The organism is Olsenella sp. An270 (assembly GCF_002159735.1).
In the GTDB taxonomy this organism is placed as follows: Bacteria; Actinomycetota; Coriobacteriia; order Coriobacteriales; family Atopobiaceae; genus Thermophilibacter.
Map to the genome: position 1 here is coordinate 225,596 of NZ_NFJF01000002.1, position 56,322 is coordinate 281,917.

Here is a 56,322-nt window from a genome sequence, read left to right on the forward strand (position 1 = left end):
CCGCCTCATCCCGTTCGCGCGCGTGGACGTGCTCTTTGACGAGGAGACCGGCGACTTCACGCTGGCGGGCGCCGCCACCGACAGCTCGCTCGGCATGACCGCCTCCGTCGAGGTCACGCGTGCCGTCCAGCTCACCGAGGCCTACCGCCGCTTCGCCGAGCGCCACCCCGGCATCGAGACCTTCGACGTCACCGGCGGCGTGATCGACGCGCTGCGCGAGACCTACATGTCCTGGGCCAACGCAGACGCCGGGACCAAGCACCCCGAGCGCCCCGCCGTGGGCATCGTCGACTACCCCGAGAGCGCCACGGCGAGCGAGTTCGCCGACATCGTGGAGCGCCTCGCCGACGAGGGCGTCTTCGCGCGCCTCGTGGACATCCGCGACCTGCGCGTCGAGGAGGCCGGCGGTCACCGTCGCCTCGTCGACTCCCAGGGCCCGATCGCCTGCGTCTACCGCCGCGCCCTTCTCTCCGAGATGGTCGAGAAGCCCTGCGAGGGCGTCGACGCCCTCGTGGAGGCCGCCAGCCGCGGTCTCGCCTGCGTGATCGGCGGCTTTGGCACCTGGCCGGTCTCGACCAACGCCCTCTTCGCGGTGCTTCGCTCCGACGCCGTCGAGGACGTGCTCGACCACGAGGAGCTCGCCTTCGTGCGCGCCCACGTCCCCGAGACCCACGTGCTCGACCGCACCACCGACCTCGCCCCGTACCTCGCCGAGCCCGAGCGCTGGCTCGCGCGCCCGGCCGGCGCCTATCGCGCCAACGAGGCCGTCTCCGGCGCGTCCTGCGCCGACCGCGACGACTGGTGGCGCGTCCTTCTCGGCTGCGCCGAGGAGGGCGGCGTGGTCCAGGAGATCGGCAGGCCCTACCGCTCCGAGGTCGTGCTGGGCGCCCCGGCGGTGGGCGACACGTCCGACCGCGGCGACGAGCCCGTCGAGGTCGAGAACCTCATCGGCCTGTTCCTGTTCCGCGGCGAGTTTGGCGGCGTCTACGCCCGCGGCGGCTACGACGGCGAGATCGGCCCCTGGTCCAACCGCGTGACCGTGGGCTGCCTCGTGGCGCGCGACTAGCCAGCATGGGCGGCGCCGCCACAAACCCGCTCGCGCCCGGCCTCACCGGACGGCTCTCGGAGCGCGCCTCGGCGCTCGTCTCCGAGCGGCTCGCCTCGGGCCGCCTGTCCCCGTTCGCCTGCCGCGACGCCTCCGCCATCCGGCGCGACCCGTGCGACCGCGACCGCGACACGGCGCTGCGCCCCGCGTTCGTCCGCGACGCCGAGAAGGTCGTGCACCTGCCGGCGTACAACCGCCTCGCGGGCAAGACCCAGGTCTTCTCGTTCCGCGCCAACGACGACCTCGCCCGCCGCGGCCTGCACGTGCAGCTCGTGGCGCGGGTCGCGCGCGACATCGGGCGGGCGCTGGGCCTCAACCTCGACCTCATCGAGGCCATCGCGCTCGGGCACGACCTCGGCCACACCCCGTTCGGCCACGCCGGCGAGCGCTTCCTGAACGACGTCTACCACGAGCGCACGGGACGCTGGTTCTTCCACAACGTCCAGAGCGTGCGCGTCATGGACGAGCTCGCCGGGCGCAACGTGAGCCTGCAGACGCTCGACGGCGCCCTCTGCCACAACGGCGAGTTCGAGCTGCAGCGCTTCGAGACGAGCGGCCTGGCCGAGTTCGACACCTTCGACCGCGTCGTGGCGTCGTGCTGGGAGCGCGGCGACGAGACGATCTCCCACCTGCGCCCGATGACGCTCGAGGGCTGCGTCGTGCGCGTCTCCGACATCATCGCCTACGTGGGCAAGGACCGCCAGGACGCCATCCGGGCGGGCATCGCGACCGAGGACACCTTCGACGACGGCCTGGGCGGCGGCTACAACGCCTGGGCGCTCGCGGCCTTCGTGGCCGACGTCGTGGAGCACAGCGTGGGCGAGGAGACGATCGCCATGAGCGAGGAGGGCTTCGCCGAGATGCGCCGCGCCAAGCGCGAGAACTACGAGAAGATCTACGGCGCGGGCGAGGTCAACGGCGACTTCTCGGCCGAGATAGCCGAGCTCTTCTCGGCCCTCTACGAGCACGAGCTCGAGGCGCTCGCCGCGGGCGACGAGCGCTCCGCGATCTTTGCCCACCACGTGGCGCCGCTCGAGCGCCGCCTGTCGTTCTACGGGCGCAGCTACGACTGGGAGCGCGACCCCGACCAGACCGTCGTGGACTTCATCTCGTCGATGACCGACGACTACTTCGTGGCCACCTGCGCCGCGGCCTTCCCCGAGGCGGCGGGCCTCTTCCCGAGCCGCGGCTACCTCCCGGAGGACGTGCGCGCCTAGGATTTGCCGCCCTTGTCCGCGGGGGTTCTAGAAAACGCCGTCCTTGTCGCCCGGTGTTCTAGGAATCGCGGGGGTTTGTCTCGCAAAACTCTAGGAAACGCCGGGCTTGTACCGAATTCGAAGGTCTGGCGCGGACAAGGGCCGCGTTTTCTAGAGGCCCTCCGGACAACGTCGCCGATTCCCGGAGGTAACGGGACCGTCTCAACCCGTCGGTGAGACCTCCCGTTGCTGCTAGAATCTCCCCTCGTGACTCGGGAAAGGGGAGTGCATGACGCTGTCGAGAAGAACCAGGCGGATCGTCGTCGCGGTCGTTGCCGCGGTGGTCGTCGTGCTGCTCGCGGGCCTGGCGCTGGCAGGCAACTTCCTCGTGGACTTTGCCCTGAACCCGCACGCCGAGTTCTCGATGGCGAGCACGATGCGCGCCGGCAACGTCGACGGCCTCGACTACGCCGAGGCGCCCAAGCTCGACGAGGCCTATGCCGACGAGGCGGCCTCCTGGTTCGACGCCGAGCGCGAGAGCGTCTCGCACACGGCTGACGACGGGACCGAGCTGCTCGGCTGGCACCTCCCCGGCGCGGAGGGCGGCGCCTACGCCGACGGCCACACCTGGGCCGTGGTCTGCCACGGCTACATCGGCAAGCCCGCGGACATGGCCAAGTACGCCTACCACTTCTCCCAGCTCGGCATGGACGTGCTCATGCCGGCCGCGCGCGGTCACGAGCGCAACGAGGACGCCGGGCTCATCCAGATGGGCTGGGGCGATGCGCGCGACCTCGTCGGCTGGGTGTCCGACATCGTCGCCGCCGACCCCGACGCCAAGATCCTGCTCTTCGGCACCTCGATGGGCGGGGCGGAGGTCATGATGGCGTCCGGCATGGACGGCCTCGCGGACAACGTCCGCCTGATCGTGGAGGACTGCGGCTACACGAGCGTGTGGGACGAGTTCGAGCTGCAGCTGGGCAACGTCTTCGGGCTGCCGAGCTTCCCGATCCTGAACGCCGCCGACCTCGCGTGCCAGCTCCGCGCGGGCTACACCTTCGAGGCAGCCTCCGCGGTGGAGAGCCTGCGGTCGGCGAGCGTGCCGATGCTCTTCATCCACGGGGACGCCGACACCTTCGTGCCCTTCTCGATGCTCGACGAGTGTTTTGACGCCTGCGCGAGCGCGGTGAAGGAGAAGCTCGTCGTGAAGGGCGCCGGCCACGGCCTCTCCGCCAGCACCGACCCCACCCTCTACTGGGGGACGGTGGACGCCTTCGTGGCCGACAACCTGTAGGATTGCCGACGGCGCGGCTCACCGCCCCACTGGCGTACAATCGCCCCCATGGAGACGCTCTTCACCCACATAGAGAACGCCCGTCGCGACGAGAACGCGCCGCTCGCGGCCCGCATGCGCCCCACCACGCTCGACGGCTTCGTCGGGCAGGCGCAGGCCGTGGGCCCCGGCAGCTGGCTCAGGCGCGCCATCGAGCACGACACGCTCTCCTCGGTCATCCTCTACGGCCCCGCCGGCACCGGCAAGACCACGCTCGCGCGCATCATCGCCAACACCACGCATGCCGAGTTCGTCGAGGTCAGCGCCGTCACGGGCACGGTCAAGGACCTGCGCCGGGAGATCGAGGCCGCGCGCGGCCGGCTGCTCTCGCTCGGCCGGCGCACGATTCTCTTCGTCGACGAGATCCACCGCTTCAACCGCGGCCAGCAGGACGCGCTGCTCCACGCCGTCGAGGACCGCACGGTCGTGCTCGTGGGCGCCACGACCGAGAACCCCTACTTCGAGGTGAACTCGGCGCTCATCAGCCGCAGCCGTGTGGTGGAGCTCCAGCCCCTCGACGACGACTCCATCCGCGAGCTGCTGCGCCGCGCCCTCGCCGACGAGCGCGGCCTGGCCGGCGCCTTCGAGCTCGAGCCCGAGGCGGAGGACGAGATCGTCACCCTCGCCGGCGGCGACGGCCGGGCGGCCCTGACCTCGCTCGAGCTCGCGAGCCAGATGGTGGACGAGAAGGACGACGGCTCGCCGGCGAGGGTCACGCGCGAGCACGTCCTCGAGGCCAACCCCCGCCGCGGCCTGGCCTACGACAAGTCCGGCGACATGCACTACGACATCATCTCGGCGTTCATCAAGTCCATGCGCGGCAGCGACCCCGACGCCGCGCTCTACTGGCTCGCCCGCATGCTCGACGCCGGCGAGGACCCCAAGTTCATCGCCCGCCGCATCATGATCTGCGCCTCCGAGGACATCGGCAACGCCGACCCGCAGGCGTTGCTGGTGGCCCACGCCGCCTTCCGCGCCACCGAGGTCATCGGCATGCCGGAGTGCCGCATCAACCTCGCCCAGGCCGCCACCTACCTCGCGCTCGCGCCCAAGTCCAACGCCGCCGAGGCCGGCATCGACGCCGCCCTCGAGGAGGTCCGCCGCGGTCCCCGCCGCGAGGTGCCCAACCACCTGCGCGACCGTCACCGCCCCGGCTCCGACGAGTACGGCCCCTACCTCTACCCGCACAACTACCCGAGCGGCTGGGTCGAGCAGCGCTACCTGCCCGAGGGCCTCGAGCGGGGCTGCTTCTACCATCCGAGCGGACGGGGCTGGGAGGCCTGGCGCGAGGAGGCCATCGGTCGCGACCGCGCCGAGGCGCAGGAGTAGCGCCGCCTCGCCTGCCGGGCGCCCCGAGCAAGAGGGTGGCCCGGTTGGGTAGAATGTAAGGCTAGAGGCTGCACGCCCGTGATTCCACGTCCCGAGGAGGGCGCAATGACAGAGGCTATTCTTCCGATTGTCCTGATCGTGCTGGTGCTGGTGGGCATCTGGGCGGTGGTCGAGGTCGCCCTCACCATGCGCTCGGCGCGTCGTGACGTGAGCACCCTCACGAGCTCCGCCCGCGAGGTGATCGAGCAGGCGCAGCCCGTCGTGGCCAAGCTCGACGGCCTCATGGACGAGCTGGAGCCCGCCGCCAAGCACGTGACCCCGCTGCTCGAGAAGACCGAGGTCGCCGTCAGCGGCGCCACGGTGTCGCTCGACAGGGTGAACGGCATCCTCGAGGACGTCTCGTCCGTCTCCGGCGCCGCGTCGACCGTCACCGACGCCGTCAAGGGCGTCGCGGAGAGCGCGGCGACCGGCGTCGCGGGCGTGATGTCGCGCCTGCGCGGCGGCTCGTCCGCCGACGAGGCCGCGGCGCTCCCGCAGACCCAGCAGACGGCGCCCGAGTCCAAGCCCGAGCCCGAGGCGCCCACCCGCTACGTCGACTACGGCGACATCACCGCGCCCGCCGCCGCCCAGGACGAGCCCGCGGGCGAGAAGGACCAGGAGGAGGCCTGATGGACGAGAAGCACGTGCTGCTGCGCGTCCCCGCCGACCCCGCGTTCGCCCGCTCGGTGCGCATGAGCGCCGCGGCGCTCGCCTTCACCGCGGGCATCGAGAGCGTCGAGGACGTCGAGGACGTCAAGATGATCGCCGACGAGGGCTTCGTCTACGCCTGCGCGACGCGCCCCGAGTTCGTGGAGGTGGGCTTCTCGCTCGGCGAGGGCTCCGTGGGCATGGACTTCTCGCTCGGCGAGGCAGACCCGTCCGACGACTCCGTCGAGCTGGTTCGCGTGCTGCTCTCCGCGCTCTGCGACGAGTTCTCGCTCTCCGAGGACGGCTCCAGGCTCCATCTCCTGCGCTCGACCGGCGATTCTGATGACGAGTAGGGCCCGCGCCGAGCACGCCGCGCCCCGTCCCGCGCGCCGCGCGCCCCAGGGGCGCGTCGCCTGGGACAAGGACCGCACGCGGGAGCTCTTCAGACGCTACAAGGAGGGGGGAGACGCCGAGGCGCGCGACCAGCTCATCATGAGCCACCTCAACCTCGTCCGCTTCCTCGCCTCCAAGTTCAAGAACCGCGGGGAGTCGCTCGACGACCTCGTCCAGGTGGGCACGATCGGCCTCATCAAGGCCATCGACCGCTTTGACCCGGACCGCGGGCTCGAGTTCACCACCTACGCCACGCCCACGATCATGGGCGAGATCAAGCGCCACTTCCGCGACAAGGGCTGGTCGGTGCGCGTGCCGCGCCGCCTGCAGGAGCTCTCCGCCAAGGTCAACCAGGCGACCGACGAGCTGACCAACGAGCTGCAGCACAGCCCCTCGGTCGCCGAGATCGCCGAGCGCCTGGGCGTCTCGGTCGACGAGGTGCTCGAGGCGATGGAGTCGTCGAGCGCCTACAGCTCGGTGCCGCTCGAGGGCGGCGGGTCCTCCGACGAGGACGAGGCCCCCTCCGTGATCGACCACTACGCCACCGAGGACGCCGACCTCGCCGCCTCCGACGACCGCATCGTGCTCGAGGAGGCCATCGCGGACTTCTCGCCGCGCGAGCGCGACGTCATCCGCATGCGCTTCGTCGACGGCCTCACGCAGGTCGAGATCGCCGAGCGGATGGGCGTCTCGCAGGTGCAGGTCTCGCGCCTGCTTCGCAGGACGCTCCGGCGCATTCAGGACAAGATCGACCCCGAGGGGGTCATGGGCGCCTAGGCGCCCCGGACAGCTGAGGAGGCCCGATGTCGGCAAAGCCGCGCGCGGCACGATACGAGAAGTGGCGCCTGCGCGCGACCGTGGCATGGACGATCGTGGGCGCCGCCCTGGTCTTCCTGCTCGCGGTGCGCGGGCTCGCTGTGATCGGGCAGGCCGTCGAGCTCCTGCTCGTGGGCACGATCGTGGGCTACGTCTGCAGCCCGCTCACCAACCGGCTCGAGGACCGCAAGGTCCCGAGGGGCGCCGCGGCGCTCATCTCGCTCGTGGTGGTCGTCGCGGCCATCGTGGCGGTCGTCGCGCTCTTCATGGGCCCGTTTCTGCGCGAGCTGGTCACGCTCCTGCGCAACGTCCCGTCCTACTTCACCCAGGCGCAGGCCGCGCTCGAGACGTTCTGGGACACCTTCGGCTCCGCGAGCGGCAACGTGCAGAACGCCGTGAACTCCTTCGTGAACGTCCTCGTCGACGCCGGCTCGAGCCTCGCCTCCGACCTCGCGCGCCAGCTCTCCACGGGCCTGGTCACGAGCCTCACCGACATCGCCGGCCACTTCGTGACGATCTTCCTCGCGCTGATCCTCGCGTACTGGTTCGCCCTCGACTACCCCAAGATCATGCGCGAGTTCGCCGTGATCGCCGGTCCCGAGTACGACGACGAGCTCGTGCTCAGCCTCGCCGTCCTCTCCCGCTCCGTGGGCGGCTACATGCGCGGCACCCTCATCACCTCGCTGGCCAACGGCCTCATGGTCGCGGCGGGGCTCGCCCTCATCGGCCACCCCTACGCCGGCCTGCTCGGCATCGCCACGTTCGTCCTGCACTTCATCCCCGTGGTGGGCCCCATGCTCTCCTCGGTCTCCGCGGTTCTTCTCGGCCTCTTCGTGAGCCCCGTCTGCGCGCTGTGGACGCTGGTCATCACGGTCGTGGCCCAAAACGTCACCGACAACGTGCTGTCGCCTCTGGTCATGCAGTCGGCGGTCAAGATCCACCCGGCGCTCTCGCTGGTGGGCATCGTCGCGGGCGGCGCGCTGGGCGGGGCCGTGGGCATGGTGCTCGCCGTGCCGCTCACCGCCGCGATCAAGGGCCTCTTCGTCTACTACTTCGAGAGCCGCACCAGCCGCCAGCTCGTCTCGCCCGACGGCGCCTTCTTTGGCGGGACGGCGTACTCCACCCCCGAGGGAGGGCCCAGCCCGACCTTCGACGCGCTCGACGACGACACCTTCATCGAGCGCTCCCGCCTGCTCGCGGGCCTCTCGCGCCTGCACGCCGCCCGCGAGGCCGAGAAGGGCGCGGCCGCCAAGCCGGACGAGAAGGACGACGCCCCGGCGGAGTAGCGCGCGGCTTCCGCACGCCTCTCCCGTCAGGGTGTGAACAAGACGGTCCTTCTCGCCGTTGTCGCGCACGCGCTATACTAGGACGGTTGTTTACGCGAGAAGAACCGCCCGACTGAGGGAGACACATGAGCACCGCCGACTACAAGACCATGACCACCGCCCAGATCCGCGAGGACTTCCTGCGCTTCTTCGAGACAAAGGGCTGCAAGCTGTACCCGTCCTCGTCGCTCGTGCCGGACGACCCGTCGCTTCTGCTCACCAACGCGGGCATGAACCAGTTCAAGGAGTACTACCAGGGCAAGCGCACCATGCCCGAGATCGGCGCCTGCTCCTGCCAGAAGTGCCTGCGCACCAACGACATCGACAACATCGGCGACGCCACGCACCTCTCCTTCTTCGAGATGCTCGGCAACTTCTCCTTTGGCGGCTACTCCAAGGCCGACGCCATCGCCTGGGCCTACGAGTTCATCACCGCCCCCGAGCACCTGGGCCTGCCGCCCGAGCGCCTCTACATGACCGTCTTCGAGGACGACGACGAGGCCATCGAGCTCTGGCACGAGCAGGGCGTCCCCTACGACCACATCTCCCGCTTGGGCGAGGAGGACAACTTCTGGGCCGCCGGCCCCACCGGCCCCTGCGGCCCCTGCTCCGAGATCTACTTCGACCAGGGCGAGGAGTTTGGCTGCGGCGGCGAGCACTGCGGCCCCGGCTGCGACGACTGCGACCGCTACCTCGAGTTCTGGAACCTCGTCTTCACGCAGTACGACCGCCAGGAGGACGGGTCGCTGCCGGAGCTGCCGCACAGAAACATCGACACCGGCATGGGCCTCGAGCGCATCGCGGCCATCATGCAGCACAAGTCCACCAACTACGACGGCGACCTGCTGCAGGGGCTCATCGGCGTGGGCGAGCGCCTCTCCGGCCACGCCTACGGCACCGACGCCGCGCGCGACCGCAGCCTCCGCATCGTGGCCGACCACGCCCGCGCCGTCACGTTCATGATCGGCGACGGCATCCTGCCGGGCAACGAGGGCCGCGGCTACGTCCTGCGCCGCCTCCTGCGCCGCGCCGTCTACCACGGTCGCCTCATGGGCATCGAGGGCGCGTTCCTGGGCGCCTACGTCGAGAAGATCTGCGAGCTCATGGGCGACAACTACCCGGCGATCGTGGAGAGCCGCTCGCTGATCGACGGCATCGTCGCCGCGGAGGAGGAGCGCTTCGGCGCCACGCTCGACGCCGGCGAGGAGCTGCTCGCCGCCGAGCTCGAGGGGCTCGCGGAGGGCGCGACGCTCCCCGGCGAGGTCGCCTTCAAGCTGCACGACACCTACGGCTTCCCGATCGACCTCACGCGCGAGATCTGCGAGGCGGCCGGCCATGACGTCGACATGGACGCCTTCGACGCCTGCATGGACGAGCAGCGCGAGCGTGCCCGTGCGAGCGCCAACCGCGACGCCTGGGGCAGCTTCAACGACGTCTGGACCGCGCTCGACGACCGCCTGGACGCCACGGAGTTCTGCGGCTACGACCAGGACGAGGCCGCCGCGCGCGTACTCGCGATCGTCGCGGGCGGCGTCGAGGTCGAGCGCGCCGAGGCCGGCGACGAGGTCGAGGTCGTCCTCGACGTCACGCCGTTCTACGCCGAGATGGGCGGCCAGGTGGGCGACACCGGCGTCCTGACGACGGCCTCCGGCGCGCGCCTGCGCGTCAACGACACCAAGGTCAAGGGCGGGCTCTACGTGCACGTCGGCGTCGTCGAGGAGGGTGCGCTCTCCGCGGGCGACGAGGTCACGGCGTCGATCGACGCCGGGCGCCGCGAGCTGATCCGCCGCAACCACACGGCCACGCACCTGCTCGACGCCGCGCTCAAGCAGGTCCTGGGCGACCACGTCTCCCAGGCCGGCTCGCTCGTGGCCCCCGACCGCCTGCGCTTTGACTTCACCCACTTCGAGGCCGTGACGGCCGACGAGCTCGCCCGCATCGAGGGCATGGTCAACGCCCAGATCTTCGCCGCGGAGCCCATCGTGACCCGCGTCATGGGCATCGACGAGGCCAAGGCCTCCGGCGCCGTCGCGCTCTTTGGCGAGAAGTACGGCGACGTCGTGCGCGTCGTCTCCACCGGCGAGTCCGACGCGCCCTTCTCGCGCGAGCTCTGCGGCGGCACGCACGCGCGCAACACCGCCGACCTCGGCCTCTTCAAGATCGTCTCCGAGGGCTCCGTGGGCTCCAACGCTCGCCGCATCGAGGCCGTGACCTCGATGGGCGCGATCGAGTACGTGGACGAGCGCCTGCTCGCCCTGGACGGCGTGGCCCACGAGCTCAAGTGCCGCCCCGACGACGTCGCCGAGCGCGTCGCCGCCCTGCAGGCCGAGCTGCGCGAGACGCGCAAGGCGCTCGAGGCCGCCACGACCGGCGCCGGCGCGAGCAAGGTCGCCGACGCCTTCAAGGGCGCGGTCCAGCTCGACGGCTACAAGGTCGTCGTCGCGCGCCTGGACGGGCTCTCCGGCAAGGACCTGCGCTCCGCCTGGGACGGCATCCGCGACGCGGCGAACGGCGAGCCCGTGGCCTGCGTGATCGCGTCCGCCACGCCCGACGGGAAGGTCGCCCTTCTCGCCGGCGGCACGGACGGGGCCGTGGAGCACGGCTTCGCCGCGGGCTCCGTCATCAAGGAGATCTCCGCCCTCGTGGGCGGCCGCGGCGGCGGGCGTCCCAACATGGCCCAGGCCGGCGGCTCCGACGCCTCCGGCATCGACGCCGCGCTCGACGCGGCGCGCGCGGCGCTCGGGATCTAGTGAGGGTCCTCGCGCTCGACATAGGCGAGGTGCGCGTCGGGGTCGCCGTGAGCGATCCCGACGCTCGCGTGTCCTCGCCCGTCTGCGTGCTCCCCGCGGCCGAGGTCCTCGCCCACGCCGTCACCTTCCGACGGATCCTCGAGGACTGGGAGCCCGAGCTTCTCGTCTGCGGGCTTCCCCGCACCCTGGCGGGGGAGGACGGCCCCCAGGCCGACCGCATCAGGGAGCAGGCGCAGAGAATCGCCAAATCCTGCGGACTTCCGCTGGAGTTTGCCGACGAGCGCCTCTCGTCGGCCGAGGCTAAGCGTATCCTGAGGGAGCAGGGCCTCTCGGAGCGCGCCATGCGCGGAAAGGTCGACATGGTCGCCGCCTCACTGTTCCTGCAGTCCTGGCTCGACGCCAGGCAGACCTGAAAGGGCACGATGGCCACACCCACCGGCAGGTCCCCCAGGCACGGGGGCTCCCACTTCTCGAACGGCGCCGCCCCGCGCGCCACCCGGACCACCCCCCAGCCAGCGTCGGGTGCGAGCGCGCCCCGCTCGGCGCTCGCCGGCGGCCGCGTCTCGAGCCGCACCGCCGCGGCCACGCGCCGCGCCGGATCGCACAGCCCGCGCGACCCGCGGGGAGGCCGTGGCCGCCGCTTCCCGCTGGCGGCGCTCGCCGTGGTCGGCGCCATCGCGCTCGCCGCCATCGCGGCCTTCGTGCTCGTCCCCGGTCTCACGGGGGGCGACGGGGGGCAGCAGGCGCAGCTCGCCGAGGAGGGCACCGAGGTCACCATCACCATCCCCGACGGCTCCGGCGCCGCCGCGGTGGCCCAGATCCTCGCCGACAACGGCCTCATCTCCGACCAGAGCGCCTTCCTCTCCGAGGTCCGCCGCACCGAGGCGGAGTCCGCGCTCAAGAGCGGTTCGTACCGCATCATCGCCGGCACCGACGACACGCAGATCATCGAGCTTCTGACCAGCGGCCCCAACGCCTCGACGGCCCAGGTCGTCGTTCCCGAGGGCTACACGGTGAGCCAGATCGCGCAGGCCGCCCAGGACGCCCTCGGCATCTCCGCCGACGACTTCCTCGCGCAGGCCAAGGCGTCCAACTACGTGGCGGACTACCCCTTCCTGGAGGGCGCGCACGAGGACTCCCTCGAGGGCTACCTCTTCCCCAAGACCTACGACTTCTCCGGCATGGAGACGGTCACCGCCGACACCGTGATCCGCGCGATGCTCGATCAGTACCAGGCCGAGGTCGGCTCGCTCGACCTCTCCGCCGCCGCGGCGTCGCTCTCCGAGCGCTACGGGATCGAGCTCGACGCCAATGACGTCCTCACGATGGCGTCGATCGTGGAGCGCGAGGCCGTGACCGAGGAGCAGCGTCCCAAGGTCGCCTCCGTCTTCTACAACCGTCTGCGCGACGGCATGCGCCTGCAGAGCGATGCGACGCTGACCTACTCGCTCGGGCGCGCGGCCACGGCCGAGGAGATCAACACGCTCGACGACCCCTACAACACCAACCTGCGCGCGGGCCTCACGCCCACGCCGGTCTGCTCGCCGAGCCTCGCCTCCATCCAGGCCGCCTGCGAGCCCGCCGACACCAACTACTACTACTTCTACATCACGCAGGACACCGAGCAGTTCTCGGAGACCTACGACGAGCACATGCAGGCGTACTCGTAGGGGGCTGCTGAGCGATGGGACTGTTCCGTGCCACGGGCTACGTGGCGAGCCTGCCTCTGGTGAGCGTCGAGGACCTGGTCGCCGACGGCGTGCGCCTCGTCCTTCTCGACCGTGACAACACCTGCGTGCCGCGCGACGCGCACGAGCCGCCCGCCGAGGTCATGGCGTGGCTGGAGCGCGCCCGCGAGGCGGGGCTGCGCCTGTGCCTGGTGTCCAACAACTTCCACTCCTCGCAGGTGCGCGCCAGCGCCGAGCGCATGGGCATGGACGTGGTCGACCACGCCATGAAGCCGCTGCCGTTCGCGCTCGTGCGCGCGATGCGGCTCATGGGCGCGGTGCCCGGCGAGACCGTCATGATCGGCGACCAGGTCTTCACCGACGTCGCCGCCGGCAACCTCGCCGGCGTCCGGACGATCCTCGTGCGCCCGCAGTCGCGCAAGGACCTCTGGTACACGCACGTGTTCCGCGTCTTCGAGCGCCTGGCCCTGCGCGGCGTCGCCTTCGAGGGCGAGTAGCGCCGCCGTCCGGGGCGCCCCCTCGCGCGGTTATCGAGTAGAATCTCTTCTCGGTACGCACACGAGAGGGGAGAGGTCTTGCCGCACGATCCGAGATACGTCGTTCACGAGGGGTGCGACCACCTCTTCTTCGTGGGCTTTCTCGGTGCCGGCAAGTCCACGCTCGCACGCAACCTGGGTGGGCTCTTCCACCGGCCGCACGTCGACACCGACCGCCTGGTGGAGCGCGCGCTCGGCGCCTCGGTCGCGCAGATCTTCGAGACCGAGGGCGAGGGGCGCTTCCGCGAGGCCGAGACCGCGCAGCTGCGCAAGCTCGCCGCGCGCAAGTCGCTTCTGGTGAGCTGCGGCGGCGGCATCGTCGAGCGCCCCGAGAACCTCGAGCTCATGCACGAGATGGGCGTCGTCGTCTACCTCGACGGCGACCTCTCCGACTCGCTGCGCCAGATCCAGCGCCCGGACCTCCGTCCCGACCTCGGGGCGGACGAGCGCGCGGCGGCCGAGGTCTACCGGCGACGACGCCCGCTCTACCAGCGTGCCGCAGACATCACGATCGACATCCGCAACAAGACGTTCGAGCAGGTCGCCCTCGAGTCGGGGCAGCTGCTCTGGGAGAGGGGGCTTCTGTGAGCGACGGCGAGAAGGACACTCCGGCGCGCTCCGCGCGACAGTGGGTGGTCGTGCGCGGCACGAGCATGGACCTGCGCGTGGGGGCGGGCATCCTGTCCGAGTTCCCGAGCATACTGAGGTCCGCGGCCGGGAGGCCCCACGCGTGCGCGCTCGTCCACGAGGCCGCGGCGCCCGAAGAGGCCGTGCGCGTCCTCCATGACAACCTCTGCGACCAGGGCTTCAGGGTGAGCGCGCTGCCCCTGGGGGAGGTCGGCTGCAACCTCTCCGAGGTGGAGCGCCTGAGCACCATGCTGCGCGACGCCCGCATCACGGCCGACGACATCGTGCTGGCGGTGGGCGGCCTCGAGACGCTCTCGGTCGCCTCCTTCGCCTGCTCGTCCTGGTGCGGCGGCACCCGCCTCGCGGAGGTCCCGCTCGACCTCGAGAGCGCGGTGGTGGCGGCGACGACCCCGCGCGCGCTCGACGCGGCGGGCCTCGAGCGCATCCTCGCGCAGGAGGCGACGGCGCGCTACACGATGATCGACCTCGACCTCGTCGACTTCGACCCCGCGAGCGAGGAGACGCGGCTCGCCTTCGCCCTGATGGTCCAGACGGCGATGTGCGACTCCGACCGCGCGTTCGGCAAGCTCTGGGACGCCGCTGACGACCTCGCCGCCGGCGACGTTGCGGCGCTCGTCACCCAGCTCCAGGAGACGCTGAAGGGCCGCGGCAGGATCTCCTCGGCGACCTCGGCCGCCCTGCGCCAGTCCCTCGAGTTCGGGACGACCTTCGCCGACGCGCTCGTCTCGGTCACGGGCGGCGCGGTGAGCCGCTCCACGGCGCTCGCCGACGGCATGAGGTTCGCCTCGCGCCTGGGCGTCGCGCAGGAGACGCTCTCGATCGACGACATGCTCGCGGTCGACGAGGTGCTCGAGCGCCTGGGCCTGCCCACGACCTCCGTCCCCGTGGACGCCGACGCGCTCGCCGCGCGCATCCGCGAGGAGCGCTTCCTGCGCTCGAGCCGCTTCATGCTCGCCGTCCCGCGCGCGCTCGGCCGCGTGCGCCTCGCGGTCATGACCGACGAGCTCATCGAGGAGCACACGGGCGCCTGGTGCGCCTCCCGCCCGCAGCCCTAGCAGCCCCTACCCCCGTACGCGTTCGAGAAAGGATGCAAACATGGCAGATGCAACAGCATGCGCCGGGCGCGTGGCGCGCCTGCGCGAGCTCATGGCGGAGCGCGGCTACGACGCCGTGATCCTGCGCAACAACCCCGACCTGCGCTGGCTCACCGGCGCGGAGCGCACCTTCGACGACGAGGTCGCCCACACCGCGGTGATCACCGCGACCGGCCAGTGGCTCCACACCGACTCCCGCTACTACAACACCTTCGTCGAGCGCCTGGGCGCGGACAGCGCCTGGACCCTCGACATGGAGGTCACGACGCCGGCCGCGTGGGCGGCCGCGCGCCTCGCCGCCGAGCGCGCTCGCGTGGCGGCCGTGGAGGACACCTGCGACCTCGCCTTCTACGACGACCTTCTCGTCGAGCTCTCCCGCGCCGGCGTGGCCTGCCTCACCCCGCGCCTGCACGGCGACATCTGCGACCTGCGCATGGTCAAGGACGCCGAGGAGGTCGCCCTCATGCGCCGCGCCCAGGAGATCACCGACGAGGCCTTCGCGCACATCTGCGAGTTCATCAAGGTCGGCATGAGCGAGCAGGAGATTCGCGTCGAGCTGGAGAACTACATGCTCTCCCACGGCGCCGACGCCCTCTCCTTTGGCACGATCATCGCCTCGGGCCCCAACGGCGCGAACCCCCACGCCCAGCCCGGCGAGCGCCGCGTCCAGCTCGGCGACCTCATCGTCATGGACTACGGCGCCGGCTACCACGACTATCACGCCGACATGACCCGCACCGTGGCCGTCGGCGAGCCGGGCGAGGAGCAGCGCGCGGTCTACGACGTGGTGCGCCGCGCCCACGAGGAGTCCGCCGCCGCCGTGCGCGCCGGCGTGATCGGCCGCGACGTCCACGAGGTCGCCGCCCGCGTGATCGAGGAGGCGGGCTACGGCGACAAGTTCGGCCACGGCCTCGGCCACGGCGTGGGCATCCAGATCCACGAGAACCCCAACTTCAACCGCCGCTGGGACCGCCCGGTCCCCGAGGGCTCGGTCGTCACGATCGAGCCGGGCATCTACCTGCCCGGCCGCTTCGGCATCCGTCTGGAGGACTTCGGCCTCGTGACCGCCACGGGCTACGAGCCCTTCACGCGCTCCACGCACGACCTCGTGGTCGTGGGGGAGTAGCGCCCGCTCGTCCTTCTCGCCCACGCGCCCTTCTCGCCCGCGCGCCCTTCTCGCCCGCGCGTCCTTCTCGCCCGGCGCAGGGTGTCCTGAAAATCCAAGCTTCGGCACGGGCAGGTGTTCGCGACCTGCGATTCTGTGCGGGAGCGTCCTGAAACTTGAGGCTGCGGCACACCTGGTCTGCCGCAGCCTCGTTTTTCAGGACACGGAGACCGTGCGGCCGAGAAGAACCGTGCGTCATAAAAGCGGAAACTGGTCCCATATTCGATGGACCACCGGTGTGCGGTGTACTAGAATGTGGAGGGTGCGTGGAGCGGCGGGGGAGAAAGTGTGGAGAGTAACCTCGCTGTAACACGCTCGTCAGGTAACGGTAAGGGTCCGCGAAACAGAGAAGGAGGTAAGCGGTGGTTAGCATTGTCCTAGCCAGTCATGGCACGTTCGCCGAGGGCATCAAGATGTCCGGCCAGATGATCTTTGGCCCGCAGGAGAACGTCGCTGCCGTGACGCTCATGCCCGAGATGGGGCCGGACGACCTTCGCGCCAAGCTGCTCGAGGCCGTCGCCGGCTTCGAGGACCAGGACCAGGTCCTGTTCCTCGTCGACCTCCAGGGTGGAACCCCCTGGAACCAGGTCACGCTGCTGCTCGGGGAGGAGGGCCACGAGAACTGGGTCGCCGTCGGCGGTCTCAACCTGCCGATGCTCGTCTCCGCGTACGGGGAGCGCATGGGTAGCGACTCCGCCGCCGAGGTCGCCAAGGCCATCTACTCCGAGGCCAAGGCCGGCGTCTGCATCAAGCCCGAGGACCTCGCTCCCGCCGAGGCCGCTCCCGCGGCTCCCGCCGCCCCCGCCGCCGCTGCCGGCGCCATCCCGCCCGGCACCGTGCTCGGCGACGGTCACATCAAGATCGCCCACTGCCGCGTTGACACCCGCCTGCTCCACGGCCAGGTTGCCACCGCGTGGACCAAGGCGATCAACCCCGACCGCATCATCGTCGTCTCCGACGGCGTGGCTCACGACGAGCTGCGCAAGACGATGATCGTCCAGGCCGCGCCTCCTGGAGTCAAGGCCCACGTCATCCCCATCAAGAAGATGATCGAGGTCGCCAAGGACCCGCGCTTCGGCGCCACCAAGGCGTTCCTGCTCTTCGAGACCCCGCAGGACGTCCTCAAGGCCATCGAGGGCGGCGTGGACATCAAGAACGTCAACATCGGCTCCATGGCCCACTCCGTGGGCAAGGTCGTCGTCACCAACGCGATCGCCATGGACCAGGCCGACGTCGAGTGCCTCGAGGCGCTCCAGGCCAAGGGCGTCACGTTCGACATCCGCAAGGTTCCGGCGGACTCGCCCGAGAACTTTGAGGCCATGATGAGCAAGGCCAAGTCCGAGCTCGCCGCACAGGCTCAGGCATAAGAAGGAGGGAAGCATGTCGGTTTTCGCAATTGTCCTTGTCGTCATCGTCGCCTTCTTTGCCGGCATGGAGGGCATCCTTGACGAGTTCCAGTTCCACCAGCCGCTGGTGGCCTGCACCCTGATCGGTCTGGTGACCGGTCACCTCGAGGCGGGCATCATCCTCGGCGGCACGCTCCAGATGATGGCCCTCGGCTGGGCCAACATCGGCGCCGCCGTCGCGCCCGACGCGGCGCTCGCCTCGGTGGCCTCGGCCATCCTCATGGTCATCGCCCTCAACGGTGGGGCCGACCAGGGCGAGGCCATCACCACGGCCATCGCCGTCGCCGTGCCGCTGTCCGTCGCCGGCCTGTTCCTGACGATGATCGTCCGCACGCTCGCCATCCCCGTGGTCCACGCCCAGGACGCCGCTGCGGCCAAGGGCAACTTCGCGGCCATCGAGGCCTGGCAGGTCGCGGCCATCTGCATGCAGGGCATCCGCATCGCCATCCCGGCCGCGGCCCTCTGCTTCATCCCCGACAAGGCCGTCATGGGCGCCCTCAACATGATGCCCGCGTGGCTCAACGAGGGCATGACGATCGGCGGCGGCATGGTCGCGGCCGTCGGCTACGCCATGGTCATCAACATGATGGCCACCAACGAGGTCTGGCCGTTCTTCGCGCTCGGCTTCTGCGTCGCCGCCATCTCCCAGCTGACCCTGATCGCCCTCGGCGTCATCGGCATCTCCCTGGCCCTCATCTACCTGGGCCTCAAGGAGGCCGCCAAGGCCGGTGCCGGCGCCGCCGGCTCGGGCGACCCGCTCGGCGACATCCTGGACGACTACGAGTAGGAAGGGAGGAGAGAACACATGGCAGAGAACAAGGTAACCCTGTCCAAGAAGGACCGCATGTCCGTCGCCTGGCGCCACCAGTTCCTCCAGGGCTCCTGGAACTACGAGCGCATGCAGAACGGCGGCTGGTGCTACTCCATCATCCCGGCCATCAAGAAGCTCTACCCCAACAAGGATGACCAGATCGCGGCGCTCAAGCGTCACATGGAGTTCTACAACACGCACCCGTACGTCTCGGCCCCCGTCATGGGCGTCACGCTCGCCCTCGAGGAGGACCGCGCCAACGGCGCGCCGGTCGACGACGCCGCCATCCAGGGCGTCAAGGTCGGCATGATGGGCCCGCTCGCCGGCGTCGGTGACCCGGCGTTCTGGTTCACCCTCCGCCCGCTGCTCGGCGCGCTCGGCGCGTCGCTCGCCATGGAGGGCAACATCGTCGGCCCGATCCTGTTCTTCGTGCTCTGGAACCTCATCCGCATGGCGTTCATCTGGTACACGCAGGAGTTTGGCTACAAGCTCGGCACCTCCATCACCAAGGACCTCTCCGGCGGCCTGATGGGCAAGATCACCGAGGGCGCCTCCATCCTCGGCATGTTCGTCATCGGTGGCCTGGTCCAGCGCTGGGTGTCCATCTCCTTCGCGCCGACGGTCTCCAAGGTCACGCAGTCCGCGGGCGCCTACATCGACTGGGAGGCCATCCAGGCCACGGCCGACTCCTCGGGCGTCGCCCAGGCCATCCACGACGCCCTGAGCAGCTTCAACTCGCTCGGCGCCACCGGCCTTGAGGTCGAGAAGGTCACCACGCTCCAGCAGAACCTCGACAGCCTCATCCCCGGCCTCGCCGCCGTGTGCGTGACGCTGCTGTGCTGCTGGCTCCTCAAGAAGAAGGTCTCCCCGATCGCCATCATCATCGGCATGTTCGCCGTGGGCATCGTGGGTCACCTCGTCGGCCTGCTCTAAGGCTCGGCCCGCTCTTCTCAGGCGGCCGCGTCCTCGCAAGAAGTGTCACAATGACGTCTTGCGGGGGCGCGGCCCCTCGTTATTCTCGCCCGCACTTTCCCAGGGAGGAGGGCCGCCATGGCCCAGTCTCAGAACACCACGGTCGACCTCACCATCCCCGCGACCATGTTCACGGGTCTCTCCGTCACCGGTTCTATGATGGTGGGGGACCGCGCGCTCGAGTTCTACAACGAGCGCAACGTCGAGGACTACATCCAGATTCCCTGGGACCAGATCGACCACATCGACGCGTCGGTGATGTTCGGCGGGCGCGTGATCCCGCGCTTCGCGGTCTTCACCAAGGAGAGCGGGCACTTCTCGTTCTCCGCGCGCAACAACCACAGGCTGCTGCGCGCCGTGCGCGACCACATCGGCGGCGAGAAGATTGTGCGCTCGGCGACCTTCTTCGGCGTCATGCGTGCGGGGTTCACGGGGCTGTTCCGGCGCCTCTTCCGGCGCGGCTAGGGGCCGTCGCGTCCTTTGGCCATCATGGAATCTGCGCGCAGACGGCCCGCCCGGTGCTAGAATAACGCCCGTATGTGAGCACGACGGAAAGGCGCAACATGGCAACCATCAGCACCGCAGACTTCAAGAACGGCATGGGCCTCAAGATCAACGACAAGTACTACACGATCGTCGAGTTCCAGCACGTCAAGCCCGGCAAGGGCGGTGCCTTCGTCCGCTACAAGATCCGCGACCTCAAGACCGGCCGCGTGATCGACCAGACCTGCAACGCCGGCACCAAGTTCGAGAACGTGCAGCTCATCACCAAGGAGATGCAGTACCTCTACAACGACGGCGCCACGTTCTACTTCATGGACAACGAGACCTACGAGCAGGTCGAGCTCTCCGCCGACTTCATCGGCGACAACGCCAAGTGGTTCAAGGAGAACGACAACGCCCAGCTCCTCTACGCCGACACCGAGCTCCTCGGCGTCGAGCCCCCGATGTTCATCGAGGTGGAGATCACCGAGACCGACCCCGGCTTCAAGGGCGACACCGTCCAGGGCGGCTCCAAGCCGGCCACCATCGAGACCGGCGCCGTGATCCAGGTCCCGCTCTACCTCAACGTGGGCGAGACGATCAAGGTCGACACCCGCGACGGCGGCAAGTTCGTCGGCCGCGTCTAGCGTCGGGCGAGAAGAACGTGCCCTCGAGGCCGCTCCGGGAGACCGGGGCGGCCTCGCTGCTCTTCCCGGCGGACAACGGGTATACTGTGACAATGACCGCATGAACCGAGCAAGGGGGTCCTCCATGGCAGAAAGCGAGCTCTTCGTCTCTGGCATCGGCATCTCCAAGGATGTCGTCTCCACGATCGTCGGAATCGCGGCTCGCCGCGTCGAGGGCGTGGCCTCCGTCGGGGGCAACGACATCGCCTCCAGCCTGATCAACGTCTTCACGAGCCGCAGCGTCGCGCCCGAGAAGGCCGTGGAGTCGTCCGTCGAGGACGACGCGCTGCACGTGACCGTGCACCTCGCCGTCTTCTACGGCTACCCGTTCACCAAGCTCGCCGCCGACGTCCGCGCCGAGGTCGCCCGCGCCGTCACCGAGCAGATCGGCGTCTCCGTCTCCGCCGTCGACGTCTGCATCGACAGCCTCGTCTTCCCCAAGGAGTAACCGCACCTTGAGCACTCACTTCGGCGGGCGCACCCTCGCCCGCAGCCAGGCCCTCCAGCTGCTGTTCCAGGCGGAGGCCAACTCCCGCGCCGTGCTAGACGTCCTCGACGGCGAGTACGCCCTCTCGCAGGGCCCGCTCGACGACTACGCCCGCCGGCTCGCCCTCGGCGCCGACGAACGCCGCCCCGACCTCGACGCCGTCATCGCGGCGCGTTCGACGGGTTGGTCGGTCCCGCGCATGAACGCCGTGGACCGCAACCTGCTGCGCCTCGCGCTCTACGAGATGCTGAGCGTCGACGAGGTCGACGTCTCCGTGACGATCGACGAGTGCGTCGAGCTCGCGAAGGCCTACGGCACCGACGAGTCCTCCCGCTTCGTGAACGGCATCCTCGGCCGCGTGGCCGACGACCTCGAGGCCGGCGTCGACGTCGTGGCAGCCGCCCGCAAGCGCGATGACGAAGATGCCCCCGCTGACCCCGTCGAGGGGGAGGAGGCCTGATGGCCCGCGTCGACGTCTCGCAGTACCAGACCTTTGGCCAGATCAACGACCGCCTGGACGAGCTCGTGGGCCAGGTGCGCGACAAGGACGTCTCGCTGGAGCGCTCGCTCGACCTCTTCGACGAGGCGATCGCGCTCGGCTCCAAGGCCGTGAGCCTTGTGGACGCTACCGACTTCTCGCCCGAGGAGGAGGCCCGTCTCGCCGACGTCGAGGTACCGGCCGAGAAGGGCGCGGACGCGCCGGCCGATGGGGACAACGCCCCCGACGCCGAGCCCGAGCCCGCAGCCGACGGGCAGTAGGCGCATGCCGCGCCGGCGCCGGCTCGACGCGGAGCTCGTCGAGCAGGGGTTCTTCTCGTCCGTCGACGAGGCCCTGCGCGCGGTGATGGCCGGCGACGTCTCCACGACCGACCGTCGCCTCACCTCTCCCGGGGAGCAGGTCGCCCCCGGAATCCCCCTGCACGTGCGCGGCCGAGCGGCCTACGTGAGCCGCGGCGGCCTCAAGCTGGAGCGCGGGCTCGCCGCCTTTGGCGTGGATCCCGCGGGCCTCGCCTGCCTGGACGTGGGCTGCTCGACCGGGGGCTTCACCGACTGCCTCCTCAAGCACGGCGCCGCCTCCGTGGTCGCCGTCGACGTGGGCTACGCGCAGTTCTCCTGGGAGCTGCGGGGCGACCCGCGCGTTAGCCTGCTCGAGCGCACCAACATCGTCGACGTGCCCGCGATCCTGGGTCCCGGCGTCGTCGACCTGGCCGTGTGCGACGTCTCGTTCACGTCGGTGACCACGGTGCTACCGGCGGTGCTCGAGCTGCTGCGGCCGGGCGGGACCTTCCTCACGCTGGTGAAGCCGCAGTTCGAGGCCTCGCGCGAGGACGTGGGGGAGGGCGGCGTGGTCCGCGAGGCCGCGGTTCGCGAGGCCGCGCTCGGGCGCGTCCGGCGGGCGTTCGAGGAGGCGGGCCTCTCGGTCCGCGGCACCTGCGAGAGCCCGATCACCGGCCACAAGGGCAACGTCGAGTACCTGCTCTGTGGCGACCTGGGCGCCTAGCCGCGCCGTCCTTCTCGCCCTGTCCCGCTTCCCCGACACCCCCAGCGCCTCTCGCGTCCCCCGACGTCCCCCCAACGCCGAGTGTACGAGTTTCGTACGCTCGGCGTTTCCTTGTACCTCGATTACCTGCGGTTATGCGACTCTTCACACCCGTGAGTGCGGCCTTTTTCGGCGAAACTCGTACACTCGGCGAGAGCCGACCAGTCGGGGCGCCGCCGCGCCGCCGGGGAGGAACCGGTCGCCCGTCGAGTGGCGCGGGGTATACTGACCGGAGTGGGCATCGAGAGAAAGGCAGCGGACGTGAAGGTCCTGATCGTTCCCAACTACGCGCGCGAGGACGCCGTCGAGAGCTCCCGCAGGCTCGAGCGCTGGCTCGACGACGAGGGCGTCGACGTCTCCTGGGCGCACGACAAGCGCCTGCTGCCCGACGTGACCGCAACGGCGGACGGCTGCGACCTCGTGGTCTCGCTCGGGGGCGACGGCACGCTGCTGCGCGCGGCGCGCATCGTGGGCTACACGGGCGTCCCCGTGCTCGGCATCTCCTACGGCCACCTGGGATTTCTCACCGCCGCCGGCCCCGACGACCTGCTCGAGACCGTCCGAGACGCGCTCGCCGGCGAGCTCCACGTGTCGCGGCGCGCCACGCTCGACATCGAGTGCGAGTTCGTGGACCAGGACGGCTCGAGCCACGTCACGCACAGCTTCGCCCTCAACGACTTCGCGCTCAGCCGCGGCGGCGCCGGCGACATGGTGGAGTTTGACGTCTCCGTCTCCGGCAAGCACATCGACCGCCTGCGCGGCGACGGCTTCGTGGTCTCCACGGCCACCGGCTCGACCGGCTACGCGCTCGCCGCGGGCGGCCCCATCGTAACGCCCGAGTTCACGGGCATGGTCTGCGTGCCGATCGCCCCGCACACGATCATGGCGCGCGCCTTCCTGACCTCTCCCTCCGACGTCGTGGAGATCGAGATGAGCCCCGAGCGCCCCGCCATGCGGCACTTCTTCGCCGACGGCCAGCCGGTGCGCCGCGAGGGCGGGACCGGCACGCGCGCCGTCGTGCGTCGCGGCCCCGGCGACCTGATCCTGCTCGACCGCAGCACCCAGAGCTTCTACGACTCCGTCTCCCGCGTGTTCTACGGGCAGGTGGGAAAGTGATTTCGCCGGGCGAGAAGAACGGGCGGGCCGTGCGATGATCGACGAGCTCCGCGTTCGCGACGTCGCGCTCATCCGCGACGCCGTCATCGAGCCGGCACCGGGCCTCACGGTGCTGACCGGCGAGACGGGCGCCGGCAAGACCGCCCTGCTCTCCTCGATCAAGCTGCTCGTGGGGGAGCGCGCCGACGCCGGCATGGTCCGCGAGGGCGCGTCGTCGCTCGAGGTGGAGGGCCGCCTGTTCCTTCTCGGGGACGACGAGGACGGGACCGTGGTCCGCCGCCGCGTGGGCGCGGACGGCCGCGGCCGCGTCGAGCTCTGCGGGCACCTCGCCAGCGTGCGCGAGCTCGCCGAGCGCGTGGGCTCCACGGTCGACCTCTGCGGCCAGCACGAGCACCAGCGGCTGCTCTCCGTCCAGACCCACGTGGAGCTGCTCGACTCCTGGATCGGCGCCCCTGCGGCCGAGGCGCTGGAGGCCTACCGCGACGCGCTCGACGCCGCCGCCGAGGCCGCCGGGGAGCTGGAGCGCGTGCGGGAGATGGGTCGCGCGACGGGCGAGCGGCTCGACGAGGCCGCCTTCGTGCTGCGGCGCATCGACGAGGTCGACCCGCGCGAGGGCGAGCTCGAGGAGCTCGAGGCACAGCTCCCCCGCGTCGAGCACGGCGAGGCCCTCATGGCCGCGGCGGCGCTCGCGCGCGAGCGCCTCTCCGGGGACGACGGCGCCTGCGACGCGCTCGGCGAGGCCGTGCGCGCGCTCGAGGACGCCGCCCGCTATGACGCGCGCCTGTCCGGCTGGGCGCAGACGCTCGAGAGCTCGCTGATCGACATCGAGGACGTGTCCGCCGAGCTCCGCGACTACGCGGACGAGGTGGACTTCGACCCGGAGGAGCTCGACCGGCTGCAGACGCGCCTCGCCGCGCTCGAGGGGCTGCGCCGGGCGTACGGTCCGGGCATGGCGGACGTGCTCCGCCGTCGCGCCGAGGCCCGCGAGGTCGTGGCCGCTGCGAGTGACGGGGGAGAGCTCGAGCGCCGCGCCGCCGAGGAGCTCCGCCGCCGCGAGGCGGCGCTCGCCGAGGCGGCCGACGCCCTCGACGCCGTGCGCGCCGAGGCGGCGCCGCGCCTGGCTGCCGCCGTCTCCGAGCAGATGGCGTTCCTCGAGATGGGCAGCGCCGGCCTGGAGGTCGCCCAGGAGCGCCTCCCGCGCGCTGAGTGGACCCGCCGCGGGCCCTCCCGCGTGGAGTTCCTCTATCGCCCGGGTGCGGGCCTCACGGCGCGCCCGCTGCGGCGCATCGCGTCGGGCGGCGAGGTCAGCCGCGTGATGCTGGCGCTCAAGGTGGTGCTCGGCGAGGCGGACTCCTGCGAGACGCTCGTCTTCGACGAGGTCGACGCCGGCGTGGGCGGCGCCACGGCGGTCGCGCTCGCGAGCGTGCTGGCCCGGCTCGCCCAGACGCACCAGGTCGTCGTGGTCACGCACCTCGCGCAGGTGGCGGTGGCGGCCGAGCGGCACTACCTCGTCGAGAAGCACGAGGGTGCGGGCGGCGTGCCCGAGACCACGCTCGCGCCGATCTCGGGCGAGGAGCGGGTCGCGGAGGTCGCGCGCATGCTCTCCGGCGACACGGGCGCGGCCAGCCGCGACCTCGCGCGCGAGATGCTCGCCGAGCGCGCCGGCGCGCGGCGCTAGCCCTCGCTGTCGCGCGGGGCGCTCCCGTCGAGGTCGAGCAGCTCGGTGACGTCGAGGTCGTAGACCCACGCGAGCGCGAGCAGCGTGTGGTAGGTGGGGTTCATCGGGGTTCCCGGACGCGACTCGCCCTTCTCGAACTTCTGGTAGGTGTAGAGGGCGAGGCCGGCCTGGCGAGCGACGCTCTCCTGGCTCAGCCCTCGCTCCATGCGCAGGTTGCGCAGGCGGTAGGCGAGCCTCATCGAGAGCTCCCTGAAGTTGGGGACGTTGTCCGCTCTGAGTTCCATACGTCGAATATCGGGCGGCGTGAGCGGCTGGGCTACCATACGCGTATTGCAAGCCAAAACCCACAGAAGTCGGCCCCTGACGACGCCGGGGCCTTTGGCGGCCAACGTGCGCTCCCGCGTGCCCGTGTGCGAGAATGGCGGGAGGATGCCGACGGAGGGAGTGCCATGGGCGAGAGGGGCGAGCGGCGCGGGAGCACCCGGGCCGAGCAGGCGAGGCGTCACACCGAGGAGATGGCGCGCCGCTTTGGGGGCGAGATAGCCGCCTGCGTCGCGGCGACGCGGCCCTACGACGGCATGCCCAAGGCGCGCGCCGCCCGCACGTGCGTCCCCTCGGTGAGCGTCGTCGACGAGGACGCCACCTCCGCCGTGCTCGCGCGCGGGCGGGGCCTGGCCTCGGCCTGCGACCTGGCGGTGCTCGACTTCGCCTCGTTCCTGTACCCGGCGGGCGGCTACGAGCGCGGCAACTGGGGGCAGGAGCAGGCGCTCTGCGCGGAGTCGTTCCTCTTCAACGTCCTTCGCGAGCATGCGGGCTGGTATGCCGAGAACCGCCGGCGTCACGTCAACTGCCACCTGTACCGCAACCGGGCGCTCGTGGTCCCGCGCGTTCGCTTCGAGCGCGACCGCTACCACTCCTACGCCGACGTGATCGTCGCCGCTGCGCCGGACGCCCGCCGCGCCCGCGAGGAGTATCGCGTGGACGACGAGGCCCTTCTCGCCGCCCTGCGCTCGCGCGTCCGCCTGGTCATGGCGATCGCGGACGAGCTGGGGCACGAGCGGGTCGTGCTGGGAGCCTTTGGCTGCGGCGTCTTTGGCTGGGACGCGGCCGTGGTTGCCGAGGCGTTCCGCGCCGAGCTCGCCGGCGGCGGCCACGTCGCGCGCGAGGTCGTCTTCGCGGTGCCGCGGGGCCGCGCCGACGAGAACCTCGAGGTCTTCCAGCACGCGCTGTCGACGTTTCCCGACGCCAACCCCGCCCCGTACGTGAGCCGCGCCGAGCGCGCCGCCGCCGAGGCGGCCGCCGCGGAGCCCCTCGACGACGAGGACGACGACTGGCGTCAGTATCTGTGAGGCTCTGTGTCGGTCTCGTGTCGCATTGTTTCGCGCGTGCGTCCGAATCGGCGGGCGCACGCACCGTCCGCCCCGCGTCTCGCTACCATGAAGACCCGTGGAAACTGAGTCGATTCTGCGGGAGGTCCCCATGGCAAAGCACATTTTCGTGACGGGTGGCGTCGTGTCGTCTCTGGGCAAGGGCATCACGGCAGCCTCGCTCGGGCGTCTGCTCAAGTCCCGCGGCTACCGCGTCATGATGCAGAAGGCCGACCCCTACCTCAACGTGGACCCGGGCACGATGAGCCCGTTCCAGCACGGCGAGGTCTTCGTCACCGAGGACGGCTACGAGTCCGACCTCGACCTCGGCCACTACGAGCGCTTCATCGACGAGAACCTCACGCGCGCGTCCAACTTCACCACGGGGGCCGTCTACCAGGACCTCATCTCCCGCGAGCGCGCCGGCGACTTCCTCGGCGGCACGGTGCAGGTCATCCCGCACGTGACGGACGCCATCAAGGAGCGCTTCCGCCGCGTCGAGGAGCAGTCGGGCGCCGACGTGGTGATCACCGAGCTCGGCGGCACCATCGGCGACATCGAGAGCCAGGCCTTCGTGGAGGCCATCCGCCAGTTCAGAAACGAGAAGGGCCGCGACGACTGCATCCTCATCCACGTGAGCCTGGTGCCCTACATCGCCGCCGCGCACGAGGTCAAGACCAAACCCACGCAGCACAGCGTGCGTGAGCTGCGCTCCTTCGGCCTCCAGCCTGACTTCATCGTCTGCCGCTCCGACCACGAGGTCGACGCCTCCATCCGCGCCAAGATCGCGAGCTTCTGCGACGTTCCCGCCGACCACGTCTTCGAGAACTCCGACTGCGCGTCCATCTACGACGTGCCGGAGCACCTCGCGCGCCAGGGCTTCGACGAGAAGGTCTGCGAGCGCCTGGGGCTGGAGGTGCGGGAGAGCCACATGGAGGGCTGGTACGGCTTCACGAGCGCCATGCACGCGGCCAACGCCCGCGAGGACGTCACGCGCATCTGCGTGGTGGGCAAGTACACCCAGCTGCCCGACGCCTACCTCTCCGTCATCGAGGCGCTCCATCACTCCGGCGTGCTCTTCGGGAGGCACGTGGACGTCCGACTCGTGGACGGCGAGGCGCTGGACGAGAAGAACGTCGAGGAGGTGCTCGGTGACGCCGACGGCATCCTCGTGCCCGGAGGCTTTGGCCTGCGCGGCATCGAGGGGAAGGTCTGCGCCGTGCGCCGCGCTCGCACGCACAAGGTTCCCTACCTCGGCGTCTGCCTCGGTCTGCAGGTCGCCGTCTGCGAGTTCGCGCGCGACGTCTGCGGCCTTGCGGGCGCGAGCTCGGCGGAGTTCGACGCGTGCACGCCGCATCCCGTGATCGACCTCATGCCCGATCAGGCGAACGTCACCGAGAAGGGCGGCACCATGCGTCTTGGGGCCTACCCCTGCAAGGTCGTGGACGGCACGCTTGCCGCCGAGGCCTACGGGGAGCCGCTCGTCTACGAGCGTCACCGTCACCGCTACGAGGTCAGCAACGCCTACCGCGAGCAGCTCGTCTCCGCCGGGCTCGTCATCTCCGGCCTCTCCCCGGACGGGCGGCTCGTGGAGATGGTGGAGCTTCCCGAGGACGCTCACCCCTGGTTCGTGGCGAGCCAGGCGCACCCCGAGTTCAAGAGCCGCCCCGACCGCCCGGCGCCGCTCTTCCGCGAGTTCGTGCGCGCCGCAGTCGCGCACCACGAGGGCTGCGACCGGCATGACGTGGCGGCACGAGGCTAGGGAAGGACGGACGTGAACCTCGAGCGAGCCCGGGAGGAGTACCTGAGCCACCTCGCCGTCGAGCGGGGCTGCTCGGCCAACACCGTCGCCGCCTACGGTCGCGACCTCGCCCGCTACGTGGCATGGCTCGCCGAGCGCGGCGCGACGGAGCCCGACGACGTCTCCCTCGCCCTCGTGGAGGCGCACGTCGCCGAGCTCAGCGCGAGCGGCCTCTCCGCCTCGTCGGTCGAGCGCGCGGCCTCCGCCGTCAAGGGCTTCCACCGCTTCATGCTCACCGACGAGATCTCGCACGGGCTCCCGACGGCCGACCTGCCCCTGCCGGCGAAGCCCCAGCGCCTGCCCGACGTCATCTCGCGCGAGGACGCGGCCCGCCTGCTCGACCAGCCGTTCCCGCAGACGCCCACCGGCCTGCGGGACCACGCGGTGCTGGAGGTGCTCTACGGCTGCGGCCTGCGCGCGAGCGAGCTCGTGGGGCTCGACGAGCGCGCCGTCCTTCTCGACGAGGGGGTCGTGCGCGTCTTTGGCAAGGGCTCCAAGGAGCGCGTCGTGCCCATCCTGGGCGCCGCGTCCGAGGCGCTCGAGCGCTACCTCGACCGGGGCCGAGGCGCGCTCGTGGGGCGCAGGCCGTGCCCCGCCGTCTTCCTCAACGCCCGCGGCGGCCGTCTCTCACGCCAGTCCGTCCATGCGATCGTCGAGAAGTACGGTCGGGTCGTGGGCCTCAAGGGCCTGCACCCCCACACGCTGCGCCACAGCTTCGCCACACACCTGCTCGAGGGCGGGGCCGACCTGCGCGTGGTCCAGGAGCTGCTCGGCCACGCCAACGTGGCGACCACCCAGCTCTACACGCACCTCGACCGGTCCCACATCCGAAGGGTGTATCTCTCGGCGCACCCCCGCGCGCGGGGCTAGACGCCGGCTGCCGCGAGGGCGTCCGACCAGATGTCGCGGCTGATGGTGAGTCCCTCGCCGGGCATGTCGGCGGCCGCGACCTCGACGCCGGTGTCGGCGTCCACAAAGGCGGCCCTGAAGCCCCAGTCTTCCTGCCCGTCAAAGAGCTGCAGGTAGCCGCAGGCAACCATGATCATGTAGAGGTCGGCCGCAGCGTCGTTGTCGTCCGTGAAGCTGGGGCGCGCGGTGACGGTGATGGCCCGGAGGTCGTCGGAAACCTCGACGGCGTCGACGCAGTCCCGCGCAAGGAGCGACGCGGTCTCGTCCTTGAGCTCCTCCTCCCACTTCCCGACCTGCGCCTCGAACTGCGTCGTCGTGAAGGTGAGGATGACGTCGTCGCCGTCGGAGGCGGCGTCCAGGGCGTCCTCGCTCGCGCCGTCGGCGTACTGCTCGATGACGTCCTCCTGCGAGAGGGCGCAGAGGTTGAGAAACGACGCGGGGAAGCGCACGGAGACGGTCTGGTCCGCGGGCTCGGGCTCGGCGGGTGCGGGATCGACCGGTTCGCCGGCGCAGCCGCAGAGGGCGGCGAGAAGGGCGCCGGAGAGCGCGAGCAGGGTGCGTCGGGTGAGCATGGGGGCCTCCCGTGAGGGACTGGGTGCCTGAAGTGTAGCGGCGTGATGATAGAATCATACGAGTTCAGGGCGCGAGAGGGGAGGGCGGCATGAACCGCTCGGGTGACCGACCGATTCCGATGCTGGCGGGGGTGGTGCTGATCGTCGTCGGCGTGCTCTTCCTGGGACATGCCTTCTTCCAGTACGCCTCCATCGGGGGCGACCCGTCCTATGCCGGGGCGGGCTGGCGCGACACCTACGAGATGCGCGACACCGCCCGGGGGATGCTCCTGGGACTTGCGCTCGTCGTGCTGGGGATCCTGGTCGTGGCGCTGCGGCTGCGAGACCGCCTGCGGACGCCCTCGGCGTCCCGGGAGGCCGAGAAGGACGTGGCGCCTGCGCCCGCTCCTGCCCCGGCGCCCGTGGCAGCCCCCACGCCGAAGCCCGCCCCCTCCCCAAAGCGTTCGGGCGGCGGCATCTCCCCGCTCGACCAGGTGCTCCCGCGCTCGGACGACGCGCTCGCGACGCTGCGCTACTTCATCGTGGACGCCCCCGACCAGATGCTCGCCGACCAGTGCGAGCTCGTGCGGCGCACGGGGCTCGCGGACTGGACGGACGAGCCGCGCTGCGGCGCCCGCAGGCTCGCGCGCAGCGGCCGCTGGTGGCTCGTGCCCGAGGGCGCGCTCTCGTCGTCGGAGGACGCGGACCGCGTCTGGGCCGTCGAGGCGGCCCTCAACCTCGGGCAGGACGCGGCCAGGATGACCGAGCCGCCCGCCACGCTGGACGAGCGGCTGCGCGTTCTTCTCGCCGGCGTCTCCCACCTGGAGCCCGTGCGTCATCCGGGCAGCCGCTTCCTTGTCACCGTCACCGAGGGCGCCGACCCCCGGGGCGAGTGGGCCGTGCGCGCGGCATTCGCCGACGCCCTGGAGAACCTGCCGGTGCCCTTCCGAATGGTCGCGGACTTCAGGCTCAACGTCTCCGAGGGCCTGCTTGGGGTGAGGGCGGCCGTGCCCCGGCCGGCGGCCTTCTCCTTCGCGCCGGAGGCGGAGCGCGCCGCGCTCGCCCGGGCCTACGCGTATGACCTGGCGCTGCTCGTCGCCCGTACGGCGCTCGCCGCCTCGCCGGCGATTCGCCGCGTGGTCGTCAACTGCCACGAGGACGGGAGCGTGGACTGCGTCCTCTCCGCAGAGATCACGCGCTCCTCGCTCGAGCGCATGGCGGCCGCGCCGCGCGAGGGCGGTCTTCCCGAGCCCTCCGCCGAGCTGCGCCTCCGCCCCGCTGCGGACGGCTGGCTCGCCCCCGTCGCCCCGCTGCTGTCGTTCGTCGACGCCCAGCTGCGCCCGGCCGAGCGCTATCGCCCGGTGGAGCTCTCCGACGAGCCCTGCCCCGAGGCGGTCGTGCGCACCTGCGGGGCGCACCGGCGCTCCGAGCTCGGCATCGCGGAGAGCGTGGTGCGCCTGGACGCGTGGGAGCGCGTCGCGGACGACTTCGGCGGGCTCGGCGACACGACGGAGGACGCGGTGGCGGCCCTCTCCGAGCTGCGCGCGTCCGCCACGGACCCCTCGGTCGTCGAGGCCTGCGAGCGCACGACGCGCGCCCTGGTCTCGGGCGAGCTCGACGTGGAGGACACCGACGACCTCATAGAGTGCTTCGTCGGCGGCTCGGCGCTCGAGCGCGCCGTGCGCCAGGCGGGGCCCCTCGTCTCCGCGGCGGACGAGCAGGACCAGGAGGAGCTCTCGAGGGTCGCGAACCTGCTCGAGGACGCCCTCGCGCCCATCGAGGCGAGCGGCGCCTATCGTGACGACGAGCGGACGGCCCATCGCTACTTCCGCTCGATTCCCGAGCGCGTGACCTACAACCTCGACTGCGCCGACGGCCGCGCCGTGCGGCTCGTCCCGGACGCCTACTTCCTCGCGCACCAGTACGCGGCGGTCCTCGAGCGCTGGCTTGCGCTCCCCGGCAGCCTCGACCGCGCGTTCGCCCATGCCGAGCGCGCCGCCGAGCTCGCGCCGTGCACGGTCGAGGCGGCGATCGCTCGCGCGGACTGCCTGCGCGAGATGGGGCGGACCGACGAGGCGCTGCGCGCGGTGTCCGGTGCCGCGGCGTGCTGCTCGACCGTCGACGGCCTCTCCCTCTGCCTCTATCGCCTCGCCGGCCTCACGTACGACCTCGGCATGGTGGAGGCCTCCGTCGCCTGCTACCGGCGCTGTGTCGAGCTGGGTCGCGCGCAGGCCGAGCCCGCCCGCCACGAGCTTGGGCTGCTCGTCGAGCACGAGCACGAGGCGCTGGCCGCGAGCCGCCTCGACCCGGCCAAGCTCACGGGCGAGCGCCTCACACGCGTGCTCGAGGGGGCGGGTCTGCCCGCGGGTGACGTGGGGCCGCTCTCCGAGCGCCTGCGTGCGGCCGCGGCGGCGTGCACGGACGCCAAGATCTTCTCGGTGGCCCATCCGCTGCTCCAGGCGTACCTGCGGGCGGCCGACCGGCGTGACGACGCGCTCGCCGACGTGCTCGCGTCGCTCGGCGCCTAGGATCGCGCCGAGACGGCCTCGTCCCAGCCCTCGCGACTGCAGGAGAGCTCGTCGGCGGGTAGCGTGGCGCGCGCGACCTCCACGCCCGTCTCGGCGTCCACGAGGGCGACCTCGACCGCCCAGTCACCCTGCCAGCTGGACTCCGGGTCGAGGAGCTGCAGGAAGCCGCAGGCGGCGACGAGCTGGTAGAGGTCGGTGTCCGCGTGGTCGGCAAAGGAGGGGCGTGCCGTGACGGTCACGCCGTCGCGGCCGTCCGTCACCTCGACGCAAGCGACGGCGTCGCCCGCGCCCAGCGCTTCGAGGCTCTTGTCGAGCGCGTCCTCCCACATGTCGCGCAGCTGCCCGTACCAGTGGTCGGTGAGGTAGAGCTCGAGCGAGCCGTCCTCGAGGACGCTCGTGCCGATGTCGCCGTCGGAGTAGTCGGCGTAGTCTCGCGCCGCCTCGTCGGCCGTGTTGCCGGTGAACGCGAGGTAGGAGGCCGGGATGGTGACGCGCATCTGAACCGGCTGCGTCTGCGCGCCGGGGCCGACCTCCCCCTCGGGCTCATCGGCCGCGCAGCCGGGGAGCAGGGCGAGCAGCCCGGCGGACAGGGCGAGGAACTCACGGCGTGTCTGCATGGTCACATCCCCTCTTTCAGGTTAGGACCATAGTAGGGCGTGGGCGGCTGTCGTAACAAGCGATCGGAGGGTCCGCTCCACGAGGGCCCTTCTCGAGAACGCCGCTCCTTGTCGCCCGCCCGTCTAAGAATCGCCGCCCTTGTCAGCCGCCCATCTAGGAATCGTCGTCCTTGTCGCTGGTCTTTCTAAGACTTTCGGGCCTTGTACGGGAAAACGCCCCGTCAACAGTACAAGGTCGGCTATTCCTAGACGCCACGATGACAAGGGCGGCATTTCTTAGAAGGCCCACGGACAAGGGCGGCGGTTTTCGGATGCCGGACGAGAAGGACGGTGGGGGTCGGTGGGGCGCGGTGGGGGAGTCCCTTCACGCCGGCGACACAAATCTGCGGGGGTCGCTTGTGCCCGGGTCTGCGCGGGCACGCAACATCTGGGGGAGACACCGCCCCCGGAGACCGTCCGCGCCCGGTTTTCAACCGCAAGGTGTAGCAAAGTGTTTTTTAGTGTCGCAAAGTGTGGCCGATGACGTATAGTAGTCCCACGCTCCGCTCGGGGCCGGTTCGATGCCTCAGGAGGGGAGGGAAGAGATGCTCACCGGTTCGTATCCGATGTCCGTGGATACCAAGGCGCGCATCACCCTGCCCGCCGTCTTCCGCAAGCAGCTCGTGGAGGGCGACAACCGGACCATCAAGCTCGTTCCCTACGGCGGACGCGTGAACGGCTTCACCCCTGACGGGTTCAAGGCCTTCGTCGACAGCCTCTTTGCGGTCAACGGGGAGCAGTACGACCCGCGAAGCGCCAAGCAGGAGAAGCTCAAGCGCGGCCTCACGGCCCGCGCGGTGGAGGTCGACATCGACTCCGCCGGTCGCGTGGCCCTCGGCAAGCTCGACGCCAACACGGCGGGCACGCGCGAGAAGTTCGGCCTGGTGGGCGAAGTCGTGGTGGTGGGCGCGGACGACCACTTCGAGGTGTGGAACGCCGAGGAGTGGGCAGCCGAGCAGGAGAGCCTCGACGAGGAGCTCGACGCCCTGCTCTACCACGACTAGGGGGTGACGATCGTCATGACAGCAGAATATCGGCATGTACCCGTGATGCTCGCCGAGGTTCTCTCCGAGCTCGACCCCCAGCCGGGGGAGGTGACCTGCGACTGCACCCTCGGGGGTGCGGGGCACACCGTCGAGCTCGCGAGGCGCGTGGCGCCGGACGGCCTGTCGATCGGAATCGACCAGGACGACATGGCGCTGGCGGCGGCGACCGAGCGCCTCGAGCGCGAGGTCCCGGAGGCGGAGACGCTTCTCCTCAAGGGCAACTTCGGCGACCTCGACGAGCTTCTCGTCGAGGCGGAGGTCCCCGGGGTCGACTGCTTCCTGTTCGACCTCGGCGTCTCCTCGCCCCAGCTCGACATCCCGGAGCGCGGCTTCTCGTACCACGAGGACGCCCCGCTCGACATGCGCATGAATTCGGGGAACCACACCCTAACCGCAGCCGAGGTCGTGAACACCTACAACGAAGCAGACCTCACCCGAATCCTCCGCGTATATGGTGACGAGCGTCATGCGGCCCGCATCGCCCGAAGGATCGTCGAACGCCGCGCCAAGGCGCCCATCGAGACCACGCTCCAGCTCGTGGACGTGATCAAGGCGGCGATTCCCGCGGCGGCGAGAAGGAGCGGGGGCCATCCGGCGCGTCGCGCCTTCCAGGCCCTGCGCATCGAGGTCAACCATGAGCTCGACGTGCTGGACCGGGGACTCAGGGCGGCCGTCCGCTGGGCCAACCCGGGCGGGAGGATCTGCGTGATCTCCTACCACTCCCTCGAGGACCGCATCGTCAAGCACGTCTTCTCGGAGCTCTCCCAGGGATGCACCTGCCCGCCGGACCTTCCGGTGTGCGTGTGCGGTCACGTGCCGATAGTCGATGTCAGGACGAGGAAGCCCCTCGTTGCGTCTGACGAGGAGGTCGCGGCCAACCCACGGTCGCGAAGCGCTCTCATGCGCGTGGCGGTCAGGATCGACGCCCCCGCGGAGGGCAAAGGGTTGTCATAGCCGGCGCAAGCCGTCTGTGTGAGCGAGAGAAACGAAGCACAAACGCAGCAGCACGAACCATAAACGCACTACCACCGAACACTAAACGAACTATCAGCCCACTATCGATGAACTCTTAAGGTCGCTCAAGCACACCCTGAGGGAAGAGTATCAAGTAACCCTCAAGTTCCCAGCGTACCTGCCGTAGTCTGAGAACCGATCCGAAGCAGCAAGGAAATCGTCATGAGGTACCAGGGGTCCGAGGCATACAGCATGGACGTGGCGGAGCGGAGGCGAGAGCGCCTCGAGCGGCAGGCCGCCCCGTCCTTCGAGGTCGTCACCGGCGGTGGCCTCGACGCCCGCGCGCGTGCCGGCGTCTCGCCGACCTTCGTGGCCCGCCTGCGCGTCGCCCTCGTCGCCTTCGCCGTGCTCGTCGCGGTCGGCATGGTGCGGGTCGGCATCTCCGCCGCCACCGTCACGTTTCTGAGCGCCAACTCGACGCTCTCCGCGCAGATCGACGAGTCGACCAACCTCAACGACCAGCTGAGGGTCCAGCGCTCGGTGCTCTCCAGCAACGCCCGCATCTCGCGCATCGCCGCGCAGAACTACGGCATGGTGCTCACCGCCGACGCGGTGACGGTCGACCTCACCCCCGAGGAGGACGCGGCCGCCGCTGATGGTGAAGCTGCGCAGACGGCGGACGCCGCCGCGGCAGAGTCCTCCGTGTCGTAAACTCCATACCTGTGAGCAGCAGGGACAGACAGAGCCGGCGCGGCCGGCGCACCCCTTCGGAGGCCTCGTACGACGAGGCCTCTCGCGCGCGTTACCGCGTGCGCGCCTCCCGGCCCGGCGGCTCCGGGTCCGGCGGGTCCGACCACGGCATCGCGGTGACGCGGGCCGCGTTCCTCGGGCTCGCGGGCATAGCGGGCATCCGCCTCGCCTACCTCCAGCTCATCAAGCACGGCGACTTCTCGTCCGCCGCCGAGGCGCAGCGGACCAACAAGATGACGCTGCACGCCAAGCGGGGGACCATCTACGACCGCAACGGCAACGCGCTCGCGATGAGCGTCGAGTGCGAGACGGTCTACGCCAACCCCAAGGCCGTGTCGGACCCCTCCGGCGTCTCCAGCGTCCTCGTCAGGACGCTGGGCGGCGAGAAGAGCGACTACATGGACCTCCTCACGACGGACACCACGTTCGTCTACATCGCCCGCAAGGTCGACCAGGAGGTCGCCGAGGAGCTCCGCGCCCAGCTCAACGCCAAGGAGCTCACCGGCGTCTACTTCATCTCCGACACCAAGCGGGTCTACCCGTACGGGGCCACGGCGGCCCAGGTCATCGGCTACGTGGGCACCGACGGCAACGGCCTGTCGGGCCTCGAGCTCTACTACGACGAAATCCTGACCGGCACCGACGGCGAGATGCTCATGGAGACCGGCCTCGACGGGACCCCGATCGCCGGCGGCGCATCTGAGGTCACGGAGGCGCGCGACGGGACCGACCTCGTCATCTCGATCGACGTGGACCTCCAGGACGCCTGCGAGCGCATCATCTCCGAGTCGGTGGGGACGTATTCGGCCGAGTCGGGCTCGGTCATGGTCACCGAGCCCAGGACCGGCGAGGTGCTCGCCGCCTGCTCCACGCCGCTCCCGGACTTCTCGAACCTGGAGGACGCCTCCTCGCTCAACCTCAAGCTCGTCTCGAGCGCCTTCGAGCCGGGCTCGGTCTTCAAGGTGCTCACGACCTCGATCGGCATCGAGGGCGGTTTCTTCACCGAGGACACCGTCTACACCGTGCCTCCGCAGGTCCTCGTGGGCGACAACTACGTCACCGACGTCGACGGCCGCGACTACACCATGGACATGAGCGTCCGCGACATGATGGTGCGCTCCTCCAACACCGCCCTCGCCCAGCTGGTGCAGAACGTCATGGGCGCCGAGGCCTTCTCGGAGGGTGTGGAGCGCTACGGGATCGGGCAGGTCACCGGCATCGACTTCCCCGGTGAGATCGCCGGCATCGTCCGGTCGCTCGAGGAGTACGACGGCGCCACTGCGGGCTCGATGGCCTTCGGCCAGGGACTGGCGGTCCCCATGGTCCAGATCGTGCGCGCCTACGGCGCGGTCGCCAACGGCGGCGTCCCGCGCACGCCCCACTTTCTCGTGTATCGTGGTGAGGAGCAGGTCGACTGGCCGGAGGGGGAGCGCATCGTCTCCGAGGAGACCGTCGCCCAGGAGATCGACATGATGCGCGGCGTGATGACGGAGGGCTCGGGCGCCGCCGGGCAGGTCGAGGGGTACGACTTCGCCGGCAAGACGGGCACGGGCGAGCAGGCCGACGAGGGCGGCGGGTATCGGGCGAACTACTACGTCTCGTCCCTGTGCGCCTTCGTCAACGCGTCCGACCCCGACGCCCTCATCTACGTGGCCCTCAACGGCACGCCGTACCTCTCGTCGAGCTCGTCGGCGGTCGTGTTCAAGGAGGTCGCCCAGCAGGTGACGAGCATAATGGGCATCAGCCCCGTGTCCTGATCGGAGTTTGAGCATGATTGGCATGAGTGCATCCGACATAGCCGCCGCGACGGGGGCGACCCTGCTCGCACCGGGCTCGCGCGCCGTCACGGGCGAGGCCGTCATCGACTCCCGCAGGGTGGGCGACGGCTCGCTCTTCGTCGCCTTCGTCGGCGAGCGCCTCGACGGCAACGAGTACCTCGCAGCGGCCGCCCGCTCCGGAGCCGCCGCGGTCGTCGCCTCGCGCGAGGTCGACGCCGCCGCCCTCGCCGAGCTCTCCGCCCTGGGCTGCGCCGTGCTGCGCGCCGAGGGGGACGACTGCGAGGAGTTCCTGCTGAGGCTCGCCGCGCACGTGCGCGGCGCGCACCCGGGCTGGCTCGTCGTGGGCGTCACAGGCTCGGTGGGCAAGACCACGACCAAGGACATGCTCGCCGCAGCCTTTGGGTCGCAGCGCCGCACCCACGCCACGGTGGGCAACCTCAACAACCTCATCGGTCTGCCGGTCACGGTGCTCTCGGCCCCCGAGGACGCCGAGGTGCTCGTCTGCGAGCTCGGCATGAACCACACCGGGGAGATCGAGCGCCTCGCGGCGGCCTGCCGCCCGACGCTCGCCTGCATCACCAACGTCGGCACGAGCCACATCGGCCTTCTCGGCAGCCGCGAGAACATCGCGCGGGCCAAGGCAGAGGTCGTCTCGGGGATGACGCCCGGATGCGACCTGGGGCCCGCGCTCGCGCTCACCTCGTCGGGGGACTTCACGCCGTTCATCGCCGACGGCTTCGCGCGCCCTGCCGGCGTTGACGTCATGCTCGTCGGGCGCGGCGAGCAGGACCTCGTGCGCTGCGTCTCGCTCGAGCTCGACGACGAGGGCCGTGCGACCGCGCGCCTCGACTGCGCCGACGGCTGGACGGGCACGGCGCACCTCCCCATGCCCGGCCGCGCGCCTGTCGACGACCTCATGCTCGCCCTGGCGCTGGTCTGGCGCGCCGGGCTCGACCGCGACGCCGCGCTCGCGGCGATCGAGGGCATGCCGCAGACGAGCATGCGCCTCGACGTCCACGCGACCCCCTCGGGCGCGCGCGTCATCGACGACTCCTACAACGCCGCCCCCGCCTCGATGGCGGCCTCGCTCGACGTGCTCGCGCAGATGGCCTGCGAGGGCAGGAGGATCGCCGTGCTCGGCGAGATGGGCGAGCTCGGGGACGAGGCGCCGCGCCTGCACGGCTACGTCGGCGCCTACGCCGCGGCGAAGGGCGTCGACCTGCTGGTGCTCGTCGGCGGCGCGCTCGCCGACGAGATGGCCGAGGCCGCCCGGACGATGGGCCTCTCCGAGGACGCCATCGAGCGGCTCGCCACGGTCGAGGACGTGAGCCGCGTGATAGGCCCCGTCCTCGCCGAGGGGGACCTCGTGCTGGTCAAGGCGTCGCGCTCCGCGGGGCTCGACGGTTTCGTGAGGGGAGTGCTCGCCCGATGATCGGAAATCCCGCCTATCCCACCTACCAGGTGTTTCTCGCCGTCGGCCTGGCCGCGCTCGTGACCGGCCTCCTGATGCCGCTCTTCATCAGGCTCATGCGCCACGAGGGCGTGGGCCAGCAGATCCGCGCCGACGGCCCGCAGCGCCACCTCGTCAAGCAGGGCACGCCCACGATGGGCGGCGTGGTGATCCTGGTCGGCGTGCTCGTCGCCTGCGCCCTCATCGCCGAGTGGACGCCCGCCCTCGTGCTCGCCGTCGCGGTGACGCTGGTCACCGGCTCGCTGGGGCTCCTCGACGACATCGAGAGCGTCGCCCACGGACGCTCGCTCGGGCTGACCCCCTCCCAGAAGATGGCCGGCCTGATCCTCATCTCGGTCACCTTCTGCCTCGTCGCCGTCAACGTCTGCGGCACGGCTCCCACGGTCGCCTTCCCGGGCGGCTTCGTGCTCGACCTCGGCGTGCTCTCCACCACCTTCGACCTCGGCGGCGCGACCGTCTCCGTCCCCTGGATCTACCTCGCCTTCGTCTTTCTGCTCATGGCCGGCCTCTCCAACGCCGTCAACCTCACGGACGGCCTCGACGGCCTCGCCGGCGGCTGCACGATGGTCGTGATGCTCGCCATGGCCATGGTCGCCTTCCGCTACAACGAGCCCGACCTCGCCGTCTTCGCCGCCTCGATCGCCGGCGCCTGCATAGGCTTCCTGTGGCACAACTGCTACCCCGCCTCGATCTTCATGGGCGACACGGGGTCTCTGGCCCTCGGCGCCGCCTTCGCGTCGCTGGCCGTCCTCACCAAGACCGAGGTGACCTCGCTCATCATGGGCGGCCTGTTCATCTGCGAGGCCCTGTCCGTCATGATCCAGGTCGTGAGCTTCAAGCTCACGGGCCGCCGCGTCTTCCTCATGGCGCCGATCCACCACCACTTCGAGAAGCTCGGGTGGAAGGAGAACAAGGTCGTCGTGAGGTTCTGGATCGTGTCGGCCGCCTTCGCGGCGCTCGGCTTCGCCCTCTACTTCCAGCTCGGCTAGGGGGACGAGAATGACCGTCGGCTCGCAGGGACATCTCGGACGCGTCGTCGTGCTCGGCCTCGGCCGCACCGGCGAGGCGGTCGCGCGCTACCTCCAGGCCCTCGTGCCCGGGCGCGTGGACTCGGTGACGCTCTACGGTGGCGCCGCGTCCAGGCCGGGAGAGAAGACCCACGAGCTCGAGGCCCTCGGCGTGACCGTGGTCACGGGGACCGACGAGGTTTCGGGTGACTACGACCTCGCCGTGGCGTCCCCCGGCATCCCGGACACCTCCGCCTTCTTCCTCTCGGCCGCGGCGTGCTCCGCCGAGGTGATCGGCGAGCCCGAGCTCGCCTGGCGCGAGAGCCCCGAGCGCTGGGTCGCCATCACCGGCACCAACGGCAAGACGACCACGACCTCGCTCGCGACCCACCTCCTGCGCGCGGGCGGCCTCTCGGCCGAGTCCGTCGGCAACATCGGCACGACGCCGACCGAGGCCATCGCGACGCGCGCCGACGACACCTGGTTCGTCGCCGAGCTCTCCAGCTTCCAGCTCGCCACCACGCGCCTCTTCCACCCGCGCGCCGCGGTCCTTCTGAACGTCACCCCCGACCACCTCGAGTGGCATCACACGATGGAGGCCTACGCCGCCGCCAAGGAGCGCGTCTTCGCGAACCTCGGGGCGGGGGAGCTCGCCGTCGTCTCCGTCGACGACGACTGGTGCCGCGCGACCGCCGAGGCGCTCGACGCGCGCGGCGTGCGGGTCTGCCGCCTCAGCGTCGAGGCGGAGCCTGCGGGCGAGAGCGCGGCCTTCCTGAGGGGCGGCGAGCTCGTCGTGCGCCTCGACGGCGCGGAGCACGCCCTCCTGGACGCCTCCGAGCTCAGGATCTTCGGGCGCCACAACGCCGAGAACGCCCTCGCCGCCGCCGCGCTCGCCCTCGAGCTCGGCGTCGCCGACGACGACGTCCGCTCGGGCCTCGCGTCCTTCTCGCCCATCGAGCACCGCATCGAGCCGGTCGGGGAGGTCGGCGGCGTCCGCTTCGTCAACGACTCCAAGGCCACCAACGTCGACTCCGTGGCGAAGGCGCTCACCGCCTTCGAGGCGGGCTCGGTGGTGGTCCTTCTGGGCGGGCACGACAAGGGCACCGAGCTCGACGAGCTCGCCGAGGCGGTCCGCGGGCGCTGCCGCGCCGCCGTCTGCTTCGGCGAGGCGGGGGAGCGCATCGCGCGCTCCCTGGAGGGGGTCCCCTCCGACCTCGTCGTCCTGCGCGCCGCGCACCTGCGCGAGGCGTTCGACGCCGCCGTCGCCGAGGCTCGGCCGGGGGAGACGGTGCTGCTCTCGCCCGCGTGTTCGTCCTTCGACGAGTTCTCCAACATGGCCGAGCGCGGCCGTCGCTTCAAGGAGCTCGTCCGCGACCTCGACGGGCGAGGGGGCGCGCGATGACGAGAGCCGCCGCCGCGCGCCGCGGCGCCCGCCGTGACGGCGGGCGCGCCGAGCGCGTCGAGAGGAGCATCTTCGGGGTGCCCGAGCGCTTCATGCGCCCGCGCCTCGTCCTTCTCGCCGTGGTTGCCGCGCTCGTGGGCTTTGGCCTGCTCATGGTCTTCTCGGCCTCGTCCGTCACGGCCCTGAACTCCACCGGCGACGCCGCCTACTACCTCAAGCGCCAGCTCGCCTTCGTGGCGGCGGGCGCGCTCGTGGCCGTCGCGCTCGCCCGGCTGGACTACCGCGTCTGGGTCCGTCAGCTCCTCATGCCCATCTGGGTCGTGACCATCGGCCTGCTCGCCGCCGTCATCCTGCTCGGCACCGACAACGGCATGGGTGCCACGCGCTGGATCGACCTCGGCTTCTTTGACCTGCAGCCGTCGGAGTTCGCGAAGATCACCATCATCTTCACCGCGGCCAACCTCGCCGAGCAGTACTACGACCGGGGCGCGATCGACTGGGGGCACTTCCTCCTGCTGCTCGGCGTCGGCGTGGGGCTCCCGCTCGTGCTCATCATCGCGCAGCCCGACAAGGGCACGACGATGGTCGCCGCCCTCACGCTCGTCGTGATGGGCTACCTCGCCGGCATGCCCAAGCGCTACCTCGTCGGCTTCCTCGTCCTCGGGGCCGTCGCGTTTCTGGCCATCTCGCTCAAGGACGACTACTCCCGCGCCCGCTTCCTCACGATGTTCGACCCCTGGGCCGACCCCTACGGCAACGGCTGGCAGCTCATCCAGGGCTTCTACGCCTTCGGGTCGGGCGGGCTGCTCGGCGTGGGCGTGGGCTTCTCGCGCCAGAAGTACGCCTACCTGCCCATGGCGCACAACGACTTCATCTTTGCCGTCATCGGGGAGGAGTGGGGCTTCGTCGGCACGGTCGGCCTGCTCCTGGGCTTCATGGCGTTCCTCTGGGCGGGGCTGGAGATCGCGCGGCACGCCCCCGACTTCGCGGGGCGCCTCGTCGCCATCGGGTGCACCTCGATCGTGGTGATCCAGCTCTTCCTCAACGTGTTTGGCGTCCTGGGGCTCTTCCCGCTCTCGGGCAAGCCGATCCCGTTCGTGAGCTACGGCGGCTCCTCGATCATCGCGAGCATGATGCTCGTGGGCCTCATCGCGTCCGTCTCGCTCCACTCGAGGCTGCCCGAGACCGCGCACGACGGCGTCCGCCGCTCCTGGCGCGAGGTCGACGGCGCGGACGGTGACGGTGGCCTGTCGCTGGTCGGCGAGGTCACGCCGCGCTCCGAGCGGCGCGCGGCGGCGGAGTCGGGCGGCCGTGCGGCGCGTCCGAGCCTGCACGTCGTGGAGGGCGGGTCCTCGAGGGCTCGCACGGGCGGGTCCGCCCGCGGGCGCTCCGGCGCCGGCGGCGGGAGAAGGAGAATCGACCTCGGGCCGAGCGCGACCGAGCGCCTGCGCGGGCGCGACCGCGGGCCGAGGACCGGGAGATAGGAGAGACATGGCCGAGAGGAGCCTTGAGGTCGCGATCGCCGCGGGCGGCACGGCCGGCCACATCAACCCCGCGCTCGCGCTCGCCGAGGAGCTGCGCGACCGCGGCCACCACGTGAGGTTCTTCGGGCAGACGTCCAAGCTCGAGGGCCGGCTCGTGCCCGAGGCGGGCTTCGAGCTCGTGCCCGTGGTGGTGAGCGGCTTCGACCGCTCGCGCCCCTGGACGCTCGCGACGTCGCTCTACCGCATGCGCCGCGCGCAGTCCCAGATCGCGCGCCTCTTCTCGGCGGAGGGCGCGCCCGACGTCGCCGTGGGCTTTGGCGCCTACGTCGAGATGGCGCTGCTCAACTGCTGCCACCGCCTCGGCGTGCCCTACCTCCTCCACGAGCAGAACTCCGTCCCGGGCCTCGCGAACAAGGCCCTCGCCCCGCACGCGGCGCGCGTGTGCATCTCGGTGCCCGCGGCGCGTGACGTCTTCGAGCGTGAGGGTCGCGGCGCGCGCGAGGTGGTGCTCACGGGTAACCCCGTGCGCCGCAGCGTCGTGGCCGCGAGCCGCGAGGAGGGCCGCGCGGCCCTCGGCGTCGAGGACGGGGAGACCATGCTGCTCGTCTTTGGAGGCTCGCTCGGTGCGGCGCACATCAACGAGGGGGTCTGCCGCCTCAAGGACGAGCTCCTCTCCCGCGAGGGCCTCGTCGTCGTGCACTCTACGGGCGCCGACGGCTTTGACGAGACGGTCACGGCGCTCGCCCTCACGCCCGACGAGCAGCTCCGCTGGCGCGTGATGCCCTACATCACCAACATGGGACAGGCGCTCGCGGCGTCCGACCTCGTCCTCTCCCGCGCCGGAGCGTCCTCCATCGCAGAGATCGCCGCCGTGGGGGCGCCGAGCGTGCTCGTGCCCTACCCGCACGCGACCGCCGACCACCAGACCACCAACGCCCGCTTCCTCGTCGACGCCGGCGCGGCCGTGCTCGTCGCGGACAGCGCGATCGACACCCCCGAGTTCACCGGGGCGCTGCTCGGCCTCCTCGACGACCCCGCGCGCCGCGAGGCCATGCGCGAGGCGGCCCGCGGGCTCGGCCAGTCCCGTGCGGCGGCCGCCCTGGCCGACCAGGTGGAGGCCGTGGCGCTCAGCTAGCCGCGAGGTCCTTCTCGCCCGTCCCGATTATCGCGGCCCTTGTCACCCTGCCGTCTAAGAATCGCCGCCCTTGTCCTGGGGAACTCTAGGAATCGCTGGCCTTGTCCTGGGCGCTTCTAGAAATCGGCGGGTTTGTTCCGGGGGACTCTAGGAATCGTTGCCCTTGTCCTGGGCGACTCCAAGAATTGTTGCCCTTGTACCGCCGCGAGGGCGAATTCCCGTACAAGGTCGGGATTTCCTAGAAGAACGCGGGACAAGCGCGCGGATTCCTAGGGCAATGCAGGACAAGCCCGGCGATTCCTAGAACGCTCTATGACGAGGGCGGCGATTTCCAGATCGCCTGCCGACAAGGGCGGCCTTTCTCGGATGCGCGCGGCGAGCGTCAAGCGGGATTTGTGCACGACTCCCGAAGCCGGCATGAGCGCGCCCCGTTTGGGATACAGTAGAGCGTGTATGACGAGAAGGACGGAGGCCCCACAGCTATGCCCGACACGCAGAACATCACGAGTGCCCACTTCATCGGCATCGGCGGCGCCGGCATGAGCGGAATCGCCCTGGTGCTGCACGAGCGCGGCTGCCGCGTCACGGGCTCCGACCTCAAGAGCTCCCACTACGTGCGCGACCTCACCGCCGCCGGCATCGACGTCACCGTGGGCCACGACGCCGCCACGATCGACGCGGTCGCCCCGCAGGTCGTGGTCACCTCCACGGCGATCCCCGAGACCAACCCGGAGGTCGTCCGCGCCCGCGAGCTGGGCATCCCCATCTGGCCGCGCGCCAAGATGCTCTCCTACCTCTCGGGCGCCTCCACCACGGTCGCCGTCGCCGGAACCCACGGCAAGACGACCACGTCCTCGATGGTGGCCACGATGCTCGACAAGATGGGACTGGACCCGTCCTTCCTCATCGGCGGCGTCGTGGAGGGCTACGACACCAACGGGCGCAACGGCTCCGGCGAGCACTTCGTCTGCGAGGCCGACGAGTCCGACGGCTCCTTCCTCTACCTGCACCCCAGCGTCGTCGTGGTGACCAACATCGAGGCCGACCACCTCGACCACTACGGCACGCTCGAGAACATCGAGAAGACCTTCTGCACCTTCATGGGCCTGGTCGGCGACGCCGGCACGGTCATCGTAAACGGCGACGTCGCCCGCTACGTGGAGCTCGCCCGCTCCACCGGCAGGCGCGTGGTCACCTACGGCTTTGACCCCTCGTGCGACTACGTGTGCCTGCCCGAGCCGGCGAACCACGCCCTCGCGAGCAGCTTCTCGGTCCGCGCGGGCGACAAGGACGTCCACGTGACGATCTCGGCCAACCCCGGGCGCCACAACATGGCCAACGCCACCGCCGCGATCGCCGTGGCCGACGTCCTCGGCCTCGACCTCGCCGCGGCGGCGGACGCCCTCTCCCAGTTCAAGGGCGCGCGCCGTCGCTTCACGCACGTGGGCGACGTCGCGGGCGTCACCGTGGTGGACGACTACGGCCACCACCCCACGGAGGTCGCCGCCACGCTCGGCGCCGCGGCCGACCTGCCCTTCAAGCGCATCGTCTGCGTCTTCCAGCCGCACCGCTACAGCAGGACCCAGGCGCTCGCCGCCGAGTTTGGCACCGCGTTCGACGACGCCGACGTCCTGCGCGTGATGGACGTCTTCTCCGCCGGCGAGATGCCCATCCCCGGCGTGTCCGGCAAGACCGTCGTCGAGGCAGTCCGCCGCACCGGCAACGTCACCGACGTCGTCTACGTCCCCAACCGCAAGCGGCTCATCGAGAACCTCTGCGACCTCGTGCGCCCCGGCGACCTGCTCATCACGCAGGGCGCGGGCGACGTCACCGCCATCGGCCCCGCCTTCATCGAGGCCATGCGCGAGCGCGGCCGGGAGTAGGGGAGAGCCCGCTTGAGCGTCTTCAACGCCTACATGACCCTCTCGGGGGCCGTCGACGCCGACTTCGTGCGCGACGAGCCCCTCTCGCGCCGGACGAGCTACCGCATCGGCGGCCCGGCGGCGCTGGTCGCCCACGTGCGCGACTACGCGGCGCTCGTGCGCACCGTCGAGGTGCTCGCCGACGAGGGGGTCCGCTGGGTCGTGCTCGGGAAGGGCACCAACGTCCTCGCCGACGACGCCGGCTACGACGGCTGCGTCATCCTCCTGGAGGGCGAGTTCGCCCGCGTGAACGTCTCCGTCGAGGACGCCACCGTGACGGCGGGCGCCGGCGCGGCGCTCTCGCGCGTGGTCAACGAGGCGCTCCGCGCGGGCCTCTCGGGCATCGAGCCCTGCGTGGGCGTCCCGGGCACCTTCGGCGGCGCCATCTCCATGAACGCGGGCTCCCGGCGCGAGTGGATCGGCCGCCGCGTCCGCGACCTCGTGGTGTACCGTCCCGGCGAGGGGATGCACCGCTATGAGGGCGGGGAGATCGAGTGGGGCTACCGCGCGACGTCGATCCCCACCTCCGAGGTCATCCTCGAGGCGACGCTCTCGCTCATGCCCGCCGACAAGGACGCCATCGCGGCCGACATGGACGCGCGCCTGAGGCGTCGGCGCCAGAGCCAGCCGCTCTCGCACCCGAGCTGCGGCTCGGTCTTCCGCAACCCGCCCGACCGCTCCGTGGGGGCCCTGATCGAGTCCTGCGGGCTCGCCGGCGCCTCCCAGGGCGGCGCGCAGATCTCCGAGGCCCACGCCAACTTCATCGTCAACCGAGGCGGCGCGACCTCCTCCGACGTCCTCGCCCTCATGACGCGCGCCCACGACGCGGTCAGGGCGCGCTACGGCATCGACCTCGCCCCGGAGGTCAAGTTCCTCGGCTTCGGGGGCTAGACCGTGGCGGCCGACAAGAACAGGAGGCCCACGCCCCGGAAGCGCGGGAAGAAGGCGCAGGCGCCCCGCAGCGCCCCGTCCGCCGCACCGAGGGCGTCGAAGCTCCCGAAGGCGCCGAAGCAGCAGAAGCCCAAGCAGCAGAAGGCGTCGAAGCTGCGTCCCTCCACCGTGACGAGGCCCCGGATCCCCCTGGTTCGGAGGGACGACTCCCCGCAGGCCGCGACGCAGCCGAGGGAGCGCCGCATCCGGCACCAGCGCGCCGGGACGCTGCGGATGGTCGCCATAGGCGCCGGGGCGCTCCTCGCCCTGGCCCTCGTCGCCGTCGTCGCGCTCTTCGTCCTGCGCAACTCCCCGGTCTTCGCCATCACCTCGATCGAGTTCGAGCCGACCGAGCACGTGAGCGCCGAGGACGTGCAGAACCTCGCTGCCGTGCCCGAGGGCTCGACGCTGCTCAACGTGGACACCGGCGCGATCGAGGAGTCGCTCAGGAAGAACCCCTGGATCGCCTCGGCGAGCTTCTCGCGCGCGTTCCCCAACACGCTCAGGATCACCGTCGAGGAGCAGCGGCCGGCCGCGCTCGTGCTCATGAGCTCGGGCTCGATCGCGTGGTACCTCGGGGAGTCCGGCTGCTGGATAGAGCCCACCAAGGTCGAGGCCGCCGAGGGCCAGTCCGTCGACGACGCCGCCCTCGCGATCGCGGAGGGGCAGGGCTGCCTGCTCGTGACCGACGTCCCCTCGACCGTCGACCCCGTCGCGGGGTCGGAGGCGACCGACGAGACCCTCGACGCCGTCCGCAAGTTCCAGGAGGGGTTCTCGGAGGACTTCTCCTCCCAGGTCGCCTGCTACAGCGCGCCGTCTGTGGAGAACGTCTCGTGCGTGCTCAAGAGCGGGGTGGAAGTCGCGCTCGGCGCCCCGACGGACATCTCCGAGAAGGAGGAGATCGTCCGCGGCTACCTGGACCAGAGCGACGGCCACGTCGTGCGCATCAACGTCCGCGTGCCCTCCAACCCCGCCTACCGCGAGATCGACTCCCCCAACGTCCAGCCCGGGGAGGGCGTCTCCACGACGGGGGAGTGACCGTCGGCGTCCCGGTGAGCGGTCGCGGTTGACCTGCGCCTTCCACGGTTTCGTCACACGACTTGACGAGCGACTCTCAAGTATGCAAATATGCTTCGCTTTATCCCAAGCTTCGGGGTTAACTTGACCTTTAGGGTTTGCCTCGCGAGGGACGGAGCGAGAGGCACGAACGCAACACGCTCTAGAACGAGGCACGAAAAGGCAGAAGGAGAGCACGATGATCAAGGACACCGATACCCTCAGCAACTATCTCGCCGTCATCAAGGTCGTCGGCGTGGGCGGCGGCGGCACCAACGCCGTGAACCGCATGATCGAGGAGGGCATCCGCGGCGTCGAGTTCGTCGCCGTCAACACCGACGCCCAGGCGCTCGCCATCTCCGACGCCGACATCAAGGTCCACATCGGGACCGACATCACCAAGGGCCTCGGCGCCGGCGCCAACCCCGAGGTCGGCAAGGAGGCCGCCGAGGACTCCCGCGACGAGATCAAGGCCGCGCTCGCCGGCTCCGACATGGTCTTCATCACCGCGGGCGAGGGCGGCGGCACCGGCACCGGCGCCGCGCCGGTCGTGGCCGACATCGCCAAGAACGACGTGGGCGCGCTCACCGTGGGCGTCGTCACCAAGCCGTTCACCTTCGAGGGTCGCAAGCGCTACACTTCGGCCACCGAGGGCATCTCCAACCTCTCCGAGAACGTCGACACGCTGATCGTCATCCCCAACGACCGCCTGCTCGACCTCTCCGAGAAGAAGACCACGATGCTCGAGGCCTTCCGCATGGCAGATGACGTCCTGTGCCAGGGCACCCAGGGCATCACCGACCTCATCACGGTCCCCGGCCTGATCAACCTCGACTTCGCCGACGTCTGCACGATCATGAAGGGCGCCGGCACGGCGATGATGGGCATCGGCACCGCCTCCGGCGACAACCGCGCCACCGACGCGGCCGAGGAGGCCATCTCCAGCCGCCTGCTCGAGAGCTCCATCGACGGCGCCACGCGCGTCCTGCTCTCCATCGCCGGCAACAAGGACCTCGGCATCCAGGAGATCAACGACGCTGCCGACCTCGTCGCCAAGAACGTCGACCCCGACGCCAACATCATCTTCGGCACCGTCGTCGACGAGTCGCTCGGCGACCAGGTCCGCGTGACCGTCATCGCCACCGGCTTCAACGACGCCAACGTCCAGCAGACGCTGCCGTCCATGGCGCCGGTCTCCCGCCCGGCCGCCCGCGAGCGTCAGGTCGTCCGCCCCGCGAGCGCTCCGACCCAGGCCCCCGCGTCCCAGCAGCCGGCCAGCATGCCGATCAACGTGAGCCGCCCGGCGTCCTCCTCGTCCAACGACAAGGAGTTCGACATCCCCGACTTCCTCAAGCGCAGCCGTCTCTAGCGATGGCCTCGCTCACGCGACAGACCTCAGGCGGCGTGACCCTGCTCTCGGACGAGTCCCGTCCGGGCGGGGTCACGCTCGCGTTCACCGAGCGGACGGGCGGCGTCTCGAGCGCGCCGTACGCCTCGCTGAACCTCGGCGCGCGCTGCGGTGACGAGGCCGCCTGCGTGGCCGAGAACCGCCGGCGCGCCCTCGCGGCGCTCGGAGCCGAGGACCTTCTCGACCGTCTGGTGGTCCCGCACCAGGTCCACGGCGACCACGTCGTCGTGGTCCGCTCCGCCGAGCCGGCCGCGCTGGCCGCGGCCCGCGCAGAGGCCGAGGCGGGCGCCGACGCCGTCGTGTGCACGGTCCCCGGCGTCCCGGTGCTCATGTGCTTCGCGGACTGCGTGCCCGTGGTCCTGGTCGCCCCGGGCGCCTTCGCCGTCGTCCACTCCGGCTGGCGCGGCACGATCGCGCGCATCGCCGAGAGGGCGGCGCGCACGCTCTGCGCCGAGGCCGGCTGCGAGCCCGCCGAGCTTCTCGCCTACGTGGGCCCGCACGTCGGCGCGGCCGACTACGAGGTCTCCGAGGAGCTCGCCGCGCGCTTCGCCGCCGTGTTCGGGCCCTCCGTCGTGCCCACGCCGCGCCACCTCGACCTGACGGCCGCCGTCACGGCGGCGCTCGCGTCCGCGGGCGTGGGCGAGAAGAACGTGGCGGTCTGCGACGTCTCCACGGCGAGCGCGACCGACAGGTTCTTCTCGTATCGGGCCGAGGAGGGCGAGACCGGTCGCCACGGCGCGGTCGCGCTCATGAGGACGGGGGAGGCGATGGCATGATGGACGAGCTCGACCCGACGTCGTACGAGCACTTCCTCGCCCTGAGGCACCACACGATCAGGCAGCGGATCGCCGACGCCGCCGCGCGCGCCGGCCGCGACGCGAGCGAGGTCGAGGCCATCGCGGTCTCCAAGACCGTGGGGGTCGAGGAGGTGCTCGCCGCCCGCAGCGTGGGCTGGGGCATCTTCGGCGAGAACCGCCCGCAGGAGCTCGGGCGCAAGCTCGAGGCCCTCGAGGCCGCGGAGCGCCCCGTGCGCTTCGACATGATCGGCAACCTGCAGAAGAACAAGATCAACCAGGTGATCGGGCGCGTTCGCCTGATCCACTCCATCTCCTCGGCGCACCTGGCCGAGGCGGTCTCGACGCGCTGCGAGGCGCGCGGGATCGTGGCGGACGTTCTGCTCGAGACCAACGTCTCGGGCGAGCGGTCCAAGTCCGGCTTCTCGCCGGACGAGCTGCGCTCGGCGATCGAGGGCGTCCTCGCCCTGCCGGGCATCCGCGTGGAGGGCCTCATGACGATGGCCCCCGCCGGCGACGCAGACGCGGCGAGAAGGACCTTCTCGGGCCTGCGCGAGCTGGCCGACGAGCTGCGCGGGCGCACGGGGCTCGCGCTCCGCACGCTCTCGTGCGGCATGAGCGACGACTTCGAGGTCGCGGTGGAGGAGGGCTCGACCCTCGTGCGCCTCGGAAGGTGCGTGTTCGACCCGGGCTACAGGCTCGACTAGCTAGTTGGAAGCGCCGGGAGGCGCGCTACGTAAGGAGGGCACATGAGCTTCCTCGACACGATCAAGGACCGCCTGCGCGGCGGTGGCGACGACTACTACGAGGACGACTACTACGACGAGGGCTATGACGACGGCTACGACGACGGCGGCCGCCGCGACGCGGGCTCCGACGGGCACCTGCTCGGCAACACGCCGCGCCCCGAGGCGGAGAGCGTCTCGGTGTACACGCGCTCGGGCCGCCCGGTGGGCACGCGCGACCAGGGCGTCCCGGCGCGCTCCTACTCCGACCCCACCCCGGTGATGCCGGTCGTGGGCTACGACAGCGCCCCCCAGGCCCCCGCCGACGTCACCTCCCGCATGGGCTCCGCCCAGCTGCCGCCCTACGTGCTGCGCCCCGTCTCCTACGAGGACGTCCAGAGCGTCGTGCGCCGCGTGCGCACCAACCAGCCCGTGGTGGTGGTCTTCCGCAACACCAACATCGAGACCGCCAAGCGCATCCTCGACTTCTGCTTTGGCTTCTCCTACGGCGTGAACGGCGAGGTCACCGAGCTCGGCGACCGCGTCTTCGCCGTGCTCCCCGCGGGCGTCACGCTCAGCTCCGCCGACATCGACAAGCTCGTCGCCGACGGCGACCTCGTCCGCTAGGCGGCGCGCGATGACCGCCCAGGACATGATGAGCGTTGGCTTCGTCGGCGCGGGGGCGATGGGCGGCTCGATCGCCCGCGGCCTGGTCGAGGCCGGCGTCGTCGAGCCGTCCCGCCTGCTCGCGGCCGACAGCGACCCAAGGCGCCTCGAGCCCCTCGCCTCGCTCGGCGCCCGCACCTACCCCGACGGCGCGGCCCTTCTCGCCGACGACCCCGACGTGCTCGTGCTCGCCGTGAAGCCGCAGGTCCTCGGCGGCGTCATGGCGGAGCTCGCACCGCTGGTGGGGGATCGGCTCGTGATCTCGATCGCCGCGGGCGTGACGGTCGCCTCGATCGAGGCCGCGCTGCCGCAGGCCCGCGTGGTCCGCGTGATGCCCAACCTGCCCGTCCAGGTGCGCTCGGGCGCCACCGCCGTCACGGCGGGCTCGCGTGCGGGCGAGAGGGACGTGGAGGTCGCGTGCTCGCTCTTCTCGGCAATCGGGTCGGTCGCCGTCATGCGGGAGGACCAGCTCGACGTCGCCGGCGCCGTCTCCGGCTGCGCGCCCGCGTTCTTCTCGCTCTTCGTCGACGCGCTCACGCGCGCCGGCGTGCTGGAGGGGCTGCCCGCGGCCTGCGCCCGCGAGATGGTGGAGTCCACGATGCGCGGGTGCGCCCAGCAGCTCCTGAATGAGGGCGTCCACCCGAGGGAATATATGGAGCGCGTGACCTCGCCCGGCGGGACCACCGCGGCGGCCCTCTACGAGCTCGAGGGACCGCTCGTGGAGGGGACCTACGCGGCGGTCGCGGCGGCACTCGCGCGCACGCGCGAGCTCGCCGAAGGTTAGCCCCCGAGGTCCGGAAAGGCAGCAATGGGACTCTACCAGCTCATCTCGATCGTTCAACGGCTGTTTGACATCTACGGTTGGCTCATCATCGCGTGGTGCCTCATGTCGTGGATCCCGACGACCCCCGGCAGTCTGGTCGATGACATCCGGGGCGCGATAGGCATGCTGGTCGAGCCCTATCTCAGCCTCTTCAGGAGGTTCATCCCGCCGGTCATGGGCGTGGACTGGTCGCCTGTTGTGGCGATATTGGTCCTGACCGTCATCGAGCGAATCGTCTACACGATTCTCTTGTAAGATTTGTCTTGTCACAGGCGCGCGGGCAGGCCCCGGCGCCGCGTAAGCGAAAGGGAACAGGAATGGCAATCACACCCGCAGACATCGAACAGCAGACCTTCTCTCCCTCCAAGCACGGCTACGACACCGAGGAGGTCGACGCCTTCCTCGAGCAGCTCTCCGCCGAGGTCGACGCGATGCTCCAGAAGATCGCCGACCTGAAGGGTCGCCTCACCTCCACCGAGCAGCAGCTCTCCGCCGCCCAGGCGCAGATCGCCAACCTCGAGGAGCACCCGGTCGCCGCGCCGGCGCCCACGCAGGCCGCCGCGCCCATGCCCGACCTCTCCGCCTCCGAGCGCCAGATCTCGCAGGTGCTGATCGTCGCCCAGCAGTCCGCCGACAAGCTCCTCGCCGAGGCCCGCGACAACGCCGACCGCATCCGCAACGAGGCCGACGCCAAGGCCCGCGAGGTCATCCGCCAGGCCCTCGCCGAGAAGCAGAACGAGCTGGATGAGATCGACCGCCTCAAGGCCTCCCGCGAGGAGTTCCGCGGCGAGTACAAGAAGCTCCTGCAGCACTTCATGGACGACGCCGAGGCCGTCTTCCCCATGCAGTCGGCCATTGCCAACGTCCCGAGCGGCTCTGCCGGCACCGCCGCCGCCGACGCGCCGATCTCCGCGCCCGCTCCCGTCGCGGCGCCGATCCCCGCGCCCGCTCCCGCCGTCAACGACGTCGACTTCAGCGACCTCGACTAGCGTCGGGCAACGTTCGTCGGTCGCGACCCCGGGCCCCTCTCGGCCCGGGGTCGTTTCTTGTGTCGGGCGGGCGTCCTTCTCGCCTGGCGAATCTAGGAAGCGCGGGGCTTGTCCTGGTCCGTTCTAGGAATTGCCGCTCTTGTACGGCCGGGAGGTCTCTCTGTCGCACACGGGCGCCGATTCCTAGAAGAAACCGTGACAACCCCCGCGATTCCCGGATTCGACAAGGACAAGCCCTGCGATTCCTAGAAGCCGTACGGACAAACCCGGCGATTCCCGGGGCGTGCGGCCACATGCCGCCGATGAGAGCGTGGAAGGTGCGAGGTGGGCCTGTAAGCCGGGTTCTGTCGTGGGCGGCCATTTATCTAGGACGGTCGTCTCCGACCGCCTCAAGCGCGCAACCCGAGCGCGGTGCGGGCCACACCATGGCGCTCCTATTTGCGTTTGCTCCGGAAGGGGCTTGCCAAGCCGTCGCGTTGCCGCGGCGCTGGTGGTCTCTTACACCACCGTTTCAGCTTTTCCCTCAACGCCCGAGGGCGCCAGCGGGAGTCTTCTTTTCTGCGGCGCTTTCCGTCGGGTTACCCCGCCCGGCCGTTAGCCGGCTTCCTGCCCTGGGGAGCCCGGACTTTCCTCATGACGCGCAAGCGCGTCCCGCGGTCGCCTGGCCCACCTCGCGTGCACGATTCTACCATGACGACGCGCCGCCCCCGACTCCTCCGCTTGTTCTACAATACCCATGCGAGAAGAACGGCCGCCCCGCGGCGGCGCATGTGGAAAGGCGTTACGTGGGTCTGTTCGACAAGCTGGGCCTGTCGCTGCTCGACCGGTCCAGGACCAACCCCAAGCCTGTGCCCACCCCCGAGGACCCCCAGGCAGTGCTCGCCCCGGTGACGGGGCGCCCCATAGCCCTCGAAGACGTGAGCGATCCCGCCTTCGCGGAGGGCCTGCTCGGCGTCGGCGTGGGCATCCAGCCGGCGGGCGATGTTGCCTACGCGCCCGTCTCCGGCACTGTGGAGGCCGACGTCAAGACACGCCACGCCCTGCTCATCAAGGCGGAGAGCGGCGCCGAGGTGCTGCTCCACGTGGGGCTCGACTCCGTCAACCTGCGCGGGGAGGGCTTCCGCCAGCTCGTGCGCAAGGGCGACGCCGTGCGCGCCGGCCAGCCGGTCCTGGGCTTCGACCGCTCGCTCATGACGAGCCGCGGGCTCGACGACACGGTCGTGGTGACCGTCACCAACCCCGACGACTTCGCGAGCGTGGAGGTCTGCTGCGAGGGCGACGTCGCGGCGGGCTCCGCGGTGCTGCGGTGCGTCTCGTGACGGGGGAGGGCTACCGCACGCTGCGCGCCGGCGTCGAGGTGACCGGTGAGTTCGAGGACCGGCGTAGCCGCTTCATCGCCCAGCTCAGACGCGTGGGGAGCGAGGCGGAGGCCGAGGCCTTCATCGCCGAGGTCCGCGCGCGCCACCATGACGCTCGCCACAACGTCCCCGCCTGGATCCTCGCGGACGGCCGCGAGCGCTGCTCCGACGACGGCGAGCCCAGCCGCACGAGCGGCATGCCCACGCTTGAGGTGCTGCGCGGCGCCGGCCTTGCGGACGTGTGCTGCGTGGTGACGCGCTACTTCGGCGGGACGCTGCTCGGACCCGGCGGGCTCGTGCGCGCCTACACCGCGGCGACCCAGGCGGCGGTGGCCGCCGCCGAGAGGGACGGCGCGATCTGTGAGATGACGCTCGTGTGCCCGGTGACGGTGCAGCTGCCCTACACGCTGTTCGACCGCGTGTCGCGGATGTGCGCGGATGCCGGCGGCCGCGTGACCGACCAGCTCTTCACCGAGGACGTGCAGCTCACGTGCCTGTTCCGTGCGGGCGACGAGGAGAGGTTCTGCTCGGCCGTGTACGAGCTTGCCGGCGGCGAGGAGCTTGCCCGTGTCGGCGAGCCGCGCTTTGCGGAGTTCTAGGGCGCCTGGCCCGTCTTGGCCCCGCCTCTTCGTCGAGTGTACGAGTTTCTCTGGCGTCTCTTCTCGCTAGCAATGTAAAACGTTATAAGTTTACGATTTAGAATGAATCAACTGAGCCGTGGCGGGCGAAACTCGTACACTCGGAGAAGGCGTGGGCGAAGGCGTCGGCGAAGGCGTGGGAGAAGGAGCGGACGAGGGCGGCGGGCGAGTGCCCGTGCGCCCGTTCCTGCTAGAATCGGGCGAGAAGAACGACGCGACGAGGGAGGTGGCTCGCATGGGTACGGACGTCGAGAAGCGCCTGGCGTGCGAGCTGCCCGCCTACGCGCGGCGTGTCCTGGGCGCGCTCGAGGGCGCGGGCTATGAGGCCTGGGTCGTCGGCGGCTGGGTGCGCGACGCGCTGCTCGGCCGGCCGGGCCATGACGTGGATGTGACCACCTCGGCGCCGTGGCAGGAGACCGCGTGCGTGCTGCGCGCGGCGGGGATGGCCGTGCACGAGACGGGCACCGACCACGGTACGGTCACCGCCGTCGTGGACGGGCGGCCCGTCGAGACCACCACCTACCGCGTCGAGGGGCGCTACTCCGACCGACGCCATCCCGACGAGGTGCGCTTTGTCACGGACGTGCGCGAGGACCTGGCGCGCCGCGACTTCACCGTGAACGCGATGGCCTTTCACCCCGAGCGCGGCCTGCTCGATCCCTTTGGTGGCGAGAAGGACCTCGCGGCGCGCGTCATCCGCGCGGTGGGGGAGCCGCGGCGGCGCTTCGAGGAGGACGCGCTGCGGGTTCTGCGCGCGGTGCGCTTTGCGTGCCGGCTGGGCGCGCGGATCGAGCCCGCAACGCAGGCTGCGCTCGAGGCCTGCGCCCCAGAGCTCGCGGACATTGCGTCCGAGCGCATCGGCCAGGAGCTGGACGGGATTCTCGCCACGGGGCGCGCCGCGTGGGCGCTGCGCCACGAGTTTGCCGTGCT

56 protein-coding genes and 1 other RNA gene (2 of these 57 only partly in view) are annotated in these 56,322 nt (G+C 70.8%); 52 read left to right on the forward strand and 5 right to left on the reverse strand.

The window, feature by feature from the left end; all coding sequences use genetic code 11:
* From B5F73_RS03355 to recN, 26 genes are all read left to right on the forward strand, one after another.
* Window positions 1-1,066, forward strand: the 3' portion of a protein-coding gene (locus B5F73_RS03355; protein ID WP_087226421.1) for a hypothetical protein. Its footprint begins 326 nt before the window's first position; 1,066 of the gene's 1,392 nt are visible here — the last part of the coding sequence; its start codon lies off the left edge, out of view; the stop codon is at window positions 1,064-1,066.
* Window positions 1,067-1,071: 5 nt separating this feature from the next.
* On the forward strand, window positions 1,072-2,322 hold the full coding sequence (locus tag B5F73_RS03360) for an HD domain-containing protein (protein ID WP_087226424.1): 1,251 nt from the start codon (window positions 1,072-1,074) through the stop codon (window positions 2,320-2,322).
* A gap of 268 nt (window positions 2,323-2,590) precedes the next feature.
* On the forward strand, window positions 2,591-3,595 hold the full coding sequence (locus B5F73_RS03365; RefSeq protein ID WP_087226427.1) for an alpha/beta hydrolase: 1,005 nt from the start codon (window positions 2,591-2,593) through the stop codon (window positions 3,593-3,595).
* A gap of 48 nt (window positions 3,596-3,643) precedes the next feature.
* Window positions 3,644-4,963: a replication-associated recombination protein A gene (locus tag B5F73_RS03370; protein WP_087226430.1), complete on the forward strand. Its 1,320-nt coding sequence runs from the start codon at window positions 3,644-3,646 to the stop codon at window positions 4,961-4,963.
* A gap of 105 nt (window positions 4,964-5,068) precedes the next feature.
* Window positions 5,069-5,632, forward strand: a complete 564-nt coding sequence (locus tag B5F73_RS03375; protein ID WP_087226433.1) for a hypothetical protein — start codon at window positions 5,069-5,071, stop codon at window positions 5,630-5,632.
* Complete coding sequence (locus B5F73_RS03380) at window positions 5,632-6,003, forward strand: ATP-binding protein (RefSeq protein ID WP_087226436.1); 372 nt, start codon at window positions 5,632-5,634, stop codon at window positions 6,001-6,003. Before B5F73_RS03375 ends, B5F73_RS03380 begins: the two co-directional genes overlap by 1 nt.
* Complete coding sequence (locus B5F73_RS03385) at window positions 5,993-6,820, forward strand: SigB/SigF/SigG family RNA polymerase sigma factor (protein WP_087226438.1); 828 nt, start codon at window positions 5,993-5,995, stop codon at window positions 6,818-6,820. The genes B5F73_RS03380 and B5F73_RS03385 overlap by 11 nt, the downstream gene beginning before the upstream one ends.
* Window positions 6,821-6,846: 26 nt before the next feature.
* A complete protein-coding gene (locus B5F73_RS03390) occupies window positions 6,847-8,145 on the forward strand; it encodes an AI-2E family transporter (RefSeq protein ID WP_087226441.1) in 1,299 nt (432 codons plus the stop codon).
* A 125-nt stretch (window positions 8,146-8,270) separates the two neighbouring features.
* Window positions 8,271-10,934: an alanine--tRNA ligase gene (alaS, locus tag B5F73_RS03395; RefSeq protein ID WP_087226444.1), complete on the forward strand. Its 2,664-nt coding sequence runs from the start codon at window positions 8,271-8,273 to the stop codon at window positions 10,932-10,934.
* A complete protein-coding gene (gene ruvX / locus B5F73_RS03400) occupies window positions 10,934-11,347 on the forward strand; it encodes a Holliday junction resolvase RuvX (RefSeq protein WP_087226447.1) in 414 nt (137 codons plus the stop codon). Before alaS ends, ruvX begins: the two co-directional genes overlap by 1 nt.
* 9 nt (window positions 11,348-11,356) lie before the next feature.
* Window positions 11,357-12,604 carry an endolytic transglycosylase MltG gene (mltG, locus tag B5F73_RS03405; protein ID WP_087226450.1) on the forward strand — a complete coding sequence of 416 codons (1,248 nt, stop codon included), beginning with the start codon at window positions 11,357-11,359 and terminating at the stop codon, window positions 12,602-12,604.
* A 14-nt stretch (window positions 12,605-12,618) separates the two neighbouring features.
* The gene (locus B5F73_RS03410; protein ID WP_087226453.1) at window positions 12,619-13,119 is read left to right on the forward strand and encodes a YqeG family HAD IIIA-type phosphatase; all 501 of its coding nucleotides are present in this window, start codon (window positions 12,619-12,621) and stop codon (window positions 13,117-13,119) included.
* A 78-nt stretch (window positions 13,120-13,197) separates the two neighbouring features.
* Entirely contained in the window at window positions 13,198-13,746 is a 549-nt protein-coding gene (locus tag B5F73_RS03415; protein WP_087226456.1) for a shikimate kinase, read from the forward strand.
* Window positions 13,743-14,861: a hypothetical protein gene (locus B5F73_RS03420; RefSeq protein WP_087226459.1), complete on the forward strand. Its 1,119-nt coding sequence runs from the start codon at window positions 13,743-13,745 to the stop codon at window positions 14,859-14,861. Before B5F73_RS03415 ends, B5F73_RS03420 begins: the two co-directional genes overlap by 4 nt.
* 40 nt (window positions 14,862-14,901) lie before the next feature.
* Entirely contained in the window at window positions 14,902-16,026 is a 1,125-nt protein-coding gene (locus B5F73_RS03425) for a Xaa-Pro peptidase family protein (protein WP_087226462.1), read from the forward strand.
* A 401-nt stretch (window positions 16,027-16,427) separates the two neighbouring features.
* Window positions 16,428-17,432 carry a PTS sugar transporter subunit IIB gene (locus tag B5F73_RS03430; RefSeq protein ID WP_087226465.1) on the forward strand — a complete coding sequence of 335 codons (1,005 nt, stop codon included), beginning with the start codon at window positions 16,428-16,430 and terminating at the stop codon, window positions 17,430-17,432.
* A 13-nt stretch (window positions 17,433-17,445) separates the two neighbouring features.
* Window positions 17,446-18,258 carry a PTS mannose/fructose/sorbose transporter subunit IIC gene (locus B5F73_RS03435; protein ID WP_087226467.1) on the forward strand — a complete coding sequence of 271 codons (813 nt, stop codon included), beginning with the start codon at window positions 17,446-17,448 and terminating at the stop codon, window positions 18,256-18,258.
* An 18-nt stretch (window positions 18,259-18,276) separates the two neighbouring features.
* Complete coding sequence (locus B5F73_RS03440; RefSeq protein ID WP_087226470.1) at window positions 18,277-19,215, forward strand: PTS system mannose/fructose/sorbose family transporter subunit IID; 939 nt, start codon at window positions 18,277-18,279, stop codon at window positions 19,213-19,215.
* Between the two features lie 117 nt (window positions 19,216-19,332).
* Entirely contained in the window at window positions 19,333-19,719 is a 387-nt protein-coding gene (locus tag B5F73_RS03445) for a DUF956 family protein (protein WP_087226472.1), read from the forward strand.
* A gap of 98 nt (window positions 19,720-19,817) precedes the next feature.
* Window positions 19,818-20,384, forward strand: coding sequence for an elongation factor P (gene efp, locus B5F73_RS03450; RefSeq protein WP_087226475.1), 567 nt, complete (start codon window positions 19,818-19,820; stop codon window positions 20,382-20,384).
* Between the two features lie 124 nt (window positions 20,385-20,508).
* Window positions 20,509-20,871, forward strand: coding sequence for an Asp23/Gls24 family envelope stress response protein (locus B5F73_RS03455; protein ID WP_087226478.1), 363 nt, complete (start codon window positions 20,509-20,511; stop codon window positions 20,869-20,871).
* A gap of 7 nt (window positions 20,872-20,878) precedes the next feature.
* A complete protein-coding gene (nusB, locus tag B5F73_RS03460) occupies window positions 20,879-21,370 on the forward strand; it encodes a transcription antitermination factor NusB (protein ID WP_087226481.1) in 492 nt (163 codons plus the stop codon).
* Window positions 21,370-21,669 carry an exodeoxyribonuclease VII gene (locus B5F73_RS03465; RefSeq protein WP_087226484.1) on the forward strand — a complete coding sequence of 100 codons (300 nt, stop codon included), beginning with the start codon at window positions 21,370-21,372 and terminating at the stop codon, window positions 21,667-21,669. The genes nusB and B5F73_RS03465 overlap by 1 nt, the downstream gene beginning before the upstream one ends.
* A 4-nt stretch (window positions 21,670-21,673) precedes the next feature.
* Window positions 21,674-22,411, forward strand: coding sequence for a TlyA family RNA methyltransferase (locus B5F73_RS03470; RefSeq protein ID WP_087226487.1), 738 nt, complete (start codon window positions 21,674-21,676; stop codon window positions 22,409-22,411).
* 300 nt (window positions 22,412-22,711) lie between these two features.
* Window positions 22,712-23,566, forward strand: coding sequence for an NAD(+)/NADH kinase (locus B5F73_RS03475; RefSeq protein ID WP_087226490.1), 855 nt, complete (start codon window positions 22,712-22,714; stop codon window positions 23,564-23,566).
* Window positions 23,567-23,600: 34 nt separating this feature from the next.
* Window positions 23,601-25,244 (forward strand): DNA repair protein RecN, encoded by a 1,644-nt coding sequence (gene recN, locus B5F73_RS03480; RefSeq protein WP_087226493.1) that lies wholly within the window; start codon window positions 23,601-23,603, stop codon window positions 25,242-25,244.
* Here recN and B5F73_RS03485 read toward each other — a convergent pair.
* Window positions 25,241-25,483 (reverse strand): helix-turn-helix transcriptional regulator, encoded by a 243-nt coding sequence (locus tag B5F73_RS03485; RefSeq protein ID WP_204206250.1) that lies wholly within the window; start codon window positions 25,481-25,483, stop codon window positions 25,241-25,243. The two genes, recN and B5F73_RS03485, sit on opposite strands and share 4 nt — an antisense overlap.
* Before the next feature lie 210 nt (window positions 25,484-25,693).
* Here B5F73_RS03485 and B5F73_RS03490 point away from each other — a divergent pair, with 210 nt between their 5' ends.
* The 3 genes from B5F73_RS03490 to B5F73_RS03500 all read left to right on the forward strand — a co-directional run bounded on the left by B5F73_RS03490 (window position 25,694) and on the right by B5F73_RS03500 (window position 29,282).
* Window positions 25,694-26,593 carry a TIGR02452 family protein gene (locus B5F73_RS03490; RefSeq protein WP_087226498.1) on the forward strand — a complete coding sequence of 300 codons (900 nt, stop codon included), beginning with the start codon at window positions 25,694-25,696 and terminating at the stop codon, window positions 26,591-26,593.
* Between the two features lie 130 nt (window positions 26,594-26,723).
* The gene (locus B5F73_RS03495; RefSeq protein WP_087226501.1) at window positions 26,724-28,373 is read left to right on the forward strand and encodes a CTP synthase; all 1,650 of its coding nucleotides are present in this window, start codon (window positions 26,724-26,726) and stop codon (window positions 28,371-28,373) included.
* A gap of 12 nt (window positions 28,374-28,385) precedes the next feature.
* Window positions 28,386-29,282 (forward strand): tyrosine recombinase, encoded by an 897-nt coding sequence (locus B5F73_RS03500; RefSeq protein ID WP_087226504.1) that lies wholly within the window; start codon window positions 28,386-28,388, stop codon window positions 29,280-29,282.
* Here B5F73_RS03500 and B5F73_RS03505 read toward each other — a convergent pair.
* On the reverse strand, window positions 29,279-29,893 hold the full coding sequence (locus B5F73_RS03505) for a hypothetical protein (RefSeq protein WP_087226507.1): 615 nt from the start codon (window positions 29,891-29,893) through the stop codon (window positions 29,279-29,281). The two genes, B5F73_RS03500 and B5F73_RS03505, sit on opposite strands and share 4 nt — an antisense overlap.
* 89 nt (window positions 29,894-29,982) lie before the next feature.
* Between B5F73_RS03505 and B5F73_RS03510 the strand changes: the two genes are divergently transcribed.
* Window positions 29,983-32,400 carry a hypothetical protein gene (locus B5F73_RS03510; protein WP_087226511.1) on the forward strand — a complete coding sequence of 806 codons (2,418 nt, stop codon included), beginning with the start codon at window positions 29,983-29,985 and terminating at the stop codon, window positions 32,398-32,400.
* On the opposite strand, the gene B5F73_RS03515 is transcribed toward B5F73_RS03510, so the two are convergent.
* Complete coding sequence (locus tag B5F73_RS03515) at window positions 32,397-33,023, reverse strand: hypothetical protein (RefSeq protein ID WP_143803116.1); 627 nt, start codon at window positions 33,021-33,023, stop codon at window positions 32,397-32,399. The genes B5F73_RS03510 and B5F73_RS03515 overlap by 4 nt on opposite strands.
* 578 nt (window positions 33,024-33,601) lie before the next feature.
* Between B5F73_RS03515 and B5F73_RS03520 the strand changes: the two genes are divergently transcribed.
* From B5F73_RS03520 to murB, 11 genes are all read left to right on the forward strand, one after another.
* Entirely contained in the window at window positions 33,602-34,060 is a 459-nt protein-coding gene (locus B5F73_RS03520) for a hypothetical protein (RefSeq protein ID WP_087226517.1), read from the forward strand.
* A gap of 15 nt (window positions 34,061-34,075) precedes the next feature.
* Entirely contained in the window at window positions 34,076-35,056 is a 981-nt protein-coding gene (gene rsmH / locus B5F73_RS03525) for a 16S rRNA (cytosine(1402)-N(4))-methyltransferase RsmH (protein ID WP_087226834.1), read from the forward strand.
* Window positions 35,057-35,278: 222 nt separating this feature from the next.
* The gene (gene ftsL / locus B5F73_RS03530) at window positions 35,279-35,767 is read left to right on the forward strand and encodes a cell division protein FtsL (protein ID WP_143803117.1); all 489 of its coding nucleotides are present in this window, start codon (window positions 35,279-35,281) and stop codon (window positions 35,765-35,767) included.
* 98 nt (window positions 35,768-35,865) lie between these two features.
* Window positions 35,866-37,563 (forward strand): penicillin-binding protein 2, encoded by a 1,698-nt coding sequence (locus B5F73_RS03535; RefSeq protein WP_239379786.1) that lies wholly within the window; start codon window positions 35,866-35,868, stop codon window positions 37,561-37,563.
* Between the two features lie 13 nt (window positions 37,564-37,576).
* A complete protein-coding gene (gene murF, locus B5F73_RS03540) occupies window positions 37,577-39,016 on the forward strand; it encodes a UDP-N-acetylmuramoyl-tripeptide--D-alanyl-D-alanine ligase (RefSeq protein WP_087226524.1) in 1,440 nt (479 codons plus the stop codon).
* Window positions 39,013-40,044: a phospho-N-acetylmuramoyl-pentapeptide-transferase gene (gene mraY / locus B5F73_RS03545; protein WP_087226527.1), complete on the forward strand. Its 1,032-nt coding sequence runs from the start codon at window positions 39,013-39,015 to the stop codon at window positions 40,042-40,044. The genes murF and mraY overlap by 4 nt, the downstream gene beginning before the upstream one ends.
* A gap of 10 nt (window positions 40,045-40,054) precedes the next feature.
* Window positions 40,055-41,464: a UDP-N-acetylmuramoyl-L-alanine--D-glutamate ligase gene (gene murD / locus B5F73_RS03550; RefSeq protein ID WP_087226530.1), complete on the forward strand. Its 1,410-nt coding sequence runs from the start codon at window positions 40,055-40,057 to the stop codon at window positions 41,462-41,464.
* Window positions 41,461-42,948 (forward strand): putative peptidoglycan glycosyltransferase FtsW, encoded by a 1,488-nt coding sequence (locus B5F73_RS03555; RefSeq protein WP_087226533.1) that lies wholly within the window; start codon window positions 41,461-41,463, stop codon window positions 42,946-42,948. Before murD ends, B5F73_RS03555 begins: the two co-directional genes overlap by 4 nt.
* Before the next feature lie 7 nt (window positions 42,949-42,955).
* The gene (gene murG, locus B5F73_RS03560) at window positions 42,956-44,083 is read left to right on the forward strand and encodes an undecaprenyldiphospho-muramoylpentapeptide beta-N-acetylglucosaminyltransferase (protein WP_087226536.1); all 1,128 of its coding nucleotides are present in this window, start codon (window positions 42,956-42,958) and stop codon (window positions 44,081-44,083) included.
* Between the two features lie 482 nt (window positions 44,084-44,565).
* Entirely contained in the window at window positions 44,566-45,966 is a 1,401-nt protein-coding gene (gene murC, locus B5F73_RS03565; protein ID WP_087226538.1) for a UDP-N-acetylmuramate--L-alanine ligase, read from the forward strand.
* Between the two features lie 12 nt (window positions 45,967-45,978).
* Complete coding sequence (gene murB, locus B5F73_RS03570; RefSeq protein ID WP_087226541.1) at window positions 45,979-46,896, forward strand: UDP-N-acetylmuramate dehydrogenase; 918 nt, start codon at window positions 45,979-45,981, stop codon at window positions 46,894-46,896.
* On the opposite strand, the gene B5F73_RS03575 is transcribed toward murB, so the two are convergent.
* Window positions 46,893-47,180, reverse strand: a complete 288-nt coding sequence (locus B5F73_RS03575; protein WP_087226544.1) for a hypothetical protein — start codon at window positions 47,178-47,180, stop codon at window positions 46,893-46,895. The two genes, murB and B5F73_RS03575, sit on opposite strands and share 4 nt — an antisense overlap.
* Between B5F73_RS03575 and B5F73_RS03580 the strand changes: the two genes are divergently transcribed.
* The 8 genes from B5F73_RS03580 (at window position 47,170) to B5F73_RS03615 (ending at window position 53,396) form a co-directional block, all read left to right on the forward strand.
* Window positions 47,170-47,973 carry an FtsQ-type POTRA domain-containing protein gene (locus B5F73_RS03580; protein ID WP_087226547.1) on the forward strand — a complete coding sequence of 268 codons (804 nt, stop codon included), beginning with the start codon at window positions 47,170-47,172 and terminating at the stop codon, window positions 47,971-47,973. The genes B5F73_RS03575 and B5F73_RS03580 overlap by 11 nt on opposite strands.
* Window positions 47,974-48,190: 217 nt before the next feature.
* The gene (gene ftsZ, locus B5F73_RS03585) at window positions 48,191-49,360 is read left to right on the forward strand and encodes a cell division protein FtsZ (RefSeq protein WP_204206251.1); all 1,170 of its coding nucleotides are present in this window, start codon (window positions 48,191-48,193) and stop codon (window positions 49,358-49,360) included.
* Window positions 49,361-49,362: 2 nt separating this feature from the next.
* Window positions 49,363-50,175: a polyphenol oxidase family protein gene (locus B5F73_RS03590; protein ID WP_087226550.1), complete on the forward strand. Its 813-nt coding sequence runs from the start codon at window positions 49,363-49,365 to the stop codon at window positions 50,173-50,175.
* Entirely contained in the window at window positions 50,175-50,900 is a 726-nt protein-coding gene (locus B5F73_RS03595; protein ID WP_087226838.1) for a YggS family pyridoxal phosphate-dependent enzyme, read from the forward strand. Before B5F73_RS03590 ends, B5F73_RS03595 begins: the two co-directional genes overlap by 1 nt.
* A gap of 42 nt (window positions 50,901-50,942) precedes the next feature.
* On the forward strand, window positions 50,943-51,545 hold the full coding sequence (locus B5F73_RS03600; protein WP_087226553.1) for a cell division protein SepF: 603 nt from the start codon (window positions 50,943-50,945) through the stop codon (window positions 51,543-51,545).
* 10 nt (window positions 51,546-51,555) lie between these two features.
* Window positions 51,556-52,368, forward strand: coding sequence for a pyrroline-5-carboxylate reductase (gene proC / locus B5F73_RS03605; protein WP_239379787.1), 813 nt, complete (start codon window positions 51,556-51,558; stop codon window positions 52,366-52,368).
* Between the two features lie 24 nt (window positions 52,369-52,392).
* The gene (locus tag B5F73_RS03610; protein ID WP_087226556.1) at window positions 52,393-52,662 is read left to right on the forward strand and encodes a YggT family protein; all 270 of its coding nucleotides are present in this window, start codon (window positions 52,393-52,395) and stop codon (window positions 52,660-52,662) included.
* Window positions 52,663-52,724: 62 nt separating this feature from the next.
* The gene (locus B5F73_RS03615; RefSeq protein WP_087226559.1) at window positions 52,725-53,396 is read left to right on the forward strand and encodes a DivIVA domain-containing protein; all 672 of its coding nucleotides are present in this window, start codon (window positions 52,725-52,727) and stop codon (window positions 53,394-53,396) included.
* Between the two features lie 317 nt (window positions 53,397-53,713).
* Here B5F73_RS03615 and rnpB read toward each other — a convergent pair.
* An RNA gene (gene rnpB, locus B5F73_RS03620) (RNase P RNA component class A) lies at window positions 53,714-54,069 on the reverse strand.
* A gap of 112 nt (window positions 54,070-54,181) precedes the next feature.
* On the opposite strand from rnpB, the gene B5F73_RS03625 reads away from it, so the two are divergent.
* The 3 genes from B5F73_RS03625 to B5F73_RS03635 all read left to right on the forward strand — a co-directional run.
* Complete coding sequence (locus B5F73_RS03625; protein ID WP_158094749.1) at window positions 54,182-54,715, forward strand: PTS glucose transporter subunit IIA; 534 nt, start codon at window positions 54,182-54,184, stop codon at window positions 54,713-54,715.
* A complete protein-coding gene (locus tag B5F73_RS03630) occupies window positions 54,712-55,353 on the forward strand; it encodes a YigZ family protein (protein WP_087226841.1) in 642 nt (213 codons plus the stop codon). Before B5F73_RS03625 ends, B5F73_RS03630 begins: the two co-directional genes overlap by 4 nt.
* A gap of 151 nt (window positions 55,354-55,504) precedes the next feature.
* Window positions 55,505-56,322 carry the 5' portion of an HD domain-containing protein gene (locus tag B5F73_RS03635; protein WP_343224991.1) on the forward strand. It continues 700 nt past the right edge of the window, so the window shows 818 of its 1,518 coding nt (coding positions 1-818); it begins with the start codon at window positions 55,505-55,507; its stop codon lies off the right edge, out of view.

Coding starts and splice junctions, on each gene's coding strand:
- rsmH (WP_087226834.1), top strand. CDS start 34,076: ATGACAGCAGAATATCGGCATGTACCCGTGATGCTCGCCGAGGTTCTC.
- B5F73_RS03365 (WP_087226427.1), top strand. CDS start 2,591: ATGACGCTGTCGAGAAGAACCAGGCGGATCGTCGTCGCGGTCGTTGCC.
- murC (WP_087226538.1), top strand. CDS start 44,566: ATGCCCGACACGCAGAACATCACGAGTGCCCACTTCATCGGCATCGGC.
- B5F73_RS03440 (WP_087226470.1), top strand. CDS start 18,277: ATGGCAGAGAACAAGGTAACCCTGTCCAAGAAGGACCGCATGTCCGTC.
- B5F73_RS03505 (WP_087226507.1), bottom strand. CDS start 29,893: ATGCTCACCCGACGCACCCTGCTCGCGCTCTCCGGCGCCCTTCTCGCC.
- B5F73_RS03520 (WP_087226517.1), top strand. CDS start 33,602: ATGCTCACCGGTTCGTATCCGATGTCCGTGGATACCAAGGCGCGCATC.
- B5F73_RS03600 (WP_087226553.1), top strand. CDS start 50,943: ATGAGCTTCCTCGACACGATCAAGGACCGCCTGCGCGGCGGTGGCGAC.
- B5F73_RS03595 (WP_087226838.1), top strand. CDS start 50,175: ATGGACGAGCTCGACCCGACGTCGTACGAGCACTTCCTCGCCCTGAGG.
- B5F73_RS03435 (WP_087226467.1), top strand. CDS start 17,446: ATGTCGGTTTTCGCAATTGTCCTTGTCGTCATCGTCGCCTTCTTTGCC.
- recN (WP_087226493.1), top strand. CDS start 23,601: ATGATCGACGAGCTCCGCGTTCGCGACGTCGCGCTCATCCGCGACGCC.
- efp (WP_087226475.1), top strand. CDS start 19,818: ATGGCAACCATCAGCACCGCAGACTTCAAGAACGGCATGGGCCTCAAG.
- B5F73_RS03380 (WP_087226436.1), top strand. CDS start 5,632: ATGGACGAGAAGCACGTGCTGCTGCGCGTCCCCGCCGACCCCGCGTTC.
- mraY (WP_087226527.1), top strand. CDS start 39,013: ATGATCGGAAATCCCGCCTATCCCACCTACCAGGTGTTTCTCGCCGTC.
- B5F73_RS03445 (WP_087226472.1), top strand. CDS start 19,333: ATGGCCCAGTCTCAGAACACCACGGTCGACCTCACCATCCCCGCGACC.
- B5F73_RS03385 (WP_087226438.1), top strand. CDS start 5,993: ATGACGAGTAGGGCCCGCGCCGAGCACGCCGCGCCCCGTCCCGCGCGC.
- B5F73_RS03610 (WP_087226556.1), top strand. CDS start 52,393: ATGGGACTCTACCAGCTCATCTCGATCGTTCAACGGCTGTTTGACATC.
- B5F73_RS03455 (WP_087226478.1), top strand. CDS start 20,509: ATGGCAGAAAGCGAGCTCTTCGTCTCTGGCATCGGCATCTCCAAGGAT.
- B5F73_RS03410 (WP_087226453.1), top strand. CDS start 12,619: ATGGGACTGTTCCGTGCCACGGGCTACGTGGCGAGCCTGCCTCTGGTG.
- murG (WP_087226536.1), top strand. CDS start 42,956: ATGGCCGAGAGGAGCCTTGAGGTCGCGATCGCCGCGGGCGGCACGGCC.
- B5F73_RS03470 (WP_087226487.1), top strand. CDS start 21,674: ATGCCGCGCCGGCGCCGGCTCGACGCGGAGCTCGTCGAGCAGGGGTTC.
- B5F73_RS03485 (WP_204206250.1), bottom strand. CDS start 25,483: ATGAGGCTCGCCTACCGCCTGCGCAACCTGCGCATGGAGCGAGGGCTG.
- B5F73_RS03465 (WP_087226484.1), top strand. CDS start 21,370: ATGGCCCGCGTCGACGTCTCGCAGTACCAGACCTTTGGCCAGATCAAC.
- B5F73_RS03490 (WP_087226498.1), top strand. CDS start 25,694: ATGGGCGAGAGGGGCGAGCGGCGCGGGAGCACCCGGGCCGAGCAGGCG.
- B5F73_RS03375 (WP_087226433.1), top strand. CDS start 5,069: ATGACAGAGGCTATTCTTCCGATTGTCCTGATCGTGCTGGTGCTGGTG.
- B5F73_RS03580 (WP_087226547.1), top strand. CDS start 47,170: ATGGTCGCCATAGGCGCCGGGGCGCTCCTCGCCCTGGCCCTCGTCGCC.
- B5F73_RS03590 (WP_087226550.1), top strand. CDS start 49,363: ATGGCCTCGCTCACGCGACAGACCTCAGGCGGCGTGACCCTGCTCTCG.
- B5F73_RS03360 (WP_087226424.1), top strand. CDS start 1,072: ATGGGCGGCGCCGCCACAAACCCGCTCGCGCCCGGCCTCACCGGACGG.
- proC (WP_239379787.1), top strand. CDS start 51,556: ATGACCGCCCAGGACATGATGAGCGTTGGCTTCGTCGGCGCGGGGGCG.
- alaS (WP_087226444.1), top strand. CDS start 8,271: ATGAGCACCGCCGACTACAAGACCATGACCACCGCCCAGATCCGCGAG.
- B5F73_RS03425 (WP_087226462.1), top strand. CDS start 14,902: ATGGCAGATGCAACAGCATGCGCCGGGCGCGTGGCGCGCCTGCGCGAG.
- B5F73_RS03575 (WP_087226544.1), bottom strand. CDS start 47,180: ATGGCGACCATCCGCAGCGTCCCGGCGCGCTGGTGCCGGATGCGGCGC.
- ftsZ (WP_204206251.1), top strand. CDS start 48,191: ATGATCAAGGACACCGATACCCTCAGCAACTATCTCGCCGTCATCAAG.
- ftsL (WP_143803117.1), top strand. CDS start 35,279: ATGAGGTACCAGGGGTCCGAGGCATACAGCATGGACGTGGCGGAGCGG.
- B5F73_RS03495 (WP_087226501.1), top strand. CDS start 26,724: ATGGCAAAGCACATTTTCGTGACGGGTGGCGTCGTGTCGTCTCTGGGC.
- B5F73_RS03615 (WP_087226559.1), top strand. CDS start 52,725: ATGGCAATCACACCCGCAGACATCGAACAGCAGACCTTCTCTCCCTCC.
- murF (WP_087226524.1), top strand. CDS start 37,577: ATGATTGGCATGAGTGCATCCGACATAGCCGCCGCGACGGGGGCGACC.
- B5F73_RS03510 (WP_087226511.1), top strand. CDS start 29,983: ATGAACCGCTCGGGTGACCGACCGATTCCGATGCTGGCGGGGGTGGTG.
- murD (WP_087226530.1), top strand. CDS start 40,055: ATGACCGTCGGCTCGCAGGGACATCTCGGACGCGTCGTCGTGCTCGGC.
- B5F73_RS03555 (WP_087226533.1), top strand. CDS start 41,461: ATGACGAGAGCCGCCGCCGCGCGCCGCGGCGCCCGCCGTGACGGCGGG.
- mltG (WP_087226450.1), top strand. CDS start 11,357: ATGGCCACACCCACCGGCAGGTCCCCCAGGCACGGGGGCTCCCACTTC.
- B5F73_RS03370 (WP_087226430.1), top strand. CDS start 3,644: ATGGAGACGCTCTTCACCCACATAGAGAACGCCCGTCGCGACGAGAAC.
- B5F73_RS03390 (WP_087226441.1), top strand. CDS start 6,847: ATGTCGGCAAAGCCGCGCGCGGCACGATACGAGAAGTGGCGCCTGCGC.